Source organism: Cryobacterium sp. (assembly GCF_025463825.1).
GTDB lineage: Bacteria > Actinomycetota > Actinomycetes > Actinomycetales > Microbacteriaceae > Cryobacterium.
In genome coordinates this window covers 1-45,372 of the sequence record NZ_JAODBG010000130.1, presented here as the reverse complement: position 1 = coordinate 45,372, position 45,372 = coordinate 1, and the positions used below count along the sequence as shown (strand labels likewise).

46 protein-coding genes are annotated in these 45,372 nt (G+C 69.8%); 16 read left to right on the top strand and 30 right to left on the bottom strand.

The genetic code is table 11. From position 1 onward, the window contains the following. Window positions 1-768: NmrA family NAD(P)-binding protein (locus JWP54_RS16185; RefSeq protein ID WP_297374069.1), on the top strand; the 768-nt coding region annotated here is incomplete at its 5' end. Between the two features lie 10 nt (window positions 769-778). On the opposite strand, the gene JWP54_RS16180 is transcribed toward JWP54_RS16185, so the two are convergent. From JWP54_RS16180 to JWP54_RS16130, 11 genes are all read right to left on the bottom strand, one after another. Next, window positions 779-1,402: a hypothetical protein gene (locus tag JWP54_RS16180; protein ID WP_297374067.1), complete on the bottom strand. Its 624-nt coding sequence runs from the start codon at window positions 1,400-1,402 to the stop codon at window positions 779-781. A 135-nt stretch (window positions 1,403-1,537) separates the two neighbouring features. Continuing rightward, window positions 1,538-2,884, bottom strand: coding sequence for an ATP-binding protein (locus JWP54_RS16175; RefSeq protein WP_297374064.1), 1,347 nt, complete (start codon window positions 2,882-2,884; stop codon window positions 1,538-1,540). Then, window positions 2,877-3,554, bottom strand: a complete 678-nt coding sequence (locus tag JWP54_RS16170) for a response regulator transcription factor (RefSeq protein ID WP_297374061.1) — start codon at window positions 3,552-3,554, stop codon at window positions 2,877-2,879. The genes JWP54_RS16175 and JWP54_RS16170 overlap by 8 nt, the downstream gene beginning before the upstream one ends. A 179-nt stretch (window positions 3,555-3,733) precedes the next feature. Beyond that, a complete protein-coding gene (locus JWP54_RS16165; RefSeq protein WP_297374058.1) occupies window positions 3,734-4,960 on the bottom strand; it encodes an MFS transporter in 1,227 nt (408 codons plus the stop codon). After that, window positions 4,957-6,312 carry an NtaA/DmoA family FMN-dependent monooxygenase gene (locus JWP54_RS16160; protein ID WP_297374055.1) on the bottom strand — a complete coding sequence of 452 codons (1,356 nt, stop codon included), beginning with the start codon at window positions 6,310-6,312 and terminating at the stop codon, window positions 4,957-4,959. Before JWP54_RS16160 ends, JWP54_RS16165 begins: the two co-directional genes overlap by 4 nt. Next, a complete protein-coding gene (locus JWP54_RS16155) occupies window positions 6,309-6,992 on the bottom strand; it encodes a cysteine hydrolase (protein ID WP_297374053.1) in 684 nt (227 codons plus the stop codon). The genes JWP54_RS16160 and JWP54_RS16155 overlap by 4 nt, the downstream gene beginning before the upstream one ends. Continuing rightward, entirely contained in the window at window positions 6,989-8,068 is a 1,080-nt protein-coding gene (locus JWP54_RS16150) for an LLM class flavin-dependent oxidoreductase (protein WP_297374051.1), read from the bottom strand. Before JWP54_RS16150 ends, JWP54_RS16155 begins: the two co-directional genes overlap by 4 nt. A 155-nt stretch (window positions 8,069-8,223) precedes the next feature. Continuing rightward, a complete protein-coding gene (locus JWP54_RS16145; protein WP_297374048.1) occupies window positions 8,224-9,324 on the bottom strand; it encodes an ABC transporter substrate-binding protein in 1,101 nt (366 codons plus the stop codon). Between the two features lie 79 nt (window positions 9,325-9,403). After that, a complete protein-coding gene (locus JWP54_RS16140; protein ID WP_297374045.1) occupies window positions 9,404-10,192 on the bottom strand; it encodes an ABC transporter permease in 789 nt (262 codons plus the stop codon). Continuing rightward, a complete protein-coding gene (locus JWP54_RS16135; protein WP_297374042.1) occupies window positions 10,189-11,067 on the bottom strand; it encodes an ABC transporter ATP-binding protein in 879 nt (292 codons plus the stop codon). The genes JWP54_RS16140 and JWP54_RS16135 overlap by 4 nt, the downstream gene beginning before the upstream one ends. Before the next feature lie 3 nt (window positions 11,068-11,070). Further along, complete coding sequence (locus tag JWP54_RS16130; RefSeq protein WP_297374039.1) at window positions 11,071-11,373, bottom strand: flavin reductase; 303 nt, start codon at window positions 11,371-11,373, stop codon at window positions 11,071-11,073. 270 nt (window positions 11,374-11,643) lie between these two features. Between JWP54_RS16130 and JWP54_RS16125 the strand changes: the two genes are divergently transcribed. Continuing rightward, a complete protein-coding gene (locus JWP54_RS16125) occupies window positions 11,644-12,825 on the top strand; it encodes an IS30 family transposase (protein ID WP_297374036.1) in 1,182 nt (393 codons plus the stop codon). A 62-nt stretch (window positions 12,826-12,887) separates the two neighbouring features. Here JWP54_RS16125 and JWP54_RS16120 read toward each other — a convergent pair whose 3' ends face one another. Further along, on the bottom strand, window positions 12,888-14,390 hold the full coding sequence (locus JWP54_RS16120) for a PLP-dependent aminotransferase family protein (RefSeq protein ID WP_297374033.1): 1,503 nt from the start codon (window positions 14,388-14,390) through the stop codon (window positions 12,888-12,890). A gap of 109 nt (window positions 14,391-14,499) precedes the next feature. On the opposite strand from JWP54_RS16120, the gene JWP54_RS16115 reads away from it, so the two are divergent. Beyond that, window positions 14,500-15,222, top strand: a complete 723-nt coding sequence (locus JWP54_RS16115; protein WP_297374030.1) for a pyridoxamine 5'-phosphate oxidase family protein — start codon at window positions 14,500-14,502, stop codon at window positions 15,220-15,222. A 98-nt stretch (window positions 15,223-15,320) separates the two neighbouring features. Here the strand turns inward: JWP54_RS16115 and JWP54_RS16110 are convergent, their stop codons facing one another. From JWP54_RS16110 to JWP54_RS16085, 6 genes are all read right to left on the bottom strand, one after another. Beyond that, a complete protein-coding gene (locus JWP54_RS16110; RefSeq protein WP_297374027.1) occupies window positions 15,321-15,734 on the bottom strand; it encodes a hypothetical protein in 414 nt (137 codons plus the stop codon). 144 nt (window positions 15,735-15,878) lie between these two features. Then, window positions 15,879-16,667: an alpha/beta fold hydrolase gene (locus JWP54_RS16105; protein WP_297374024.1), complete on the bottom strand. Its 789-nt coding sequence runs from the start codon at window positions 16,665-16,667 to the stop codon at window positions 15,879-15,881. A gap of 36 nt (window positions 16,668-16,703) precedes the next feature. Then, a complete protein-coding gene (locus JWP54_RS16100) occupies window positions 16,704-18,398 on the bottom strand; it encodes an alpha-amylase family protein (protein WP_297374022.1) in 1,695 nt (564 codons plus the stop codon). Next, the gene (locus tag JWP54_RS16095) at window positions 18,395-19,369 is read right to left on the bottom strand and encodes a TIGR03885 family FMN-dependent LLM class oxidoreductase (RefSeq protein WP_297374020.1); all 975 of its coding nucleotides are present in this window, start codon (window positions 19,367-19,369) and stop codon (window positions 18,395-18,397) included. The genes JWP54_RS16100 and JWP54_RS16095 overlap by 4 nt, the downstream gene beginning before the upstream one ends. A 110-nt stretch (window positions 19,370-19,479) precedes the next feature. Next, window positions 19,480-20,190, bottom strand: a complete 711-nt coding sequence (locus tag JWP54_RS16090) for a hypothetical protein (protein ID WP_297374018.1) — start codon at window positions 20,188-20,190, stop codon at window positions 19,480-19,482. An 80-nt stretch (window positions 20,191-20,270) separates the two neighbouring features. Then, window positions 20,271-21,533 (bottom strand): nucleotide disphospho-sugar-binding domain-containing protein, encoded by a 1,263-nt coding sequence (locus JWP54_RS16085; protein ID WP_297374016.1) that lies wholly within the window; start codon window positions 21,531-21,533, stop codon window positions 20,271-20,273. 342 nt (window positions 21,534-21,875) lie between these two features. On the opposite strand from JWP54_RS16085, the gene JWP54_RS16080 reads away from it, so the two are divergent. Further along, window positions 21,876-22,466, top strand: coding sequence for an NADPH-dependent FMN reductase (locus JWP54_RS16080; RefSeq protein WP_297374014.1), 591 nt, complete (start codon window positions 21,876-21,878; stop codon window positions 22,464-22,466). Then, window positions 22,463-23,041 carry a flavin reductase family protein gene (locus JWP54_RS16075; RefSeq protein WP_297374011.1) on the top strand — a complete coding sequence of 193 codons (579 nt, stop codon included), beginning with the start codon at window positions 22,463-22,465 and terminating at the stop codon, window positions 23,039-23,041. Before JWP54_RS16080 ends, JWP54_RS16075 begins: the two co-directional genes overlap by 4 nt. Before the next feature lie 216 nt (window positions 23,042-23,257). Here the strand turns inward: JWP54_RS16075 and JWP54_RS16070 are convergent, their stop codons facing one another. Then, a complete protein-coding gene (locus tag JWP54_RS16070) occupies window positions 23,258-24,466 on the bottom strand; it encodes an MFS transporter (protein ID WP_297374008.1) in 1,209 nt (402 codons plus the stop codon). 78 nt (window positions 24,467-24,544) lie between these two features. Between JWP54_RS16070 and JWP54_RS16065 the strand changes: the two genes are divergently transcribed. Both JWP54_RS16065 and JWP54_RS16060 read left to right on the top strand, forming a co-directional pair. After that, complete coding sequence (locus tag JWP54_RS16065) at window positions 24,545-25,330, top strand: GntR family transcriptional regulator (RefSeq protein WP_297374006.1); 786 nt, start codon at window positions 24,545-24,547, stop codon at window positions 25,328-25,330. A gap of 348 nt (window positions 25,331-25,678) precedes the next feature. Beyond that, window positions 25,679-26,488: a nuclease-related domain-containing protein gene (locus JWP54_RS16060; RefSeq protein ID WP_297374004.1), complete on the top strand. Its 810-nt coding sequence runs from the start codon at window positions 25,679-25,681 to the stop codon at window positions 26,486-26,488. A 34-nt stretch (window positions 26,489-26,522) separates the two neighbouring features. Here JWP54_RS16060 and JWP54_RS16055 read toward each other — a convergent pair whose 3' ends face one another. Next, the gene (locus JWP54_RS16055; RefSeq protein WP_297374003.1) at window positions 26,523-27,011 is read right to left on the bottom strand and encodes a DUF2809 domain-containing protein; all 489 of its coding nucleotides are present in this window, start codon (window positions 27,009-27,011) and stop codon (window positions 26,523-26,525) included. A gap of 134 nt (window positions 27,012-27,145) precedes the next feature. Here JWP54_RS16055 and JWP54_RS16050 point away from each other — a divergent pair, with 134 nt between their 5' ends. Further along, window positions 27,146-27,721 carry a dihydrofolate reductase family protein gene (locus JWP54_RS16050; protein WP_297374001.1) on the top strand — a complete coding sequence of 192 codons (576 nt, stop codon included), beginning with the start codon at window positions 27,146-27,148 and terminating at the stop codon, window positions 27,719-27,721. Window positions 27,722-27,726: 5 nt separating this feature from the next. On the opposite strand, the gene JWP54_RS16045 is transcribed toward JWP54_RS16050, so the two are convergent. Together JWP54_RS16045 and JWP54_RS16040 are read right to left on the bottom strand one after the other, a co-directional pair. Further along, a complete protein-coding gene (locus tag JWP54_RS16045; RefSeq protein ID WP_297373998.1) occupies window positions 27,727-27,981 on the bottom strand; it encodes an EAL domain-containing protein in 255 nt (84 codons plus the stop codon). Next, the gene (locus JWP54_RS16040; RefSeq protein ID WP_297373995.1) at window positions 27,978-29,606 is read right to left on the bottom strand and encodes a bifunctional diguanylate cyclase/phosphodiesterase; all 1,629 of its coding nucleotides are present in this window, start codon (window positions 29,604-29,606) and stop codon (window positions 27,978-27,980) included. Before JWP54_RS16040 ends, JWP54_RS16045 begins: the two co-directional genes overlap by 4 nt. A 75-nt stretch (window positions 29,607-29,681) precedes the next feature. On the opposite strand from JWP54_RS16040, the gene JWP54_RS16035 reads away from it, so the two are divergent. The 4 genes from JWP54_RS16035 (at window position 29,682) to JWP54_RS16020 (ending at window position 33,118) form a co-directional block, all read left to right on the top strand. Then, window positions 29,682-29,816 carry a hypothetical protein gene (locus JWP54_RS16035; protein ID WP_297373993.1) on the top strand — a complete coding sequence of 45 codons (135 nt, stop codon included), beginning with the start codon at window positions 29,682-29,684 and terminating at the stop codon, window positions 29,814-29,816. A 435-nt stretch (window positions 29,817-30,251) separates the two neighbouring features. After that, a complete protein-coding gene (locus JWP54_RS16030; protein ID WP_297373990.1) occupies window positions 30,252-31,022 on the top strand; it encodes a hypothetical protein in 771 nt (256 codons plus the stop codon). After that, complete coding sequence (locus tag JWP54_RS16025) at window positions 31,022-31,771, top strand: hypothetical protein (protein ID WP_297373987.1); 750 nt, start codon at window positions 31,022-31,024, stop codon at window positions 31,769-31,771. Before JWP54_RS16030 ends, JWP54_RS16025 begins: the two co-directional genes overlap by 1 nt. Window positions 31,772-31,855: 84 nt before the next feature. After that, a complete protein-coding gene (locus JWP54_RS16020) occupies window positions 31,856-33,118 on the top strand; it encodes a wax ester/triacylglycerol synthase domain-containing protein (protein WP_297373985.1) in 1,263 nt (420 codons plus the stop codon). A gap of 21 nt (window positions 33,119-33,139) precedes the next feature. Here JWP54_RS16020 and JWP54_RS16015 read toward each other — a convergent pair whose 3' ends face one another. The 3 genes from JWP54_RS16015 to JWP54_RS16005 form a co-directional block, all read right to left on the bottom strand. Beyond that, window positions 33,140-33,712 (bottom strand): DUF2510 domain-containing protein, encoded by a 573-nt coding sequence (locus JWP54_RS16015; RefSeq protein ID WP_297373982.1) that lies wholly within the window; start codon window positions 33,710-33,712, stop codon window positions 33,140-33,142. A gap of 19 nt (window positions 33,713-33,731) precedes the next feature. Beyond that, the gene (locus JWP54_RS16010) at window positions 33,732-34,235 is read right to left on the bottom strand and encodes a hypothetical protein (protein ID WP_297373979.1); all 504 of its coding nucleotides are present in this window, start codon (window positions 34,233-34,235) and stop codon (window positions 33,732-33,734) included. Window positions 34,236-34,346: 111 nt separating this feature from the next. Beyond that, window positions 34,347-34,454: a DUF2510 domain-containing protein gene (locus JWP54_RS16005; protein ID WP_297373976.1), complete on the bottom strand. Its 108-nt coding sequence runs from the start codon at window positions 34,452-34,454 to the stop codon at window positions 34,347-34,349. A 152-nt stretch (window positions 34,455-34,606) separates the two neighbouring features. On the opposite strand from JWP54_RS16005, the gene JWP54_RS16000 reads away from it, so the two are divergent. After that, on the top strand, window positions 34,607-35,497 hold the full coding sequence (locus JWP54_RS16000) for a hypothetical protein (RefSeq protein ID WP_297373973.1): 891 nt from the start codon (window positions 34,607-34,609) through the stop codon (window positions 35,495-35,497). Window positions 35,498-35,608: 111 nt separating this feature from the next. Here JWP54_RS16000 and JWP54_RS15995 read toward each other — a convergent pair whose 3' ends face one another. Both JWP54_RS15995 and JWP54_RS15990 read right to left on the bottom strand, forming a co-directional pair. Further along, window positions 35,609-35,884 carry a CDGSH iron-sulfur domain-containing protein gene (locus JWP54_RS15995; RefSeq protein WP_297373970.1) on the bottom strand — a complete coding sequence of 92 codons (276 nt, stop codon included), beginning with the start codon at window positions 35,882-35,884 and terminating at the stop codon, window positions 35,609-35,611. Next, the gene (locus tag JWP54_RS15990) at window positions 35,881-36,900 is read right to left on the bottom strand and encodes an iron-containing redox enzyme family protein (RefSeq protein WP_297373968.1); all 1,020 of its coding nucleotides are present in this window, start codon (window positions 36,898-36,900) and stop codon (window positions 35,881-35,883) included. The genes JWP54_RS15995 and JWP54_RS15990 overlap by 4 nt, the downstream gene beginning before the upstream one ends. Before the next feature lie 240 nt (window positions 36,901-37,140). Here JWP54_RS15990 and JWP54_RS15985 point away from each other — a divergent pair, with 240 nt between their 5' ends. Continuing rightward, entirely contained in the window at window positions 37,141-37,428 is a 288-nt protein-coding gene (locus JWP54_RS15985; protein WP_297373965.1) for a DUF1905 domain-containing protein, read from the top strand. Between the two features lie 143 nt (window positions 37,429-37,571). On the opposite strand, the gene JWP54_RS15980 is transcribed toward JWP54_RS15985, so the two are convergent. The 3 genes from JWP54_RS15980 to JWP54_RS15970 all read right to left on the bottom strand — a co-directional run bounded on the left by JWP54_RS15980 (window position 37,572) and on the right by JWP54_RS15970 (window position 39,826). After that, on the bottom strand, window positions 37,572-38,000 hold the full coding sequence (locus JWP54_RS15980) for an Hsp20/alpha crystallin family protein (protein WP_297373962.1): 429 nt from the start codon (window positions 37,998-38,000) through the stop codon (window positions 37,572-37,574). Window positions 38,001-38,123: 123 nt separating this feature from the next. Further along, entirely contained in the window at window positions 38,124-38,822 is a 699-nt protein-coding gene (locus JWP54_RS15975) for an ABC transporter ATP-binding protein (protein WP_297373958.1), read from the bottom strand. A 155-nt stretch (window positions 38,823-38,977) separates the two neighbouring features. Then, complete coding sequence (locus tag JWP54_RS15970; protein ID WP_297373955.1) at window positions 38,978-39,826, bottom strand: SGNH/GDSL hydrolase family protein; 849 nt, start codon at window positions 39,824-39,826, stop codon at window positions 38,978-38,980. A gap of 141 nt (window positions 39,827-39,967) precedes the next feature. On the opposite strand from JWP54_RS15970, the gene JWP54_RS15965 reads away from it, so the two are divergent. Next, window positions 39,968-44,338: a BTAD domain-containing putative transcriptional regulator gene (locus JWP54_RS15965; RefSeq protein WP_297373952.1), complete on the top strand. Its 4,371-nt coding sequence runs from the start codon at window positions 39,968-39,970 to the stop codon at window positions 44,336-44,338. A 433-nt stretch (window positions 44,339-44,771) separates the two neighbouring features. Further along, window positions 44,772-45,372: TIGR03557 family F420-dependent LLM class oxidoreductase (locus JWP54_RS15960; protein WP_297373949.1), on the top strand; the 601-nt coding region annotated here is incomplete at its 3' end.

Below are 45,372 nucleotides of genomic sequence, written 5' to 3'. Positions count from 1 at the left end.
ATCGGCAAGCCCGGCGCCGCGGCCGCTGCCGCGACGGCGGAGGGCGCCGTCGTGCGCGCCTTCGACTTCGCCGACCGCAGCACCTGGTCGCGTGCGCTGGCCGGGGTCGACCGGGTCTTCCTGATCGTGCCGCCCACGGTGGCCGATGTGGGCCGCACCATCATCCCGTTCATCGACCAGGCCATGGAGGACGCCGGGGTGCGCCAGATCGTGTTCCTGTCGGCGCCTGGCGCGCGGTTCGACAACCGGTCGCCGCACCACCTGGTGGAGCTCTACCTGCGGCGCACCCGCACGCCGTTCACGATCCTGCGGCCGAACCTGATCATGCAGACCCTGTCCACCCGGTACCGCGACGATATCCGCCTGCGCAGTGAGATCGTGCTGCCCGCGGCCGGGGCGAGTGCCGCGTTCGTCGACGCGAACGACGTGGGCCGGGTGGCCGCGAGGGTGTTCGGCGAACCCGGGCACCTGGGCAAGGTCTATGCGCTGGCGGGGGAGCAGTCGCTCAGCTTCGCGCAGGTGGCCGAAGTGCTCACCGAGGAGCTCGGCCGGCCCATCCGCTACACCGCCGCGAGCGAGGCCGAGTACGCGGAGCTGGCGGCGAAGCAGGGAGCACCGGCGTCGGATGTCGCGGCGCAGGCGGCCTGGTACACGGCGGTGCGGCGCCGCCTGACGGCGTTGCCGAACCGCAGCATCCGCCGGCTCACCGGCCGGCCCGCGACCAGCCTGCGCAGCTTCGTGGAGCAGCAGCGGCAGGCCTGGCTCTGATCGAGCGGTGTTACGCGGCCGGCAGCTCGTCGACTCTGACCACCGCAAAGCTCCCGTCGAGCTCGACGTCGATGTCCTGGCCGTTCTCGAGGGTGACCTCGACCTCGTACGCGTGGTCGAAGTCGTCGCTGCGCTCGACCTCGGTGACGGTGCCGACGGTGCCGGCGGGCAGGGCGGCGAGGGCCGCCTCCGAGGCGGCGGACCGGTCGGTCTCGGTGAGCGCCGGCACATTCGAGTCGTCGGTGTTCGAGTCATCCGTGTTCGAGTCATCCGTGTTCGAGTCATCGCCGGCCTGCGGGGTGGCGCCGGCCATCGGGGCGGTCTGGTCGGTGCTGCGAGCGTCCGAGCGCACCACGCCGAAGGACTCGTCCAGTTCGACGTCGACATCGTCGCCGTTCTCGAGGGTCACTTCCACCTCGTATGCGTGGTCCAGGTCGTCGCTGGCCTCGGCGTCGGTGACGGTGCCGCTGCCGACCTCGTCGAGGGCCGCGCTGCTGGCCCGGTCAAGGGTGGTCCTGGTGAGCCGGTCGTTGTCGTTCCCGTCGAACGGGTCGGCGACGGCCACGCCGGCCGCGCCGAGCACGAGAACGGTTCCGACGGCGGCGGTGGTGATCCAGATGGTCTTCTTCTTCATGATGTGTCCCTACGGTGTGATGGCGACTGGGGGAGGCGCGGCGTGTGCCGTGCCCGATGTCCCCAGTGTGCTTGGGCGTCGCTGAAGCCAGACTGAAGCCCGCTGAACGCGGTTTCAGGAACGCCTATGGGCCGGTCAGGGGGCGTCGGCGACGGCGGGCAGCCGCACCTCGAACCGGGCTCCGCCGAGCGCGCTGTCCAGCACCCGCACGGTGCCGCCGTGTGCCTGCACGCTCTCCCGCACGATGGCCAGGCCGAGTCCGGTACCGCCGGATGCGCGGGCGCGGGAGGCATCCAGCCGCACGAAACGCTCGAAGACCCGGTCGCGCTCGGCGAGCGGCACCCCGTGCCCGTCGTCCTCCACGGCCAGCAACGCGTCGCCGCCGTCGACCCGGAGCGACAGGGCCACCCGTCCGGAGGCGTGCTGGGCGGCGTTGTCGACGAGGTTGCGCACCACCTGGCCGAGCAGGGTCTCGTCGCCGGTCACCCGGGCGGGCCCCACCCCGGTGGCGTCGATCGAGAGCGCCATGGTGTCGCGCAGCCGGCGCGCCTCGCCGAGCATCAGGTCGTCGAGGTCAACGGTCCGGCCGGTGGCCTGCAGCGACCGTTCGCTCACCTGGGCGAGCAACAGCATGCTCCGCACGAGCCGTTCCAGCCGGGCGCCCTCGTCGAGCACCGCCTCGGAGAGATCCTCGAGGCTCATCCGGTCGGGATGTGCCTGGGCCACCTCGGCGTACTGGCGGAGCGACGCGAGCGGGGAGCGCAGCTCGTGCGAGGCATCCGAGACGAACTGCCGTTGCGCCTGCTGGGAGGTGTCGAGCCGGTCGAGCATATTGTTCATGGTGGAGGCGAGCCGGCCGATCTCGTCGGCCCGGCCGGGGTCCTGGATGCGCCGGTCGAGGTTGGCGGCCGAGACGGTGTCGACCTCGCGGCGCATCCGCTCGACGGGGGCCAGCGCCTTGCCCACCACGATCCAGGTGAGCAGGGCGACGATGCCGATCAGAAGCGGCACGGCGCCGGCCAGCAGAGCGCCGACGGTGGCGACGGACTCGTCGACGGTATCCAGGGTGCGGCCGGCGGCGAGGGTGATGTCGTCGTGTTCCTCCGTCGCCACCAGGTAGGCGCCGTCCTCGTCGGGCACGCGTACCAGCTGGGAGTCGCTGTCCTTCTCCAGCGGCACGGGCGAGCCGTCGAGGGTGTCGCTGCCGGCCAGCAGGGCGCCGGATGCGTCGGTGACCTGCACGAAGATCTCGTCGTCGTCGGCGTCGAAACTGGCCAGCGCGCCGGTGCTGTCGAACTCGGTCTGGATCTGCTGCAGGTCGCGTTCGGCGGCCGTGCTCACCTCGCTGAGTAGCACCGAACGCAGCACCAGCACGAACAGGAGCGCGCCGACCACCAGGGTGACCGCGACGATCGCGGTGGACACCAGGGTGATCCGGGCGCGCAACGACCGGGCGCGCCGCCGGCTCGGCCGCTCAGCCACCGTTGGCCGCCAACCGGTAGCCGGCGCCGCGGAGAGTCTCGATCGCGGCCCGGTCGAAGGGCCGGTCCACCTTGTTGCGCAGGTGCCGCACGTACACCTCCACGATGTTGGGGTCGCCCTCGAAGTCGAAGTCCCACACGTTGTCGAGCACGTCGCGCTTGGACACGACGGTGCCCTGGTTGCGCATCAGGTACTCGAGTACCGCGAACTCCCGGGCGGTGACATCGACGGATGTCTCGCCCCGGCTGACCGTTCGGGTGGCCGGATCCAGGTGCAGGTCGCCGGCGCGCAGCACGGGGGGCCGGGCGCTGGCACCGCGGCGGATGAGCGCCCGCATCCGGGCGAGCAGCACCGCGGAGGAGAACGGCTTGGTCAGGTAGTCGTCGGCGCCGGTGTCGAGGGCCTCGATCTGGTCCCATTCGCCGTCCTTGGCGGTGAGCATCAGGATCGGGGTCCAGTTCTCTTCGGCACGCAGGGTCTCGCAGACCCGGTAGCCGCTCTGACCGGGCAGCATGATGTCGAGCAGGATGACCGCGTACTCGTTCTCGCGGGCCAGCCAGAGGCCGTCGGGACCGGTGCCGGCCACATCCACCGCGAAGCCCTCGGCCTCGAGACCGCGTTTCAGCCCCGTGGCCAGCCGCGCCTCGTCTTCCACCACCAGGACTCGCATCCGGCCCCCCTCGTCGTGTCTGTCGGCGGGCCATCCGGCCACCCGCCCCAGTCTGGCCGACCCCGCTGAAGGCAAGCTGAAGCCCCGCGGATGTCGCGCGCCGCGCAGCCTGGACCGCTCATTTGCACACTTCCCCCCTTCGTTGCGCGGAGGAAGGGGGGAAGTTTGCACATGAACGTTCAGTTGGGGCGGCGGCGGAGCAGCCGGGCGAGGGACAGGTTGGCCAGGAGGAGCAGGGCCACGATCACGAGGATCGCCGGCCAGAGGCCGTCGCTGTCGTACACGGCCAGCGCCACGAGCGGGCCGGCGACGGCGCCGATGTCGCCGGCGGTTCGGGTGATGCCCACCACCAGGCCGCTCTGCCGGGTGGGCACGGCCTCGCTCATGAGCACCGTCGGCACGATGCCGGCCACGCTGGTGGCGAGCCCGTAGAGCACGATCGCGAGGGCGAACAGCCAGGGGCCGTCGGCCACCGGGAAGATCAGCAGGGCGGCCGCGGAGGCGAGTACGCCCGGCACGAGCACCGCGAGCCGGTAGCCCCGGTCGATCAGGGCGCCCACCACCGGAAGGGCGGCAAGGGAGAGCAGGGTGGAGGCGGCCAGGGCGACCCCGAGGGTGAGCGGGGTGAGGCCCCCGGCGTAGGCCGCCACCGGGACGAGGCCCTGCTCGCCGCCGAACCGGGCGAAGAAGGTGGCGAACGAGCTCAGCGCGAGGGCGATGACGATCGCGCCGAGGCCGAGGCCGGCGGAGCCGCTCGGAGCCGGGGAAGAGATGGTGGGGCCGGCGGGGTCGGCCGACGACGGGGTAGCGGTCCGGCCGAGGGGCAGCCAGTAGGAGGCGGCGGGGCGCAGGGCATCCCAGGCGAGCACCAGCGCGAGAGGGACGCTGGCGACCAGGAACACCACCTCGAGCGGGAACCAGGTGAGCACTAGGCCGCCGAGGAACGAGCCGATCGCGCCGGCGGACATCTGCACGGCCGTGACGGTGGCCATCACCCGGCCGCGGCGCGCGGGTGGGGCGCCGGCGACGAGGATCGCAAAGCCGATGGTGATCGCGGCGCCGCCGAGCACCCCGGCGGCCACCCGGGCCGCGATCAGCGACTCGGCGTCAGGGGCGAGCCCGGTGAGGCCGGTCACCACCACGAGGAGCAGGCTCACCGCCCACAGGTAGGGGCGCGGCCTCCACCAGCGCAGGAGGATGCCCGCCGGGATATTGGCGAGCACCCGGCCGAAGCCGAACGCGGCGATGATCGGCCCGAGCACCAGCGCCGTGGCGCCGAACCGGTCCACGTAGAGCGGCAGGGCCGGCACGATGGTGCCCCAGGTCATCTGGGCGGCACCGATCAGGCAGCACAGCAGCAGGGTCTGTTCGCCGAGGGACGGGAGCCGCCCCGTCCGCCGGCTCACGACGCGAGGTTCTCGCGCAGCGTCGAGCCCGGGTAGGCCGGGCCCATCACGCCGCGGCGGCGCAGCTCCGGCACGAGCAGCTCGATGATCTCGGTGTACGACGCGGGCATGCTCAGGGGGTTGCCCACCATGTAACCGCCGCGCGAGCCGGTGGCTTCGAAGTTCTCCTCCAGCTGGTCGGCGAGCTGCGCCGCGGTGCCGCTGAGGGTGTGCTCGTAGCCCACCGCGTGCTCCCAGCCGCGCTCGAAGAACTCGGTGCGGGAGAGCGCGTGGTCGGCGCCGAGCTTCTGCACCAGCTGGCCGACGAACCCCGACGGTGAGGCGTTGCCCGCCACGATCTCGGCCTGCAGCTCGCCGAGCACGATGGTGTCACCGACGGTGGAGAAGTCGTGGCCGGAGTTGTACGACAGGTACGCGCCCACCGCCTCGTCGCCCCAGTATTGAAGCATCTCCTTCTTGCGGGCGGTGGCCTCGTCGACGCTCCGGCCGATCACCAGCTGGGTGGCCCAGAGGATGCCGACGTCCGCGGGGTTGCGGCCGTTGGCGGCCAGTTCCACATCGAGCAGCGAACGGTGCCGCTGCTGCCCGGCGAGGTTGCCGCCGATGCCGAAGATCAGGTCGGCGAACTTGGCGCTGGTCGCGATGCCCTGCGGCGAGTTGCCGGCCTGCACCAACACCGGGTGGCCTTGCGGGCTGGGCACGCTGGTGAGGGGTCCGCGCACGTCGAAGAAGTCGCCGTGGTGGTCGATCTGGTGCACTTTTTTCGGGTCGGCGAACCGGCCGGTCTGCCGGTCCATCACGATCGCGTCGACCTCCACCGAGTCCCAGAGCTGCTGGCAGACGGAGATGAACTCGTCCATGCGTTCGTAGCGCTTGCCGTGCTCGAGCAGTTCGTCGAAGCCGTAGTTGGCCGCATCCGCCCGCCGTGTCGAGGCGACGACGTTGAAGGCGATGCGACCGCCGGTGACGTGGTCGAGCGAGTTGAGTAGCCGGGCCACATAGAACGGATGCATGAAGGTGGAGGAGTAGGTCAGGCCGAAGCCGATGTGCTCGGTGACGGTGCTCATCGCGGCGATGAACGGGCTCATGTCCTGCCGGGGCCACTGCACGCCCCACTCGACGGCGGCGTCGGGGGAGCCGCGCCAGGTGTCGGGCAGGCCGGTGCCGTCGCCGAAGAAGAGCATGTCGATGCCGCCGCGCTCGGCGGTGATCGCCAGCTCCTGGAACATCTTCACGTCGGGGAAGGTGCGACCGGTCCAGGAGCCGGGCCGGGCCCAGCGCCCCTCGGAGTGGGTGAAGGAGAGGTCGAAGGCCAGGTGCATGTGGCGCGGGTCACGTTCGGGGCCGGTCACGCCGACACCGCCGAGCCGGTGGGGGCGGCTGTGACGGGTGCGGCGGCGGGCAGGAAGCCGACCAGTTCCTCGCTCGAGACGATGTGTGCCGTGGTGAGCGCGAGGATCTCGAGGGCGTTCTCGTGCACCCGCACCTCGTAGGCGGCGGTGGCGTCGCTGGGGATGAGCACCGGGTAGTCGAGTTGGAACGCGTCGGTGGCGGTCGCGGCAATGCAGCACTCGGTGGTGAGGCCGGCCACGATCACCCAGACCACGCCGAGCTCCTGCAGCCGGGCGTGCAGGTCGGTGCCTTGGAAACCGCTGTAGGCGCGCTTCTGCACCCGGACCTCGCCGGCGGCCGGGGACACGCCGTACCAGTCGGCGCCCGGGGTGCCGATCACACAGGGTTCGTCGTCGCCCATCGGCTCGTCGACGCCCTTGCCGCGCAGCCAATTGCTGGCGCCCCACAGTCTGTTCGGGTCGGAGGCCAGTTCGACCCACACCACGGGCACGCCGGCGGCGCGGGCGGTGTCGACCAGGCTCGCGGTGGTGCGGATGGCGGCAGCGAGAGCCTCCTCGGCAGCGGTGTCGAGGCCGTAGCCGCTGAGGTAGCCGACGTCGGCGAAGGAGCGCTGCACGTCGACGACGATCAGAGCCCCGGCGCGGTTGTCCAAGCCGTGGAAGGGGCCGGCGGGGCTCATGAACGCACCAGGCCGGCCTCGCGGGCGGCATCCTGGGCGCGGAGCGTGGGCAGCACGGCCTCGCCGAACGCGGGCAGGTCGACGTGGTAATCGGGGAAGACCAGCATCAGGCCGTCGAGTTCGGCGCCGTCGACGACGGCGTTGATGTGGTTCAGCACGGTGTCGGGGGAGCCGAACACGTACGGGGTCTGGAAGGCGTCTTCGCCGGAGGCGGACTGCGTCCACGAGGTGGCGCGGTCGCGCGGCATGCCCCAGGAGACCCGCATGTTGGCGAGCGCTTCGCGGTCCAGTCCCTCGCCGATCACGTCGACCCGCTTCTGGGCGTCGGCATCCGTGTCGCCCATGACGACGGTGAGCATGGCGTAGGTCTTGACGGCACGGCCGAGAGCGGCGGCCTGGTCGTGTACGTCGCGGGAGGATTCGAGCAGTTCGGCCATGGTGTCGCCGGAGAGGAAGGCGCCGTCGCAGAGCTCGGCCTGGAAGGTGCGGCCGCGCGGCGACCGGCCGGCGCTGATCAGGGTGGGCTGCACGCGCGGGTGCGGGCGGGAGACGCAGTCGGTGAGGGTGAAGGTGTCGCTCTGCATGGTCACGGAGTCCTCGGTCCACAGCCGCGTGACGGCGCGGGTCCAGTCCTCCACCATCCGGTAGCGGGCCTCCTTGGACATCCCGGCGTCCCACAGGCCCATCTGCTCGAACTCGTCGGCGTAGGAGCCGGAGACGATGTTCATGCCGGCGCGGCCGTTGCTGATCTGGTCGAGGGTGACGAACATCTTGGCGGCGATGGCGGGGTTGTGGATGTTGGCGTGCACGGTGGCCCAGATCTTCACCTTTTCGGTGGCCTCGGCCAGGCCCGCCATCATGGTCATCGACTCGAGGGTGTTGCCCCAGTGGTCGGTGGAGCCGCCGAAGCCGCGCCACTTGGCCATCGACATCACGAAGTCGAGGCCGGTCTGTTCGGCGAGCACCGCGGTGGTCTTGTTGTACTCGTAGCTGCCGTCGGGATGCGGCGCGGTCGTGGACACCAGCCAGCCGCCGTTGCCGATGGGGAGGAAGACGCCGTACTCGCGTGCTGACATGGGGGAACTCTTTCTCTGCTGTGGAGGCTGCGACGGAGACGGCGAGGGCCGAGACGGACGTGGTGCGGGTGCGGGGCTGAGCCGGTGAGGTGCGGACATCGGGCCTTCGCGCTGCGAATGAAGGCCGGATGTCCGCAACTCGGTGCGGCGACCGGTTAGGGCGCCGGCCAGATCAGCGTGGTGCCGTCGTAGATCGCCTCGACGAAGCTGTTGTCGAAGTAGGCGGTGGGGTCGGCCGGGGCTTCGGCGATCTGCGCGCTGTCGACGAGGAACTCCGACTCGGCGGTGACGTTGGCGAAGTCGATCAGGCCGATCGGGGCATCCGCCGGCTGGTTGTCGGTGACGATGTCGTATTCGGTGGTCCAGACCGTGAGGTTGTGCTCGGCGTCGTAGCCCTCGCCGGAGAGCTCGGACGCGAAGGCGACACATTCCTCGCCGTTCTCGCCGCAGTAGTCGAAGGCGTGCTGACTGGCGCGCAGGAAGTCCTCGACGGCGGTGGCGTTGTCGGCGGCGAACTCGTTGTTCACGGCCAGGCTCCCCAGCGACCCGGCGACGCCGAAGTCGTACGGGCGCCAGACGGTGACGTCTTCACCGGCGGCTTCGAGCAGGTTGGGTTCGTTGGAGATGAAGCCGGTGAGCGAGTCGACCTGGCCGCGCGGCAGGATGGTGGGGTCGTAACCCACGACGACCTGCTGGATCGAGGCGAGGTCGGCGCCCGCGTTGGTGAGCATCGCGCCCACGGCCGGCGGCAGGTTGCCCTTCTGGCCGAGGATGGTGCCGTCCAGCTCGCTGAGGTCGGTCACGTCGGTGCCGGTCATCAGGATCTCCAGGCCCACGTTGGAGTAGGTGGCGATTCCGGTGACGTCGATACCGTTGTCCTGCGCGGTGATGAGGTTTTGCTCGTCGACGCTGGTGATGGTGACGGTGCCTGCGGCGAGCAGCTGGGCGTTCTGGCTGGTGTCGCCGGTGCCGGGCTGGATGTCGACGTCGAGGCAGAGGGCGTCGAAGTAGCCCAGCTCGTCGGCGGCGATGATGTTGAGGATCGACACCGACGCCTGGTACTGGTACCCGGTGAGGAAGTTGATCGTGTCGGCGGCCTCGTTGAGCGCGCAACGCTCATCGGAGATGGCACTGCCGGCTGCGGCGGTATCGATGGAGGGGGTGGCGCTGCCTACGGGGGAACTGCAGGCGGCGAGGCCGAGGGTGAGGCCGAGGACGGCGAAAGCGGCCACGGCGTGGATGGGGCGGGTGGGCATAGCGGTCTCCTGGTGCGGTGGGGGATGCGGGGACGGGTGGGGCGGGGTCGTGCGGGTGACGCGGCGGAGAAATCGGGGGTCAGCTCGTGGCGCCCTGCCGGGACTCGTGCCAGTGCAGCACGCGGTCCTCGATGGCGGTGATGATGAGCAGCAGCACTGAGCCCATGATCGCCAGGCAGAAGATGGCGGCGTAGACCACCGCGAGGCGGTTGTTCGACGACGCCACGCTGATCACGGTGCCCAGGCCGTCCGCGGCGCCGGGGGCGGAGAGTTCCGCGACGACGGCGCCGATGATCGAGAGCGGGAAGACCACGCGCAGGGCGGTGAAGAGGTAGGGCAGGGCGCTGGGCATCCGCACGTGCCAGAGCATCTCGAGGCGGGAGGCGTGCAGGGTGGTGAAGACCTGCAGCACCGCCGGTGACACGGAGCGGAGGCCGGTGGCCACGTTGATGAGGATCGGGAAGAAGCAGATCAGAGCGGTGACGATGAGTTTGGGCTCCGGACCGAAGCCGAACGCGACCACCAGAGCCGGGGCGATGGCCACGAGCGGGGTGACGCTGAGCACCACGGCGATGGGCATGATCGCCCGGCGGGCGAGAGGCAGTTCGGACACCAGCACCGCCAGGATGAACGAGGCGACGAAGCCGATGGCCAGGCCCACCAGCGCCACCGCGAGGGTGGCCCAGGCGTTGGCGAGGTAGAAGCCGGGGTTGGCGGCGAGGGCCTCGCCGACCGCGGCCAGCGGCGGCAGCAGGTAGGGGCTGTCCTTGGCGGTGACGCTCCAGAGGATGCCGAGACCGACTAGCAGCACCGCGAGCGGCAGCCAGTAGGCCGGGCGGAGGAAGCCCAGCCGTTTGAGGACGCTCACGATGCTGCTCCCGCCGGGATCGGGGTGGACCCGGTCATCGGGTTCTCCTGCCAGGCGGTCTGCAGGTGATCGCGAATCACATCTTCGAAGTGGTGGAACTCGGCCGTCTTGAGCATCGCCTGGCTACGCGGGCGCGGCAGGGTGATGTCGACGGATGCGGTGATGCGGCCGGGCCGGGCCGACATCACGAGCACCGTGTCGGAGAGCCGCACCGCCTCGGAGACCGAGTGGGTGACGAACACCACCGTGGTCTTGTTCTCGTCCCAGATGTCGAGCAGCTGTTCCTGGATCGACTCGCGGGTGAACTCGTCGAGGGCGGAGAACGGTTCGTCCATCAGCAGCACGTCGGGCTGCACGCCGAACGCCCGCACGATGGCGGTGCGCTGCTGCATGCCGCCGCTGAGCTGGGCGGGCAGTTTGTGCACCGCATCCGTCAGCCCGGCCTTGCTCAGCAGGTCGAGCATGTCGGGTGCGGGGCGTTCGAGGTGGCCGTGGATGCGGCGGCGCAGCTTGTCGGCGCGGCGATTGACCTTGGCAGGCATACTCACGTTGCCGAGCACGTCCTTCCACGGCAGCAGGGCGGGTGCCTGCGGCACCAGGCCGATCATCTTGGCCGCGCAGGCGCGCTCGGGCGGCACGCCGAAGACCTCGGCGGTGCCCGCATCGGCCTCTTCCAGGCCCGCGATCAGGCGCAGCAGGGTGGACTTGCCGCAGCCGGACGGGCCGATGATGCTCACGAACTGGCCGCGTTTGATGTCGACGTCCACGTTCGCCAGCGCGACGTGCCGGCTCGGGGCGGAGCCATAGATCTTCACGGCGCCGCGGATGGAGATGGAGTCGGCGGTGCTCGTGGGGGCGGGGGAGGTGAGGGTCATGGGTCAGACCAGCTTCCTGAACTCGCGGTTCTGGTAGACGAGCGGGGACAGCTCGGTGCGGATGACGTCGTCCACGTGCACGATGTTCATGAGGTGGTCGCCCACGATCCAGCGTTCGTGCACCTGGCCGAGGATGGCCGTCTGCGCGCCGGTGACGACGGGCACCCGGTCGTAGTCGCCGTGCACGGTGACGGCGGAGAACTTGTCGATGCCCGTGGTGGCGAAGTGCCGGGCGAGCCCGCCCTGGTCGGCGGGGTCGGAAGCCGCCGCATCCGCTACGGCGGGACAAGGGTCGGTCTGGTGCACGCTGGCCTCCTAGGCGCAATTCAGTGGTTGAGAGGAGGAGAGCGAGCGGGTGAAGTGTTCAGCCGACTGGATCAGTCAGGTGGCAAATGGCCCGCGGAGGTCCGTTGGATTTCACAGTAGGTGGCCCAGATTTCGGGAAAGTCAGCCTGCTGTTTCGCGCAGGTAAACTCCCCGGCGGCGCTCGCCGAGGCACTCGTTTGCAAACTTCCCGCCTTCGTTGCGGGGCAGAGTCATACGGTCGTAGCAACGCTCTGATTCAAGGAGCGTTTCATGGTCAAAGTGTTTCCCCCGAATACCCGGACTGAATTCGTTGATCTGGTGTGCGCCGGGATGCCGGTTCAACGTGCCGCGAAATCTGTGGGCGCGTCGAATAGGAGCGGGGCCTACTGGTGGGCTCAGTCTGGTCAGATGACTGTGAACCTGGGCCAAGTGGGTGGGCTGGCTGACCCGGCGCCGTCGCCGGACGGGCCAGGCCGGGCGCTCAATGAGGCGGAACGGGGCATGATTCAGATGGGCCGTCGGAGCGGGCTGAGCTACGCCGAGATCGGTGAGGCGATCGGCCGTCACAAGTCCGTGGTTTGGCGGGAGGTGAACCGCAACCGCAGTCGGGACGGTGTCTACTATGCGTCGGTCGCGCACGCGCGAGCGCATCAGGCGCGTCGTCGGCCGAAGCCGTTGAAGCTGGTCGAGAACGAGGCGCTCTGCACGGCAATCGAGGTTTGGATGGATGATGGGTGGAGCCCGAAGTTGATCTCGTCAATGCTGGCGGTCACCTTCTCGGGTGACCAGACTATGCAGGTGAGCCACGAGACTATTTATCAAGCCCTCTACGTTCAAGCCCGCGGAAATCTGCGGAAAGACCTCGCCGAGAAGCTCTCCACGAAGCGAAAGAAACGCGTTCCTCACACCGCTGACCGGAAGTCGAGCAGCCCTTACAAGGATGCGTTCAAGATCAGTGACCGGCCGGCCGAGATCACAGACCGAGCGATCCCCGGTCACTGGGAAGGCGATCTCATCATCGGCTGTGATGGGACTGCGATCGGCACCCTCGTGGAACGCATGACCCGGTTCACGATCTTGCTGCACCTGCCCGAGAACCACACCGCAGACACCGTCGCTGCCGCGATGATCAGCGAGATGGGCAAGCTGCCCGACCACCTCCGCCGGAGCGTCACCTGGGACCGCGGCACGGAGCTGGCCGAGTACGCCAAGATCCAAACCGAGCTGCATACGACGCTCTACTTCTGCGACCCACACTCGCCCTGGCAGCGCGGCACCAACGAGAACACGAACAGGTTGCTCCGGTTCTGGTTCGAGAAAGGCTCCGACCTCTCCATTCACACCCCCGACGATCTCCGCCGGGTTGCCGCGAAGCTCAACCGCCGGCCACGCCCCACCCTCAACCTCCAAACACCAGCCAACCGGCTTAACCAGCTGCTCCTCGCAGCATAAAAACTCCCGCGTTGCTCCCACCGCTTGACTTTGCCCGGCGACGAAGGCGGGAAGTTTGCACATCAGTTCGTGACGGAGGCCGTGAGGAGGTCCGCGAGCACGTCGAGCGCCCGGGCGAGCTCGAGGTCGGTGGGGGCGCCGTAGCCGAGGACCAGGCCGTGCTGCCCCCGGTCGACGACCGCGTAGTCGGCCAGCGACACGACCCGCACGCCCCGGGCGGCGGCGTGCGCGACGAGAACGGATGCATCCGCCCGGCCCTTCGCGCCGCTGGCCGTGCGGGGGAGCCCGTCGGTGTGCACCACCACGTGCAGCCCACCGTCGAGCCCGGCCAGCCGCACCCCGGGCAGTGCGCCGAGCTTCGCAAGGACGAGGGCTCGGCGGTGCGCGTACTCCCGGCGCACCCGGGTGACATTGCGCGCGAGGCCGCCGCTCTCGAGGTAGCGGGCGAGGGCCGCCTGTTGCACACCGGACACGGGCGGGCCGAGATCCTCGCGCACCTCGCGCAGCGCACTGCCGAGGTCGCCGGTGGCCACGATGTAGCCGCAGCGGATCCACGGGGTGACGGTCTTGGAGAAGCTGCCGACCAGCGCGACCCGGCCGGACGTGTCGAGGGTGGCCAGGGCCGGCAGCGGAGAGGTACCGAAGCGGAACTCGCTGTCGTAGTCGTCCTCGATGACGACAGCACCGGCGGCCCGCGCCCAGTCGAGCAGGTCGAGGCGGCCCTGCACCGAGAGGCTCCCGCCGAGCGGGTACTGGTGGCTTGGCGTGACGAGCACGGCGTGCGGGGTGGGGGTGAGTGCGGCCAGCCCGGCGAGGTCGATGCCGTCGTCGCCGGTTCGGACCGGCTGGAGCCGGGCGCCCACCCGGCGAAGGACCCGCCGGGCGGTGGGATAACCGGGATCCTCGACGGCGATGCGCGGGGTGCCCGGCGCAGCCTCGCCCTCGCCGCCCGCGCCGGCCAGAGCCGCGAGCGCGATGCTGGCGAGCGCGTCGCTGGTGCCGGCGGTGACGATCACGTTCTCGGGCCGGCAGTCGAGTCCGCGCGCTCGCCGCACGTGCTCGGCGATCGCGGCGCGGAGCTCCGGCGTGCCCGTCGCGGATGGCGAGTCGCTGCGGCCGGCCGCGGCCACGGCGGACCGCCAGGCCGCGGTCCAGGCCGGGTCGACGAGGGTGCGGGTCGACGGATGCCCCGGCGCCAGGTCGAGCACCAGGGGAGTCGACGGTGTCCCGGTTGGCAGAGCAGGTGCGGTCACGCCGGCGTCCGTCTGGGCGCCGGTGTCGGGCGGGCCGGCGACCGCGCTCGTGCCGTGCCGCTCGACCATGACCCGGGTCGCCGAGCCCGGCGTGGTGTGCAGGTAGCCCTCACCGGCGAGCTGGTCATACGCGGCGACGACGGTGCCGCGCGACACCCGCACCGAGCCGGCCAGGGCGCGGGTCGACGGCACCGGTTCGCCCCGCCGCAGCGTTCCGTCGAGGATCGCCAGGCGGAGGGCGGAGGCGAGCTGGGCCGCGAGGGGGAGCGCCGACGTGCGGTCGACCAGGATGGGCAGCTCGTGGGTGTTCATTCGTCTCCTCGTCCCCAATTCCGATAGTGATCGACCGCGGCAACTGGTCTACTCGAAGTCGCCGGAAGTGGCCCTGTTGCCGATCCAGTCTGGGCTCGATCCTAGTAGCATGCCCTCCAAGATCGACACCCAGACCCAGCCCGCCCCGTCGACCAGCCACGGTGCGGGCGTGACCGACCTGCCCGTGACCGACCGCACCCGCATCACCCGCATGCCCGAGCGCCAGCGCACCGACCGGGCCGAGCTGTACGCCATCCTGGACGAGGCGCTCGTCGCCCACGTCGCGATCGTGCGCGACGGGTTGCCGCTCGTGCTGCCGATGGGCTTCGGCCGAGGCGGCGACGCCCTCTACCTGCACGGCTCGACCGGCAGCGGAATCTTTCGGGCGATGGCATCCGGCACCCCGATCTCGGTCACCGTGACGCACCTCGACGGCCTGGTCTATGCCCGCTCGCTGTTCGACAGTTCGATGAACTACCGCAGCGCCGTGGTGTTCGGCACGCCGACGGTCGTCGCGGCCGCCGATAAGGCGGAGGCCATGCGCGTCGTCTCCGACCACCTGATGCCGGGCCGGTGGGACGAGGTGCGCCCGATGACCAAGCGGGAGCTGGCCGCCACCCTGGTGCTGCGCCTGCCACTGGACGAAGCCAGCGTGAAGGTGCGCGTCCACGGCGCCTCCGAGGCAGCCGATGACGGCGAGGACCGTTCGGTGTGGGCGGGAGTGGTGCCCCTGCGGGTGGCCGCGCTGCCGCCCGAGACCTCGGCGCTCAGCCCGGCCGGCACGCACGTCTCCGCCGCGGCGCTCGCCTACGCCGCCCGTATCGCCCCCTGAGCCGGCGTCGCGCATTCGTTTGCAAACTTCGCACAGTGCGAAGGCCCCGGGAAGGTGGTTTCTTTGCAAACGAGTGCAGGAGCGAAGACGGGGCCGGCTCAGCGGGTGAGGAGCTCCAGCGGGGCGTCCGGCCGGAAGATGTAGACATCCACGTGCATATCGGCCGCCGCGGCGCTCGGCCAGGAGGCCGGGGTGAAGAAGCGGGCCAGCGGTTCGCTGATGCAGATCACCAGGCGCGGCCGGGTGGGCAGCACGCCCCGCAGCCAGACCAGCTTGAGTAGGTCGGCGATGGCCTTGTTGCGGTGTGACGACTTGGCGGCGCCGGTGTTCGCCACCAGTTGCACGAGCACGCTCGCGGCCGGATCGATACCCTCCACCTCCACGCGCAGGCCGCCGGGCACGGTGAGGGTGCGAGAGGCGAGGTCGACGCCGAGGCGCTCGCCGAGGGCGTGCAGCATGGCGTGTTCGGTCGACTCCGGTTGGATGCGCCCGGTGGCCTCGATGTTCGTCATACCGGTGGGCTCCTCTCGTTGGGCGTGCCGGTGCTCGATTGCTCAGTGTACGGCCCGCGGCCACCACCCCAACTGTTGCCCGAACGGACTTCTGCACCCGGTGTGCCGGGACCATTTGTCCGCACCGGGCACAGTTGGGCGGGGTCAGTCGGAGCCGGGCAAGCCCAGGAACTCGATCGCGGTATCCCGGAACGCCCGGGAGGTGGGCGCGTTGAAGTGGTTGCGGCCGGGGATCTCGAAGAACGACGCGTTCGGGGTGGCCTCGGCCAGCGCCTTCGACGCCGCGAGGATCCGGTCTTCGCTGCCGGTGGCGAACAGCACCCGCTGGGTGGGCGCGTTCGCCGCGTGCGGCTGCGGTCCACCGCGCATGCCCTGCACGAGCGCGATCAGCGCCTCGAGGTCGTTGTCCCGGATGGCGCCGGCCATCTTCAGGTAGGCGCCGGTGAGGGGATCGGCCACCGGGACGCCGTCGCGTACGAACGCGAGCGCCTCGTCGACCCGGAACCGGGTGAGCGGGTCGCCGTCGGGGATGCCGCCGAACACGGCCCGGTTGATCCGGGTGGGCATGAACCGGGCGGCGTGCCAGCCCACCCGGGCGCCCAGCGAGTAGCCGACGAAGTCGACCTCGTCGAGCAGGAAGGTGTCGAGCACGGTGAGCACATCGTTGACCAGCAGGTCCATCGTGTAGGCGTCGGGGGAGTGCGGCTTGGTGCTCTGCCCGTGGCCGCGCTGGTCCATCGCGATGACGTGGTAGCCCTCGCGCACCAGGTCGCGGATCCAGCCGGTGGCGTGGAAGTTCGCCAGACCGCTGGAGGCGAAGCCGTGCACCGCGAGGACGGTGGGCGCGTCGGGATCACCGAACTCGTAGGTGGCGATCTGGGTGTTGTCAGGTGAGATGACGGTGCGGGCGGGCGGGGCGGCGGGATTAGACATCGCTACTATTCGACCACATCGCCCGGCGGCCGGGCCTCAGCCCACCCGGGTGTCGGCATCGCTGGTGATCCGCAACCACCGGTAACCGTACGGGTCGAGCCGGAGCGCCACCACGCCGTCCTCGATCGGGGTGACCTCGTTGTGCAACATGTCCACGAGCCGGGAGCCCGGTGGGACGTCGGGCAGGGTCAGCGTGAGGCCGATGGGCGCATCCGCGAAGTTGTGCACCGCCAGCATCGAGCCGATGCTCGCCCGCACCAGGTGCGCGAACACCCGGTCGTCGCCCGTCTCCACGATGGCCAACTCGCCCCAGCCGATCTCGGGGGAGTTACGGTACGCCTGAATCAGGGTGCGCATGAAGTGCGCCAGCGAATCCGGGTCGCGGCGTTGCGCGGCGACGTTCACCCGCTCCGGACCGTACTCGCCGGTGACCACCGGCGTGACCAGCTGCTCGGCCGGCGCCTGCGAGAAGCCGGCGTTGGCGCCCGCGGACCACTGCATGGGCGTGCGCACCGCGTACCGGTCCGGCACCGCCAGGTTCTCGCCCATGCCGATCTCCTCGCCGTAGAACAGCACCGGAGCGCCCGGCAGCGAGAACATCAGGCTGTAGGCCATCCGGATGCGCCGCGCGTCACCGCCCAGCATCGTCGGCAGCCGGCGCCGGATGCCCCGGTCGTACAGCCGCATGCCGGGGTCGGGCGCGAACGCCTCGAACACCTCCTGGCGCTCGGTGTCGGAGAGCTTGTCGAGGGTGAGCTCGTCGTGGTTGCGCACGAAGTTGCCCCACTGGCAGTCGGCGGGCAGCTCCGGCCGGTCCGCCAGGGCCGCGGCCAGCGGCCGGGAATCGTGGCGCACCATCGACAGGTAGACGCTCTGCATCACCACGAAGTCGAACTGCATCTGCAGCTCCCGGCGCTCGCCGGCGCCGAAGTAGACCAGCTGTTGCTGGTGGGTGAGATTGACCTCGCCGAGCATCATGGCCTCGCTGCTGCGCCGGGACAGGAACCCGGAGATGTCGGCGAGGTAGTCGTGCGGGTCGGGCAGCGGCTGGTCGGCCGGGTCAGGCTGGGAGTTCTTGCCGCCGGCCTCGGACTTCGCTTCGATGAGGAACGGCACCGCGTCCACCCGGAACCCGGACACGCCCAGCTCGGTCCAGAAGCCGACCATGCGGGCGATCTCGTCGCGCACGGGCGGGTGCGCGATGTTGAGGTCGGGCTGGTGCTTGTAGAAGTTGTGCAGGTAGTACTGCCGGGTTTTCCTGTCGAACTCCCAGATGCTCTTCGCGTCGCCGGGAAACGCCGAGGGCTGGTTCTTGGTGGGCGGGTCGTCGCGCCAGACGTAGTAGTCCCGGTACGGGGAGTCGGTGCTGGACCGGGACGCCTGAAACCACGGATGCTGGTCGGAGGTGTGATTGATCACCAGGTCCATCACCACCCGGATGCCGCGGTCGCGGGCGGTGCGGATCACCTCGACGAACTCACCGAAATTGCCCAGCCGCGAATCGATCGCGTAGAAGTCGGTGATGTCGTAACCGTCGTCCCTGCCGGGGCTGGGGTTCAGCGGCATCAGCCACAGGCAGGTGATGCCGAGCTCGGCGAGGTAGTCCATGCGCTGGGCGAGGCCGCGCAGGTCGCCGCAGCCGTCGCCGTCGCTGTCGAGGTAGCGCTCGACGTCGAGGCAGTAGATCACCGCGTTCTTCCACCAGCGGTCGCTGGTGTCGGAGATCCTCATGCGGCGGCCTCTCCGTTGAGCCGGCCCAGCTGGGGCAGCACCCGTTCGCCGAACGCATCCAGGAACCGTTGCTGTTTCTTGCCGACGTGGTGCAGGTAGATGTCCTCGAAACCCAGGGCCGCCAGTTCGGCCAGCCGGTCGGCGTGCCAGCCCAGATCGCTGTTGATCAGCACGGATGAGCGCAGGTCCTCCGCGGTGACATGCTTGGTGATCTCGTCGAAGGACTCGGGGGTGTCGATGTCCCAGAGCACGGGCGGGTTGAACGCGCCGGTACGCCACTGGTCGTGAGCGATGGCCAGGGCCTCCTCGTCGGTGGCCGCCCAGCTCAGGTGCACCTGAAGGGCCTTCCGGCCGGTGCCGCCGGCGTCTTCGTAGGCGGCCAGCACCCGGCGCAGCTGTTCCGGCGGTTGGGCCACCGTGATCAAGCCGTCGGCCCAGGCGGCGGCCCAGCCGGCGGTCTCCGCCGACACCGCAGCGGCCACCAGCAGGGGCGGGGCCTCCGGCCGGCTCCAGACCCGGGCCCGGTCGATACGGATGTGGTGGTCGAGGCTCACCTCTTCGCCGGCCAGCAGGGCGCGCATCACCGTCACGCTCTCTTCGAGCCGGGCGTTGCGGAGGTCCTTCCGCGGCCAGCGCTCGCCGGTGATGTGCTCGTTCGCGTTCTCGCCCGAGCCCAGCGCCGCCCAGAACCGGCCCGGGTACATCTGCCCGAGCGTGCCGATCGCCTGCGCGATCACGGCCGGGTGGTACCGCTGGCCGGGGGCGTTGACCACCCCGAACGGCAGGTTCGTGGCCTCCAGCGCAGCGCCCAGCCAGGACCAGGCGAATCCGGACTGGCCCTGCCGCACGCTCCACGGCGAGATGTGGTCGGAGCACATCGCCGCGGTGAAGCCCACCTCCTCGGCGTGCTTGACCGCGGCCAGCAGCGCGCGCGGGTCGATCTGCTCATGCGATGCGTGGAAACCGATCACGGCCGTGCCCTTCTCTGGGAGCTGCCCGGAGGCCCGACAGCTCGCGACTGGTGGCACCATGCAAGCAGACCTCGGCGGCCGGTTCAACCCCCGGCGGCCGCCAGCGTGGGCTAGAGCTTGTCGACGAACATCTGGGTCGCCTGCGGCACATACGACTCGCTGGTGGCCGGGTCCCAGCCGACGAGTGCGATGACGTTGCCGCCGACGCGGGCGGTCATGCCTACCAGGCTGAACGGCGAACCGCCCACGTCACCGGAGACCCGGAACGCGACGGCCTCGTCGGTGCCGGTCAGGCCGGCGTCGATCTGTTCCACCTGCGTCTGTACCGCCTCGCCCTGCATGGTGAAGAGGTCCGCGCCGTTGGCGCAGCGCTCGAGGGCGTCCACCGAGTCGGCCACGAGGTCGCTGGCGACGGCGGCGTCGCCGGAACTACTGATCACCGCGGTCATCGAGCGGTCGTTGCTGGTGCCGAACTCCGCAGACGCAGCGGCGAGCGCCGGATCGGTGTCCCAGCCGGCGCCGGACGGGGTGAGGCAGGTGACATCCGAGGTGGTCAGGCCCGGGTAGATCGAGTCGAGCAACTCGGTGGTGTCGGCGTACTGGTCGGGCACGAACTGCAGCCCGGTGAACACGCCGGCCAGGTCGGCGTCGGTGAGTTGGGGGAAGAACTCGGCGGTTTCGGTGGCTGCGGTCGGTGCGGTGGCCTGCGGGGTGAGTGTGGCCTGGGTGGGCGCCGCGTCGGCCCCGCTGCCGCCGGCGCATCCGGTCAGTCCCAGGAGCAGGATTGCAGCAATTCCGGCCCCGATTGTCTTGACCGACATGATGTGTCCCCCGTGTGTTCGTGCCCGTCCATGGGGCGGCGGGTGAATGCAGGAGACGTTACCAGACGCGAAATAACCGCTCAGGCGCCGACGTCGGCGAGGACCTGCTCGATCGCGTCGACGGCCGCGCCGGGCCCGCCCAGCGCGGCCAATTCCTCGGCCACCTCCCGGGCCCGCACCCGGTAGCCGGGGTGCCCCGTCACGAGGTCGTAGCCGGCCCGGACCCGGTGCGCCGAGGGCCGCCCGGTGTGCAGGCTGAGCCCGGCGCCGCTGTAGTCCACCCGCGCGGCGACCTCGGGTTTGTCGCGGTCGCCGCCGGCGACGATGATCGGCACTCCGGCCGCCAGCGTTTCGACGGTGCCGCCCCAGCCGCCGTTGCTGATCACCAGGCTGGCTCTGGCCAGCGCCGCGTCGAACGGCACGAAGTCGGCCACCAGTGCGTTCGCCGGAGTGGAAAACGGCAGCGGCACCCCGCCGGTGGTGGCCAGCACGGTCACGTCGACGTCGGCCAGCGCCTCCAGCGCCGGCTTCACGAGTTGCCGGGCATCGATGTTCAGGGTGCCCTGGGTCACCAGCACCACCGGCCGCTCGCCCAGCCGCGCCCACCAGTCGGGCAGCGAATGTCTTCCGCCCACGGTCGGCAGCCGGCCCACGAACCGCACGGTGTCGGGCAGGTCGGTGCGCCCGAAGTCGAGGGAGGCGCATCCGCTGGCCAGGTTGAGCCGCGGCGAATACAGCACCATGTTCAGCGGCGTGGACCGGGGCGGCAGGTCCAGGCCGGCGCGTTGCTCGGCATGGACCCGGTCGAGGCGGCGGGAGAAGGCGGTGAAGACCCGCGTCAGAGCCGCGTCGCGCACCCGGCCGACCGGACCGGGCTCCGGGCTCAGGCCCATCCCGGGCAGCGGCAGGGAGGGGGTCGGGTAGCTCAGCGGCACAAAGGACACACTCACCCAGGGCACCTCGAGCAGTTCGGCGGCCGGCCCGGTGCCGAACGACAGCACGTCACCGAGGAGCAGGTCGACCGGATGCTCGCGATCCAGCGCCACCAGGTCGCGGGCCTGGCCGCCCAGGGTGCGCACGAAGACGTGCTCGATGTCGGCTCGCACGGCCAGCCGGCCCGGCCTGTCGGTGCCGGGAAAGGTGGCGGTCAGGTTGTGCTCGTCGAAGTCGGGGGCGGCCTGCCAGGGGTGCACGGCGGCCCCGAGGGCCTCGAACCGGGTGCGGTAGTGCGCCCCGGTGTACACGGTGACGTCGTGCCCGCGGGCCAGCAGTTCGGCGACGAGGCCGGTCGCCGGGGCCACATGGCCGGCGAACGGCATGACCGGGAGGGCGATGTGCGTCATGTGGTGATGGTTGCGCCGGTTCCGGGCGGGCGCAAGGCCGCGTGATGCCGCGCGCCGCCGGCGCATCCGCTGCCGAACCCCACCCGCCGTGATGGCGAAACACAGTTGTAATGACCGGGACACGCGGGCGCAATCGGGGATGCGCACACTAGTAGAGCGACGTAAGCCGTTGCTCACCATCTGAGACACCAATCCTCAGTGGCTCACTCATCGAGTTCGATGACGAAGCTATGCATGTTCGTGCCGTCAGGCGTGCGATTCCACGCACGCAGGAGGGCACCCAGATTGGTAGCCCCGGCATCGAATTCGTGACCTGATCCAGTGGTTCGATGGAGGAACACGATGCTGAAAATTACAATCCTGGTGGGCAACCCCAAGCCCCAGAGCCGCACCCTCAAGCTTGCGGAAACGCTGGTCGCCGAGCTGCTCGTCGCCGGCACCTACGACCTGCGGGTCATCGACCTGGCCGAGCACTCGAGCCAGATCTTCTCGTGGCCGTCCCCGGAGATGGCCGAACTCAACCAGGCCGTCGCCGACAGCGACCTGCTCGTTGTCGCCAGCCCCACCTACAAGGCCACCTACACCGGCCTGCTCAAGGGCTTCCTCGACCGGTACGCCGCCAACGGCCTGCGCGGCGTCACCGCGATCCCGGTGATGACCGGCGCCGACCTCAGCCACTCGATGGGCATGGACGTGAACCTGCGCCCGCTGCTGGTCGAACTCGGTGCGAGCGTGCCCACCAAGGGCCTCTACTTCGTCACCGGCCAGATGGAGAAGATGGAGGAGATCGTGGCCGCCTGGGCCGCCGAGAACCTCGCCGTGCTCCGCCTGCTGCAGCCGCTGGTGATGGGCATGCTGGGCAAGAATCCCCAGACGGATGTGCAGACCGCGTCGGATGCATCCGCCCCCGTCGTCAACGGAGCGAGCGCATGAGCCCCCGTGACCTGACCGCTGGGGACGCCGACCTCGCCTCGACCCTCGAACCCGGCGACCAGCACGGCCTCGAGACCATCAGCAGCGACCCGAGCGACATCCGGTCGGCGTTCGGCAAGTTCCCGTCCGGCGTCGCCGCGCTCTGCGCCGACATCGCGGGGGAGCCCACCGGCCTGGTGGCCTCGTCGTTCTCCGTCGGCGTCTCGTACGAGCCGCCGCTGGTGCTGTTCTCGGTGCAGAACAGCTCCACCACCTGGCCGGTGTTGCGCCAGGCCGGCCGGATCGGCGTCTCCATCCTCGGCAGCGCCCACGCCCGCGAGTGCTACCAGCTGGCGTCCCGCACGGGCGACCGGTTCGCCGGCCTCGACACCCGAACCACCGACCTGGGCGCCCTGTTCATCGAGGGTTCCTCGCTCTGGCTGGACTGCGAGATCTACTCGGAGACCCCGGCCGGCGACCACACGATCGTGCTGCTCGAGGTGAAGTCGCTCAAGGTGAACGACGACCACGACCCGCTGATCTACCACTCGGCCGCGTTCCGCAGCCTGCTGCCCGCCGAACCGAAGGCCGCCTGACCGGATGCGGCAACGCGAGTTGCCGCCTTGTACCCCTTCCCCAGTGCGGAAGGGGCACTTATCGGCAAGTCGTGACCGTGCGATTCGCTGACTTGCCGCATCCGGCCCCTTCCCGGGTGCGGAAGGGGCACTTTTCGGCACCTCGCGGGATCTCTGTGCCGGGGTGGGGGGCACCGCACGGTGAGCAGCGCTGACCAGCACCCCGCCTGAGCGGGACTACAGGTGGTCGTGCTCAGCGTGCGCACGGGGCACGATAGGCACAGCGAGCGCGGGGAACAGTGCGGCGGCCGCGAAGGTGAGCGGGTACCCGACCACGCCGATCAGCGCGCCCATCAGCGGCCCCACCAGGGACGCTGCGATGAACTGGCCGGTGTTCTGCACACCGAGCGCCTTGCCCGACCAGCCGGGGCCGGCCATTTCCGCCACCGACGTGAACGCCAGCCCGTTCGGCGCCACGGTGCAGGTGGTGGCGAGCACGAACACCACGGCGGCGACCCCCCAATGCGCGGCATCCACGGCGGCAAGCACGAGCAGCACGCTCGCCACGCTCACCGCCACCCAGCGCAGCGGCCGTACCCGGCTGCCGACCCGATCGCTGACCACGCCGATCACGATGCGGCCGATCGCGCCCGCGAACTGCGCGGCGCCCACCAGCACCCCGGCGGCAAGCGGCTCCCAGCGCTGCTCGCTGACCAGCCAGACCAGGCCGAACGTGGAGATGGTGAACTGCGGCACCACCAGCAGCACGGAGGCGGCGTGGATGCGCCAGAGGAAACCGCTACGTCGGTACGGGTTGACCTGCGGCAGCACCGTCGCGCCGCCGCTCGGGGCGACCCGGGGCGGGTTGGCGAGCCCGATCGCGCAGGCCACGGCCAGCACCGCGGTGAGCGCGAACGGCACGAACAGGGCGGCGCCGACCCCGGCATCCGCCGCGATCACCGGGATGGTGACGGCCGCGACGGTAACGCCCAGCGGCTGCGACATCTGCCGGATGCCCATGGCCAGGCCGCGTTTGTGCTTGGGGAACCAGCCCACCACGATGCGCCCGCTGGCGGAGTTGGTGCTGGCCGAGGCCATGCCGCCGAGGAGCAGGAACAGGCCGAGAATCAGGTAGCCGTCGGCGAGGATCGCGCCGCCGGCCGCGAGCGCGGTGAGCAGCAGGCCGCCGGCGATGACCCATTTCTCGCCGATCCGGTCGGCCAGGGCGCCCCAGAGGATGAGGGTGAGCACCATGCCGAAGGTGGGGATTGCGGCCAGCAGCCCGGCCTGGGCGAGGGAGAGGCCGCGTTCGGTGTGTAGGAGCGGGATGAGGAACGCCGGGGCGCTGACGAAGACGGTGCCGGCGGTCTGCGCGGCCACGCCGAGGGCGAGCACCACCCAGGCGCGGGTGCTGACGGTGGGCGTCGTGGTGGTGGTCGTGGCCATGGTTTTCTCCTCGCAGTGCCTGCTAATCTACTGGTACACCAACCCGGTATACCAAATCGCGCGCGATGAAAGGCTCCGATGCTTCCTCCCGTACCGGCCTCCCAGACCGAGCAGCTCTACGACCGGCTGCGGGCGGCCATCCTGTCGCTGGAACTCGCGCCGGGGGAGCGGCTCACCGAGCGCGGCCTCGAGGCCGGCTTCGCCGCCTCCCGGACGCCGGTGCGCGCCGCCCTGGGCCGCCTCGACGCGGAGGGTCTCGTGCAACGGGACGGCCGTGGCTGGATCGTCTCGCCGATCGACCTCGCCGAGATCGGGGCGCTCGCCGAGTTGCGCGAAGCCGTGGAGGGCGCCGCTGTGCGCCTGGCCGTGCAGCGCGCCTCCGCCGGGGACATCGCCGTCGTCGCCGCGCTTCTGGACGCCGCCCGGCCGGCCGACAACACGGCTGCCAACGCGGTTGCCGTTGCGACAACCGCCGCGAACGACACCGCGACTGCCATCGGAACTATCGCTGCGGCAGCGAGCGCGGCCGCCACCGCGGATGACGACGCGGAGCAGGGCCTGCGGGCCGGTGGCGACTTCCACGTCGAACTGACCCGGCTTTCCGGCAACCCCGCCATGGTCGATACCGTGCGCGGCGCGATGACCCGCCTGGCCCGCACCCGCTGGCTCGAGGTGCGCACCGCCGCCGCCCGCGACCAGGCCTGGCGAGAGCACCGCGCGGTGCTCGACGCCCTCACCGCCGGAGACGCCGACACCGCCGCGCGCCTCCTCACCGACCACATCCGCGGCACCAACGACCGCCTGCTCACGGCGCTCGCCGCCGACAGTCGGCGCCTGCGCGGCCACGGTCTGGCCATCGTCTAGCCCGCTCACCCCCGACCCGCCCCAACTGTTGCCGCATCGGACAATTGGTCCCGGTGTGCCGGGTGCAATTGTCCGCACGGGCAACAGTTGTGCGTTCTCGCGCGGGTTTGGCGCGCGCCGGCACCGGCCACGAGCATCGGCTGTGCCGCGTGCCTCCTTGTGGGGGTGCCGCCGGGGGCGCGCGGCTCGCTAACCTCAGACCACCGCACGCGGTGGGCCCTCGCCCGCACTGCTCCCCGGATGGTTGCACGCCCAGTTGGCGCACATCCTCGAGGTGGACCCGGCATGACCGCCCGTCAGCGCGGTCTTCCGGGCGCAGTCGCGTCTGGGCGCGTCCAAAGGAGCTCCGTGACCCTGCACCCACCCGCCATGCGCACGCGCATCGCAGCCCAGCTGGTCATCGAACATCTCCTTTCCCGCCAGACCGCCGTGCCGCCGCGCACCCGCGTGGCGCGCTTTTTCGGCAAGTCTCCGCTGTGCCCGGAGAGCATGGGCTGGTACCTCGGCGCGCAGGGCGAGATCACCGTGGGCAAGCTGCTCGCGAGCCTGCCGACCGACTGGACCACCTTCCACGCGGTGCCCATCGGCAGGAACGCCACCGACATCGCCCACATCCTGGTCGGCCCCGGCGGCATCTTCACCATCGACACCCAACATCACTGCGGCAAGCACATCTGGGTGGGCAGGCGCACCGTCACGGTCTCCGGCCACAAGAAGGCCTACCTGCCCGCCGCGGAACACGAGGCCGAACGGGTCACCACCGTGCTGCGCGAGCGGATGCCGCTGGTCGCGCCCGTGCAACCGGTGATCGCGCTGGTCGATGCCAAGCAGATCACCTTCCGGGACAAGCCCGTGCAGGTGAAGGTGCTCGACGCCCGCGGCCTGCTCGGCTGGCTGGAGCGGCTGCAGCCGGTGCTCAGCGACGACGAGATCGCCGAGGCCGTGGTGATCCTGGACACCCCGGCCACCTGGCGCGAGCAGCCCCACCCGGCGGCCGCCGATGTGATGACCCGCTTCACCGCCCTGGACGGTCAGGTGCGGCACGCGCGCATCCGCCGGGTGCTGTGGTCGACCGCCGCGGTGATCGGTGTGGGCGGCGGTGCGGTCGGCGCGGCCGTGCTGGTCGAGAAGGCGCTGCTCGGCGCCCTCGCCGGCTGACGAACCCGGCACTCAGCCCGGCAGCCCGGGCGGCTCAGTCCGGGCGAGTCCAGGTGACCACCAGGGCGGCGCCGAGCGCGCCGACGAAGTATGCCACCAGGTCGATCGCGGTGAACGTGGTGCCCAGCAGCAGCCGGCTGGGCGGGAAGGCCCCGGCCAGCGCGGCCGGCACCCCGGTGAGCTGGAACAGTTCGATGCCGGCGCACGCCACGAAGCTGGCCACCCCGATGCGCCACGCCGCCGTGCGCACGAACACGAACGACAGCACCACGAAGAGCATGACCGCATACAGGGCGTCGGCCACGAAGTCGCCCGCGGCGCTGTCGATGGTGAAGTGGGCCACCAGCCCGGTGATCAGAATGAACGCGGCGACGGCGGCCAGCATCCGTCGCCGCCGGCTCGCCGGGGACCGCAGGGACAGCTCGCCGGTGACCTCGAGGAGATCTTGCCGGGGTTGCGCAGCGGACCGGATGAGGTCGTCCCGTCGATTGTGCGACGGAAATACCCGGTTGTTGCGCGTCATTGCAAAAACATACCGTGTGACAGCCCAACGTGGCGCCGTCGATGCGTACGAATGCGGTTGGGCGGATGCCACGGGCCGGGATCGGCTCGCAGCCACCCCTCGCCGTCAGCGGCGGCCACTGCTAGCGTGCTGGCATGAACACTCCTTCCGACCCGGCCGGCCCGTTCGCCGCCCTGATCGGCTGCGTCTTCGTCGGCACCAGCCTCGACGGGTTCATTGCCCGCGAGAACGGCGACTTCGACTGGCTCACCGCCGCGGGCGACGCGCTGGGGGAGACCGGCTACGACGAATTCTTCGCCAGCGTCGACGCCATGGTCCTGGGCCGCGGCACCTTCGACACCGTCAGCACATTCCCCGAATGGCCGTACGCGGGCAAGCGGGTGTTCGTGCTCAGCCGCACCCTGCTGCGCAGCCACAGCAGCCTCAGCCAACCGGACACCAGCATTCACGCCACCCTCGGCGACGTGCTCGAGGCCCTCATCGTGGAGGGTCGCCGCCGAGTGTACGTCGACGGGGGCCGCACCATCCAGAGTTTCCTGCACGCCGGGCTGATCCGGGAGATCACGATCACCCGGGCGCCCGTGCTGCTGGGCTCGGGCATCCCGCTGTTCGGGCCGCTCTCCGGGGATGTGCACCTGCGGCACGTGGGCACCCGCGAGCTCGGCGCCGGCTTCACCCAGTCCAGTTACGAGGTGCTCAGCGACACCTAGGCGGTTCAGTCGATCTCGGCGCGCTCGGCCAGCGTCAGCCACTCCAGAAGTGCCTCCGTCGACAGTGCCGGGCTGTACAGGTGGCCCTGCGCGGCGTCGGCGCCCATCTGGGCGAGGAAATCCTGCTGGTCGGGCCGCTCCACCCCCTCCGCGATGGTGGTGATCCCCAGCTTCCCGCTGATCTGCACGATCGCCTCCACCACGGTGCGGTACACCGGGTCGGCCAGCGCCCCGGCCACGAAGCTCGCGTCGAGCTTCACGACCGTGTCGGCAGCATCCGCAGGGTCGACAGCGACGCGTAGCCGGTGCCGAAGTCGTCGATGGCGATGCGGACGCCGTGGTGGGTGAGGGTCTTCAACCGTCCCACCGCCGCCACGGACTCCAGCACCACCGACTCGGTGAGCTCGAGCACCAGCCGGCTGGGCGGCAGAGCGCTGTCGGCCAGGCACCAGAGCACCGACTCCACGAAGTGATCGCTGTCGAGCTCGAGGGCGGAGACGTTCACCTGCACGGTCATCGGCACGCCGGGCCGGGTGTCCGGCCAGGTCATCGCATCCGTGCACGCGCGGCGCAGCACGAAAGCGCCCATGCCCAGGACCGCGCCGGAGCTCTCGGCGGCGGCCATGAACTCCTCCGGCTGCAGCAGCCCGCGGTCCGGATGTTGCCACCGCACGAGCGCTTCCGCCCCGGTGCAGCGCAGATCGGCCAGCGATACCACCGGCTGGTAGTGCACCACGAGCTCGCCGCTGCCGGCGGCGCGAGACAGCTGCCGTTCGAAGGACTCGAGCGCCGGTTCGCCCTGCAGCAGCCCGGCCGTGAAGGCACGCACACGACCCTTGCCGTTGGCCTTGGCCGCGTACATCGCCACGTCGGCCTGGTGCACGAGTACCTCGAGCCCGATGTCCTCGGTGGCCGATGCCACGCCAACGCTGGCTCCCACGCGCACCGGCCGGCCGTTCACGAGGATGGGCGTGGCGAGGGACTCCACCATCCGGTGTGCGATGGCCGCAGCGGCGTCGGCCGTGGTGCCGGTGAGCACCCCCGCGAACTCGTCGCCGCCCAGCCGCGCGCACACGTCCCGTGGACGGGTGCATCGGCGTAACCGGTCGGCCACCTCGACGAGCACGGCGTCGCCGGCCTGGTGTCCGAGGTTGTCGTTGACGTCCTTGAAATCGTCCAGGTCGAGGAACAGCACGTGCAACCCGGCGGATTCGTGGTGCTGGGCCAGCTCCTCGGCGAGCTTGGTGTTGAACGAGGCCCGGTTGTGCAGGCCGGTCAGCGGGTCGCTCTTGGCCTGAGCGATGAGCTGGCGGTGCGCGTCGCTATTGCGTAGCGCAAGGTTGACCTGGTTCACCAGGTTGCGCACCGACAGGATGGTGCCCTCGGGAATGCGCTTGGGCGCCCCCACCAGCAGCCAGGCATCGTTCTCCTCCTCGGTGAGGGCGACGCACTCCCACTCGAGGGTGCTGCCGACGGCGGCGTTCAGCGGGTCAGCGTCGGTGATGCGAGCCTGGTCGACCGGCCCGGCGCAGGCGACGACGGAGCCGGAAATGGTGACGGGCAGATCGGCGAATTGGCCGGTGCTCGCCCCGATGCGCAGCACCTCGCCGTCGCGGGCGGCCTTGAGCACCCGCACGCCCGGCGTGGTGGAGCCCAGTTCGTTGGCGGTGGTCCAGGCCAGGCCGCGGGTGCGGTCGGGGTCAGTGAGGCCGAGCAGCTTCGCGCCGGTCTCGGTGAGTGCCTTGTCCCGTTCGATGGCCAGTCGTGCGCCTGCAGCGCAATCCGCAGCTGCCCGGACACCACCACGGTGAGCAGCATGATCGACACCACCCCGGCCTGTCGAAGCAGGTCCGGAACCGTCGTGTGCTCCGGCATCAGCGGCCACAGCACGGTGATCGCCACCAACGCGGCCGAGTAGAGCGCACCGCGCGCCACCGACTGCCAGGGAGAGCCATAGAGGGTGCGCACCCAGGCGGAAGCGAAGATCAGCGGCGTCACGGCGGCCGGTGACGGGCCGGCCAGCGCGAATGCCGTGATCGCGACGGCGTCGAGCACCTCGAGCCCGAACGGCACCCGCTGGCGCAGAGACCCGTAGATCCAGGAGCCCCAGAGGAAGAGTGTGGCGCCCACCGCGAGCACCATGGCGGCCGGATTGACCGTGACCAGCGGAACCACCCCGGGCAGGCTGAACAGCAGGGAGAACAGGGCGAGCCCGGTGAACAGCCACCGGGCGCCCTGCAGGATGCCCGTCGGCCGGCTGATCAGGGTCGGCAGGGCCTGACGCAGCCCGATCCGAGCAGGTTTCCCAGGTGCCGACCATTCCCCGACTGCGACCAGCTGACTGCGTTCCTCACCGTGGGTTCACGGCGGTCACCTCCCCGGGGATGACCACGCCGACACGTACCTAGAACTTAGCAGTGAGCACTCCTCAAGACGGGTGCGTGCAGAACGGGGTCGGCGACGTTGCCAGTCAGATCAGGCGGCTCGTTCCGGGTATCTGTCGGACTCAGACGGGTGTAATTTTCGGTTTGTGGACGGCTTCACGCACCAGTCGGACGCCGACCGCGAGTTCGATGAACTGCGCAAGAGGGCGTACGGTCCCCATCCCGACATCGCGGAGGACCCGGCGGGTCTCGCGCGGCTGCGCGAACTCGAGGCGGCGCATCGCCGAGACGGCAAGCGTGAGGCGGATGCCCCCATGGGGCAGGGCGTCGCCGGCCCGGCCGTCGCTCCGATGGCGGCTCCCGCCGCCCAACCTCCGACTCCCGCGGCCCCGCCTGCGCCTGGCGCTAACGCGCCGGCGAAGGACGTCTCCTCTCGGTCGGAACGGCAAGGCGAAACGGCGACCTGGTGGAGACTCCTGGCGTGGGTGGCCGGGGCGCTGGTTGTCGCGGGCGGGATCGTCGTGACGGTCCTCCTGGTCTCCGCGCCGCGTCCGGATGCCACACTGCGCGCGATCCCGACCGGGTCGGACGAACGGCTCCGCACCCTGGTGGTCGAGGAGACGATTCTGGAAATCGACCCCTTCACCCTCCGCGCCTTCGGGACCTATCGCGGGCTCGAGATCTGGTCCGCGGAGAACGCGTACGACTCGCCCTGTCTGGTGGCGATGCTCCGGGCAAACGACACCCTCTCGGAGTCGCGCTGCGCTCCGCCTCCCGCGGACCTGATCATGGACGTCTCGTCAACCGGCGACGGGTTCGACGGCTTCGACGGCCTCGACGGCGACGGCATCATCCGATTCATCTTTCATGGTGACACGGTGGATGCCTTCGTCCACCTCGTGCCGGCGGCGGGCTGATGGCCGCATCCTCGACCCCGTTCGATGCTGAGCGCGAACTGGAGGATCTCCGCCGGAGGGCATACGGTCCGCATCCGGACATCCAAGCCGACCCCGCCGCGCTGGCACGGCTGAAGGAGCTGGAAGCGGCGCGCTCCGCGAGCCCACCGTACGGCGCCTATCCAGAGATCGGCCCGCCCGCTGCGGTCGCGGCTGACGAGCCGGCGGTTGACGGCGACTGGAGCAGCCCCGATCCGCCGGACTGGGCAGCCGGCGAGCACTCGCCGCCGCCGCTGTGGCAGCGTCTCACCTCGAAACAGGCCCGCCGTGCGTCGTTCGTGGCCGGCGCTCTGGTGGCCCTTGTTGCCCTCGTGTATACCGTGGCGGGGCTCGTCGGACCGCGTGCCGATGCGACCTTGCATCCGATCGCGGACGAGCCGGACAGAGTGGTGCTCTCCTTGCTGAGATTCGTCGGCGCGGATATCGACCGCTCCACCGTCCGCGGCTACCAGACATATCGGGGATTCCAACCGTGGTTCTCCCGGGAGAACGGGGGTTCTCAGTGCTTCATGCTCGTCGACCGCTCGACAAGCACGGTCGACGGCGCCAATTGTGTGCCGCCCGGGGTAGACCTCTTTGCCGACGTCGGCGAGTGGCCCCTGCTGGGCGAGGACTACACGGAAGGGCTCCCGGACGGGAGCATCATCCGGTTCCACTACCGCGGAGACTCGGTGGACGTCTTCCTCTATCCCTCGTCAACGATCGGCTGAGGCTCGGAGATCGAAGATTCGCCTGATGCAGGCCTCGGGCTCCGCCGGCCTGATCCGGGGCGGCCCCGGGTCTACGCTGTCGGCATGAGCCTCTCGTCCCAGCGGCTCGCCGCGGCCGACGAGGCGAACCTGGTGCTCGACCATGCCGGCCAGGTCAACGTCTTCCTGGTGGCCGGACTCCTCGACCCCGGCGGCTTCGTCGGCGCCGATGGCGATCCCGACCTCGGTGCCCTTCGAGCCGCGGTGCGCGAGCGACTCGCCGGGCTCCCGCAGCTGCGCCAGGTGCTGACGGGTCGGGGCTTTCGGCATCGCTGGGCGGCGGCGCAGCCCGACCTGGAGCAGCACGTGCGCCTGGGCCCGGCCGTCCACGGGCTCCCGGGCCTCGAAATCCTCTGCGGCGACCTGATGGGCACGCCGCTGCTGCGCGGCCTCCCGCTGTGGGAGCTGCTGGTGATGCCGGATGCGGGGAGCCGCCGCGTGTGGATCGTGCTGCGCATCCACCACGCCGTCGCCGACGGCATCCAGGCGGTGGCGATCGCCGGGCAGCTGTTCGATCCGCCCGCACCCGCGGCCGCCCCTGCGGCCTCCGAGCCCCGCCCGCGAGACCCGCAGCGCCGCCACCCGCTCGCCACCCTCCGCACCTTTCTCTTCGGCCTCCACCGCACCCGCCTCACCCTCACAGCGAGCGGAGTCGGCGCCACCGTTCTGCTCGGCCCGCGTAGCGCCAACCGCGGGGTGGCCTTCGTCGACATCGACCTCGCGGCGCTCGAAGCGAACACGCGCCCGCGGGGCGCCACCCTGAACGACGCGCTGCTGGCGAGCGTGGCCGCGGGCTACCGAGCCGCCCTGCCTGCGGCCGGCGAGCCGCTCCCCGCCCGGCTGCCCGTCTCCATTCCGGTCGCCCTGCAGCGCCGGGGCACGTCGGGCAACCAGGTCGGCGTGATGCTCGTGCAGCTGCCCCTCCAGGTTCCGGACGCCGACGATCGCCTGCGACTGATCGCGGAACAATCCCGGGCGGAGAAGGGCCGGGCCCGGCAGCAGGGCACGCTCGAGCTGATGCGCGGCCCGGTGGGCGCCAGCATCATGAACCGCCTTGCCCAGCGGCAACACCTCGTCGCCGGCTTCGTCACCAACGTGCCCGGCCCGCCTGCACGACTGCACCTCGCCGGCGCCCCCGTCGCCGCCATCTGGCCGGTGGCCGTGATCGCCGCCAACGTGCGGCTCGGCGTCGCGGCCATCTCCTACGCCGGCCGGTTGTCGTGCAGCGTCCACTTCGATGCCCGGTACGTGCCCGGCGCCGTGTTCGCGGGCGCCATGGCCGACGAACTGGCGCGGCTCAGCGCGTGAGTTCGGGCCGGCCGGCGAGTTCTATCCCATCGAGATGCTCAGCTGCAGGACCATCCACACCCCCAGGGCGACCAGGCCGACGATCACCAGCAGCCCGGTCAGCACGTTGGCCAGCCCGACCCACATCGGCGCGGCGCCGAACCGGCCGCGGTTGCGCAAGAGGAGGGTGCGCGCGATCAGGTACACGGGCGCGCCCAGGAACGACCACGCCCAGGTCGCCACGCCGTCGTGCCACTGGCGCAGTTGCCTCACGTCGAAGATCGCCAGGCCCACGATCAGCGCGTTCGGCACGACGAGCAGCACGATCCAGTGCCACACGGGAACGTCAGTGGTGATGACGGCGTTCAGTGCAAGGGCTCCGGTCACCAGGGTCAGCCACGGCGACGCGGCCAGCAACCACACCCACACGGTTCCCCAGCGCTGGCTGCCTCCGGCGACGACGGCGGCAGGCTCCGCCGACGGATGCGCCGGCACGGCCGGGCCGACATGTTCGGTCCACTCGGTGCCATCCCACCACCGCAGCGGAGTGCCCGCGCTGGCGCCCGGCTCCGGGTACCACCCGGCCGGCGCCACACCGGCAGTCTGCTCGGTCACAAAGGTCCCCCTAAACCAGTCAATTGACGCCGCTCATCGAGTCGCTGAGCTGCTGGATCACCCAGATGATGAATGCGCCCAGCGCGAATAGCCCGACGGTGATTGCCAGCCAGCTCAGCACGATGTTGGCCAGCGCCACCCACAGCGGAGTCGACCCGCGAACCGTGTTTCCCCGCACCGCGACGGCGCGGGCGATGAGGTAGGCCGGCGCGCCCAGCAGCGACCAGGCCCAGTGCGGAACCCGCGGATGCTGCCAGTCGCGCAGGCGCCGCGCATCGAGGACGGCCAGCCCGACGGTCAATGCGTGCGGGACCAGGAGGATCGCCACCCAGTAGTAGCTGGTCTCAGAGTCGACTGCGGCTGACCAGAAGGCCGCGATCGCAGACGCCATCGTGAGCCACGGGAAGAAGGCCAGGAACCACACGGACACGGTGCCCCAGCGCAGGCCGCGGTTCGGTGTCGCGGCCGGGTTCACCGCATAGGCGTACACGTTCGACGCCTGCTCCTCGGGCAGGGACGGCACGAACGCATCCGGCGTCGCCGGAGGGTAGGCATCCGGCTGTGGGGAGGAAATGGCCGGGCCGTACGCCGGCTCGGCGCCTGTCCCGACGGGCGGCTCGTCGGCCCGCGGGGCTTACTGGTCCGTCCAGTCGTCGCCGTTCCACCAGCGCAGTTGCGTGCCGCTGTCCGGATGCTCGTACCAGCCGGCTTCCGGCGTCACCTCAGGTCGCTGTTCGCTCATCAATTCCCCCAGATCGAGCTGCGTGCCACGTCGTGCGGGGCCGCATCCACCGGCGGCACCCGAGCCTCAGTGCATTGGCCCGGCGCGGTGCAGACACCGCACCTCGGCCCGCGAACATGCGCAAGACTGATTCCTCGGCAAGGGGGACATGCATGGCCAGGGACAAGAACAAGAACACCAGGAAAGACGGCAAGAAGGCATTTGCCGGCGGCCGCCCGACCGACAAGCAGGGCAGGCGCACCACCGGATCGATCGCCCGCACGCGGCGGGTCGTCGCCATCGTCGGCAACCTCATCGGGGCCGCCGCCCTCCTCGTCGGTATCGGAGCCATCGTCTGGCTGCTCACCCTCACCGCGGCCGGCAACTCCATCAGCTCCGCTGTCGAAGACGACGTCGCCGGCACGAGCACCATCGCGTTCCCCACCCTGATGGCCTTCCTGTCGATGACCGGATTCTTCTTCGGCCAGTTCGCGGTGCGTGGCCGGTGGGGCCTGGGCGGCGGCGCGCCCCTCTCCGGCGGAAACTTCACGGTCGAGCTGCGTCCCATCGGCGTCGCCCTGCACGCCGTCTTCCTGGCCGGGGCCGCGCTCGCCTGGCTCCTGGTCATGGTCCTGCCGGTCGTGGCGGATGCCCGGGGCGCGATCGACATCCCCGATGGCTCATCCGCGGCTGAGCAATTATGGTTCACCGTGACCGTGTACGGCGCACTCACCGGTGTGCTGGCGGCGATGGTCGCGGTCTCCCTGCTCAAGAAGCTCACCTACAACAGGTCTTTGCGCGCCAACGAGGCGAGCATCGCGAACGGCTCACCGTCGCAGCGGTGGTGGCGGAGGTTCTCTCACATCTGGCGCGCGGAACTCGGCATCGCGGGGGCCGGCGGAGCGGCGCTCGGCCTCAGCCCGCTCGGCGTGCATCTCGACAGCGCCGCCTATGGTGTCGGCGCCCTCGCCCTCGGGGGTGCTCTGAGCGCAGTCGCTGTGCTGGCCGCCCTCAATTCTTGGCGCTCCGGACTGCCCGTCGAACGCGTCGAGTCTTACACCTGAGCAGCCCTAAAGGCGGAGAATCTCGGAACACGCGGTCAATCCGGGCTGCGGATGCGGCGTGTTCCGAGAAGTTCCGCCTTTACGTATCCGCATTCCCAGACCGTTCCCGGGTCAGGCGGGCAGCGGCGGTTGCGGGGCCGGCGGCTCAGGTTCGGTCCTGAAGCCGATGGCCTTGTGGCTGCCGTCGCAGAACGGTTTCAGACTGGAAACTCCGCACCGGCACAGGGCAACGGTTTTGCGTCGCGGCGGGATCACGACGCCGGTCGGCGTGCGGATCTCGAACGGTCCGCGCACCAGCAGGGGCCCGTTCGGGTAGGCGGTGATGCTCACGGGCTCGTCGGCACCGGCGGCGGGGATGTCGGCAGCGTCGTCGTCGGGCGCGATCATGCCGGCAGGTCCAGGTATTCGGGAACGCGCAGCGCGGAGTGGCCGGCGGTCCACGCGTCGATCTGCTGCGCGCCGGCCAGGCCGTCCACGTACAGTCCGGCGGCAGCGCCGAAGAACACGTCCTCGAGCAGCTCGGGCTCGTCGGTGACGAGGGAGCCGGCCAGGTCGCGGGCGGCGATCTGCTCGTGCACCGCATCCGCTTCGACGTGCTCGTCGAAGTAGAAGGTGACGTTCGCGTCGTAGCCCAGGCGGCGAAAGCCGTTGCCGTACAGCCGGTTGGGCTGCGACGAGGTCATCTCGAATGCGGCAAGGTGCCCCGCGGTGGCGCCGCGCAGTCGGCGATGGGTGCCGAACATGGTCATCATGTTGCTCGACGCCAGGGTGATCGCCGGAACGGCGTCGATGTAGTGCCCGTAACCGGCATCCAGTCCCACGCCGCGCATTGTGCGGGCGAAGAGTTCGGAGTGCATCCGCTCGAACCGGCCGCCGCCGTACTCGTCGGCCTGAATCTCCACGAGCGCAGCCTTCGCCCGGCTGCGGATGCGGGGGATCGCCCAGGTGTGCGGGTCGGCTTCCTTGAGCTGGTAGATCGAGCGCAGGATGAGGAACTCCCGGGCCTGCTCGTCGGTGGCCTTCTTCGCCAGGAACCGGGAGACGCTCGGCCCCGAGTCGGCCCCGGTCAGCTCGAACAGGGCGGCGGCGACGCTTTCCACATCCGGTGCGGGCAGCGGGGGCAGCGACACCCGCTCTCTGAGCGCGGCTTCGAAGAGGCGCTCGATGGCCGCACACAGGGCGAGCACCTCCGGGTGCCATTCCCAGTCGTCGTCGATGCCCTGCAGGCCGCTGTAGCGCAGCTCGTAGGCCATGAAGAGGGCGAGCTGCAGGTCGTCGTCCTGCAGGACGTCGTCGGTGGCGCGCAACGCGGCGTCCAGATCCACCCCGAACTCGGTGTGCTGATTCGAGATGAGCTTACGAAGATTTGTGCTGACGGGACCTCGGGCCTGGGGCATTTTCACGTGGAGCACCTCTCTGATCGACCGGCTTCCTGCGCCGTGGTTGCATCGCCGAATGGGAATCCTAACAGGGGGCAGGTGAGAGAAACCCGGGGCTGGGGCCCCTTTCTCTAGGGGTTCCTTCTCGCCTCACCTGCACAGAGTATGGCCCTCATCCCCGCGCCGCGGTAAGCGGCCTTGCCGCGCGGGGGAGGCATCCGTCAGAGTGGGATCACGCGCCCACGTCCCGAGGAGATCCCCGTTATGAGCACAGACATCGGTCCCATCGAATTCGTATTCACCGGCCCGATCGGGGTCGATGTCAAAGGTGATGTCTGGTCGTGCGTGGAAGTGCCTGGATCGGTGGAGTTCTTCGGCACCGGCAAGGCCGTGAAGGTGGTGTCCAGAGTGGATGCCGAACCGCTCACGGTCGCGCTGATGCCGACCGGCTCGGGCGGCCACATGATCTCCATCAGCGCCAAGCTGAGGAAGAAGCTCGGCAAGGAGATCGGGGACGCTGTCACCGTGCGGCTTACCGAACGGCTGACGTAGTAGCCGGTCACGGTCTCGTCCGGAGCAAGGTGAGGTAGGCGGTCCGGCACGAAAAATGGTGTGAACGACACTGGTCGTTCACACCATTTCTCATCGTGCGTCGTCCGGCGGGCGCCCCGCCAGACTGTTTCGGTGTTTCGGGCTTACGCGGTGATGGACGTCGCCTCCGCCGGGGCGCCCGTTTCGATCTGGATCTTGCGCGGCTTGGCCTTCTCGCTGACCGGAATCACCACGGACAACACCCCGTTGGCGTAGTTGGCCGAGATTCGGCTCGAGTCGACGCCGTCGCCCAGGCTGAACTGGCGGAGGTAAGCGCCGTGCTGGCGCTCCTGCGCCAGCCATTTGGCGTTGTCCTGCGCCGTGGCCGTGCGAGTGGCACGAATCGTGAGCAGCTGGCCATCCACGTCGACATCGACCGAGCCGGGGTCCACCCCGGGAAGGTCGGCGGAGAGGACGTACTGGTCCCGTTCGCGATACAGGTCGACGGGCATGAATCGGGCGCCCGGACGGAACTGCAGGAGGTCGCCGGTGAGGCGGTCCAGCTCGCTGAAAGGATCGAAAGACATTGCCATAATGAGGATTCCCCTTCCTAAATAGTGAGCCTGACTGGCTCTTTCAGGAAAAATGTTAGCACTCGTACATTGAGAGTGCCAAGTCGGACCTTGCGCGAACGCGCCCCTCCCGATGAACCCGTCTTAGACGAAAACGGCCACGTTGTGCCGGCCGATCGGCAGCATCATCGGGCGACCCGAGGTGGGGTCCTCGAGCACCCGGCTGGTGAGGCCGAAGACCGCCTGCACCGTCTCCTCGGTGAGCACCTCGTGCGGGCCGCCCACCGCGTGCACCCCACCGTCGGCCAGCGCGATCAGGTGGTCGGCGTACCGGGCGGCGAGGTTGAGGTCGTGCAGCACCATCACGATGGAGGTGCCCCGGCTGTGGTTGAGGTCGGTGAGCAGGTCGAGCACCTCCACCTGGTGGCTCACGTCGAGGAAGGTGGTCGGTTCGTCGAGCAGCAGCAGGTCGGTCTGCTGGGCCAGCGCCATCGCGATCCACACCCGCTGCCGCTGCCCGCCGGAGAGCTCGTCCACCGACCGGTCTGCGAGCACCGCGGTGTCGGTGGCGTCCAGGGCCGCAGCCACGGCCTCGTCGTCCTCCGTGTTCCAGCGGGAGAACATCCGTTGGTGCGGGTTGCGGCCGCGGCCCACCAGGTCGGCCACGGTGATGCCCTCGGGCGCGATCGGCGACTGGGGGAGCAGCCCCATCGTGCGGGCCAGCTCCCTGGCGGGCATCCGGTGTACCTGCTTGCCGTCGAGCAGCACCTGGCCGGCCCTGGGGGGAAGCTCAGTTCCACCGTTGAGCGAGCTGTACCCGAGTGAGCTTGCCTCCCGCTCCAAGTCGGTTGCGGTCGCAAAGGCGGAGAATGTCGCGACACGCCGTCTCCGGCGGCAGCGGATGCGGCGTTCCCCGAGATAGTCCGCCTATCCGTGCGCTCGTCGGTGCGTCCACTGAGCTCGGCTTCCGGTGGCTCGGGCAGCGCGGCGGGGTACTGTCACCGCTGCAGCAGCAGGTCGCGGATCAGCTCGTTGCCCTTCTGCGATGGATGGGTGTAGTCCTCGGCCAGCAAATCACCTGACGGTGTCAGTCCGTCCGTCCCGTTGAAGGCGGTGAGGAGGTCGACGCAGTCGCCTCCGACTTTTTCCGCCTCGTGGCACACTACGGTCCGCCACGCGAGAAGACCGGCGGCAACCGTCCGGGATGCAGATCCCGCGGTCTCTGCTCCGAGAGCCTCGAAGTCCGGCCAACCGGTCCAGGCGTTGTAGGCGGTGAGGGCCCGGATCGACGCATCCGGTGCAAGCCCCCGCACGCCTCCGAGCAGGTCTGCCAGGTTGGCGGCCGCTGTGGCAGTCTGGGTGCCGATGCAATCGGCGGTAGTCGCACTGAGCGCTTCGGCTGCACCCTTGACCGTGTCGAGGTCGATGGCCTCGTCGTAGCAGGAGCCGTCGCCGTAGGGTGGTTGGTCGTTGTAGCCGACCGAGACGATGATCACGTCAGCGTTGGAGAGTGCTTCGTCCAGCGATCCACTCTCTACCTCGTCGAGGACATCGGAAACGCGCGCGCCGTCGTGCCGCGAACGGTTCACCGCCGTGTAAATCTCGTCACTGCTGTCGCTCAGTGCTTCTGCGTAGCTCTCAACGAATCCCACGCAGCCGGGGCAGTCGTCTGGGGAGTTGAACGGAATCGAGTCCCCGATGACCACCACGGTGCGGGTTGGTGCGGAGTCGTCAGGCGTCTGTGTTGCGTGTGGTGCGGTCGCGGATGACGGGTTCACGGTGCAGCCGGACGCGGTGATTGCCAGCACGATTCCCAGCGAGGCGATGCTGATCTGCCGTCTCTTCATGATGTCGCTCCTTCTCGTTGCCGGCTTCGACGTCCGGGTCAGGCCACTATCACTCCACTCGGTGTCGGCGCAGTTCCGGAGTGGTATCAGGCCGGTATCAACGGCGTTGTGCGGTATCGGGGGGACGACGATACTGACCAGGTGACGATCTCCGTGCTGGGTCCCCTCGTCGTTGACGACGGTGCGACCCCGGTGGCGCCACGCGACCGAATCGTGCTGTCGGTGCTGGCGATGCGGGCCGGATCTTCAGTACCCGCCGACACTCTGGCGGACGCTCTCTGGGGCGCCGATCCCCCGAGTTCGAGCGCAAAAGTCGTGCAGGGATGCGTCGTGCGTTTGCGCCGCCGCTTCGGCCCCAACGCGATCGAGACGGGTTATTCGGGATATCGCCTCGTGACGGCCCCCGACGACATCGACGCTCGACGGTTCGAGCGTTTGGTTTCGCGCGCGCGGGAACTGATCTCGCTCGCGGATCCCCATCGGGCAGCGTTTGTCGCGGCCGAGGCACTCGACCTATGGCGCGGCGACGCGTTCGCGGACCTCGCTGGTTGGGAGCCGGGGAGGACGGAGGCACAGCGACTCGACACGCTGCGCCTCGATACGGAGGATCTGCGCCTTGAAGCTCTGCTCCAAGCCGGTCGATACCGGGAAGCGCTCGACGACGCACAGGCGAATGTGTCGGCATCTCCTCTTCGCGAGCGCCGCTGGGCCTTGCTTGCACAGGCACAGTATCAAGCCGGGCGGCAAGCCGATGCCCTTCATACTCTTCGCAAGGCGCGCTCACTGCTCATCACGGAGCTCGGGCTCGATCCTGGTCCTGACATCGTCGCGCTCGAGGGAGCGATTCTCCGTCACGAACCCTCACTCTCCACGACCGTGGCCACGCAGCCGAACGGGCGCTCCCCTTACCGAGGTCTCCTCTCTTACGACCGCGACGACGCCGAGTCCTTCTTCGGGCGCGATCTCGAGATCGACGAGGCAGCGCTCACACTGACCCGGGCAGGAGTGCTGATAGTCGCCGGCCCGTCGGGCTCGGGCAAGTCGTCGTTGGTGCGGGCCGGGATCGCGCCGAGCCTGCGTCGCGAGGGACGGGCCGTGTGCGTGATCACGCCCGGTCCTCACCCGATGCGAGCACTGGATGCGGTGTCGCGTGAGCTTTCGATTACAGGCTGTGTGCTCGTCGTCGACCAGGCGGAGGAGGCGGTCACGCTGTGCGCCGACGGCAGCGAGCGCGACCAGTTCTTCGCCGCGTTGACCAGGCACGCGCAGAGTGGCCCGCTCATTCTCGCCCTGCGTGCCGATCGGCTGGGAGATGTGTCCGCCTACCCCGACCTGGCCAGGTTGGTGGAACGTGGGCTCTACCTCCTCAAGCGCATGAACGAGGTCCAGCTCCGGGCAGCCATCGAGCAGCCGGCACGACAGGCCGGACTTCGCCTTGAGCCAGGCCTGGTCGACGTGCTCGTGCGAGAAGTCGAAGGTGAACCGGGCTACCTTCCCCTCCTCTCGCATGCGTTGCAACAGACGTGGGAGCGGCGGGAGGATCGTACGCTCACCGTCGCCGGCTACCGCGCGTCCGGCGGAATCCGGGGGGCGGTCGCACAGTCCGCAGAGATCGTCTATCAGGACTCGCCCGTCCGTGAGCGCGACATCCTCCGGCAGATCATGATGCGACTGGTCGGGCCGGGGGAGGACGGGGAGCCGGTTCGTTCGCGAATGGCCCGGGGCGCGATCGTCGGCGATGCAACGCGCGAGCGGCTGATCGAGAAGCTTGTGGGCGCCCGGCTCGTTACCAGCAACGAGGATGCCGTCGAGATCGCTCACGAAGCCCTGGCCCGAGAGTGGCCGAGGCTTCGCGGGTGGCTCGAGGACGATGTGGACGGTCAGCGGCTCCGCCGACACCTCGAACAGGCGGCTGATGCGTGGGACGAGATGGGACGGCCCGACACCGAGTTGTACCGAGGCGCGAGACTGGCCGCCGCGAGGGATTGGCGCAGGAGCGAGAATCCGGCCCTCAGCCCGACCGAGGAACAGTTCCTTGAGCGTGGTCAGGATGCCGAGGCTACCGCTCTGGAGGCGGCGCACGTCGAGTCAACCCGTCAGCGACGGGCCAACATCCGGCTTCGCGCACTGCTCGGGGGTGTCGCCGTGCTCGCGATCGGAGCGGTGATCGGTGCCGGCGCCGCCGTGATCCAGTCCGGCCGGGCCGACGCCGAGGCTCGAACCGCCCGGGCGCAGGAGCTCGCCGCATCGGCGGTCGGTGCGGTCGATGAGAATTCGAGCCTGGCTCTTCTCCTAGCCGTAGCCGCTGCGAACGACGGGGACCGCTCGGTGCGCACCCTCTCCGCGCTGCAAACCGCCCTGAGTGCAGTGCGGGAGGGCGGCCGCATGGCTCCGGTGGAGGGAATCGGCTGGCTCACCGGTTCGTTGGCCCCAGACGGCACCCAGCTCGCCCTCGCCGGAGGCGAACCGGGAGGCGGAGTCTCCCGCGAGGTCACCCTGTTCGACACCGCGAGCGGTACCGAGGTGTGGACATCGCGGTTGCCCGACGCCGAGGCATCCTCCTGGATCGTGCGTCCGATAATCAGTCCGGACGGCACGGAAGTCCTGTGGGGCGTGATCCACGACGCCGACAACGAACGCCGCGTCGGCGGCAACCCGGCCGACGAGCCGAGCACAAAAGGAATCGCGATCCACGACAGGCGAACCGGGAACCTGATCGAGATGATCGACGTCGGCCGCTGCGGCGGCTACCCAGCGGCGGTGACCGACGCGTACATCCTGCTGCGGGTTCCCGTCTCCGCGATGACGGACGGGGAGTGCGTCTGGGAGGGGTATAACGACTTCACCCGCGTCGTTCTCTTCGACCGTGCCACCGGGGAGTCGACGACCTTGAGCACGGAGAGCGTATTCCGTGCACCGCCGGTCATGTCAGCCGATGGTTCGATCGCAGCCTTCCCCGACGGGTCGGACCTTCGCATCGTCGACACGAACAGCCTGCACACCGTGCTAGCGGTGCCGGATTCGGAACCGCGAGCGATCTCCGGCGACGGAGCGACCCTCCTCGCCGGTCGAGAGCCGTTGTCCGTGCTGGATGTTCCGTCAGGAGAGGTGCGCGCGACGATCGTCATGCCCGCGGGTGGAGCCACGGTCACCGCTGCTCTCTCCTCCGACGGCGCTTCGGCGTGGACATCGGGGCGGGACGGTGTGCTTCGCGAGTGGAACACGGCGACCGGCCAGGAGATCTTCAGTTACCCCGGGGTGGGAACCGGTGACGTCAGTCTCGGCGGAGCAGGGCTGGCGGCCGTCACACGGGGCGATGGCGCCGAAGCGATGGTGATCGACCCGAACCGTGGGCAGACCGTGACCCACGAGTCGAACCCGGCGTCGGCATCCGCGGAGGCGACTGGCCGACGCGTGTCGGTATCCGATGCGGATGAGGTCGCGCTCACCGCGGCAGACGGCAGATCCCTCTGGTCGACCGATGTCCACGGGGGAGCGGTCGACGCGATCGTCGATCCGACCGGTGAAGAAGTGATCGTGTCGACCGCTGACAGTCGTTTGGTCGCGCTCGACGCCGCCGACGGCAGCACGCTGCGTGACGCGTTCCTCAACGTCACCGCGACGAACCTCACCTTCGTCGGCTTCGACACCGGCGGCGACCTGCTCGCGGTCAGCGACTTCCGGGCGAACGGCGGGGGTGACCTCGTGCGCCTGGATGCCGCGACGTTGACACCGACATCCGTCTCGCATCGCATCCACGAGGGAACCGTCACCGCGGTGGCCATGTCCCCGGACCGATCGATGTTCGCCACCAGCGGCAGCGAGGAGGTGATCCGGATCTGGGATGCTGCGAGCGGCGTGCTCCTCCAGGAAGCCCCACAGCCGAGCGCAGCCGACTCGCTGCGCTGGCGAGACGACGGGCGAGTGACGGCAGTCGCTGGCCCAGCGGAGACTGCGTACACGGTCGACCCGGACGAGCTCGTGACTCTGGCCCGCGCTTCGCTGACCCGCGGGTTCACGCTGACGGACTGCGAGCGATTCTGGGCCGACCGCGAGTGCCCGTACCTCGCCGATCTCGACCCGGCACGGCGCGATGACACCTCGGACCTCGACGGGGCCTACCAGGTGCGGTGGAATACGGAGGACCTCATCGCGGAGATGACAGCCTTGGCAAGCTCACGAATCGGCGCGCCCCTTGACGAATCCTCAGAGGCGACCATCGAAGACCAGATCCCCACCTACACGGGGACGATGACATTGCGGATGGCCCACGGGACATGGGACTGGCGGATGCGGGGCCAAGGGGAGCCGCTGTGCGCCGGCACCTACACGCGGGCGGGCGGGCACGTGCGCTTCGGTGTTGAGCGCGGCTCAATCTGCGTCGGTGTCGTGGCTTTCGAAGCGGATGTGCGGGCAGACGCCGAAACGCTGACCATCGCGCCGGGCACGTTTCGGGGCTACTGGGCGGACGAGGTCCCCCTGACGGCGAAGCCGTGGGCGAGGACGAACTAAGCCGCTCCGGCCCAGTACTGGTAGTCACTCCACCCGGCATCGGTGAGGTGATCGACGTTGACCTTCTGAATCAACGGGAACAACTGCGCGCGGCCAGGCTGGCGTGGTCGGCGGTGGCAACGGAGGAGGAGGCGAGCGAGGTCATGCGGAGGACACTCAGGCAGCGGCTCCTTCGCCGGCGCGGAGATGACGGTTCGTGTCCGGCCGGGACTCCGTCGGTGCAGGCTCTCGGCTCAGTGAAGCGTCGAGGCAGCTGGGCGCGCAAAAAAGGACAAGGTGAGATGAAAAGGATGGGATTGGGGATCGGGTCCTTATCACCGAACTAAATCCTTGTAAACGTTCGTTGCCAGGCGGGAACTGGATGTCGTTTGCCGCCTCCATCGGCGGTTGTCAATGCCTTGCCGAGCTCGGCGGCCCGACGTAGTTTTGGGGAATGAAAATCGGATACAAGCTGATCGCCGAGGCATTCGGACCGAAAGAACTCGTACGCCAGGCCGTGCGCGCCGAACAGGCGGGCTTCGACTTCGTGGAGATGAGCGACCATTTCCACCCCTGGGTGGAGGCTCAGGGCCACTCACCGTTCGTCTGGAACGTGCTCAGCTCGATCGCCGCGAAGACCACCACCCTTGAGCTCGCCACGGGTGTCACCTGTCCGAGCGTGCGCTATCACCCGGCCATCATCGCCCAGGCCGCCGCCACCCTCGCGCTCCTCTCCGACAATCGTTTCACCCTCGGTGTCGGCTCGGGTGAACGCCTCAACGAGCACATTGTGGGCCGCGGCTTCCCCGGCATCCACGAGCGGCACGCCACCTTCGACGAGGCACTGGACATTATCCGGCTGCTCTGGCAGGGCGGCTACCAGAACTACGACGGCTCTTACCTCAAGCTGGAGGACGCCCGCATCTTCGACCTGCCCGACGTGCGGCCCACCATGGCCGTCGCGGTGAGCGGGCCCCAGTCCGTCGCCCTCGCCGCCGAGCACGGTGACGGGCTCTTCTCCACTGAGCCCGAGGCCGACCTGGTCACCGGCTACC

Bases quoted from the DNA above. Each gene is read 5' to 3' on its own strand.
- JWP54_RS16180 (WP_297374067.1), bottom strand. From the start codon at position 1,402: ATGAAGAAGAAGACCATCTGGATCACCACCGCCGCCGTCGGAACCGTT.
- JWP54_RS16170 (WP_297374061.1), bottom strand. From the start codon at position 3,554: ATGCGAGTCCTGGTGGTGGAAGACGAGGCGCGGCTGGCCACGGGGCTG.
- JWP54_RS16155 (WP_297374053.1), bottom strand. From the start codon at position 6,992: ATGAGCCCCGCCGGCCCCTTCCACGGCTTGGACAACCGCGCCGGGGCT.
- JWP54_RS16150 (WP_297374051.1), bottom strand. From the start codon at position 8,068: ATGTCAGCACGCGAGTACGGCGTCTTCCTCCCCATCGGCAACGGCGGC.
- JWP54_RS16145 (WP_297374048.1), bottom strand. From the start codon at position 9,324: ATGCCCACCCGCCCCATCCACGCCGTGGCCGCTTTCGCCGTCCTCGGC.
- JWP54_RS16135 (WP_297374042.1), bottom strand. From the start codon at position 11,067: ATGACCCTCACCTCCCCCGCCCCCACGAGCACCGCCGACTCCATCTCC.
- JWP54_RS16125 (WP_297374036.1), top strand. From the start codon at position 11,644: ATGGTCAAAGTGTTTCCCCCGAATACCCGGACTGAATTCGTTGATCTG.
- JWP54_RS16120 (WP_297374033.1), bottom strand. From the start codon at position 14,390: ATGAACACCCACGAGCTGCCCATCCTGGTCGACCGCACGTCGGCGCTC.
- JWP54_RS16115 (WP_297374030.1), top strand. From the start codon at position 14,500: ATGCCCTCCAAGATCGACACCCAGACCCAGCCCGCCCCGTCGACCAGC.
- JWP54_RS16110 (WP_297374027.1), bottom strand. From the start codon at position 15,734: ATGACGAACATCGAGGCCACCGGGCGCATCCAACCGGAGTCGACCGAA.
- JWP54_RS16105 (WP_297374024.1), bottom strand. From the start codon at position 16,667: ATGTCTAATCCCGCCGCCCCGCCCGCCCGCACCGTCATCTCACCTGAC.
- JWP54_RS16100 (WP_297374022.1), bottom strand. From the start codon at position 18,398: ATGAGGATCTCCGACACCAGCGACCGCTGGTGGAAGAACGCGGTGATC.
- JWP54_RS16090 (WP_297374018.1), bottom strand. From the start codon at position 20,190: ATGTCGGTCAAGACAATCGGGGCCGGAATTGCTGCAATCCTGCTCCTG.
- JWP54_RS16085 (WP_297374016.1), bottom strand. From the start codon at position 21,533: ATGACGCACATCGCCCTCCCGGTCATGCCGTTCGCCGGCCATGTGGCC.
- JWP54_RS16080 (WP_297374014.1), top strand. From the start codon at position 21,876: ATGCTGAAAATTACAATCCTGGTGGGCAACCCCAAGCCCCAGAGCCGC.
- JWP54_RS16075 (WP_297374011.1), top strand. From the start codon at position 22,463: ATGAGCCCCCGTGACCTGACCGCTGGGGACGCCGACCTCGCCTCGACC.
- JWP54_RS16070 (WP_297374008.1), bottom strand. From the start codon at position 24,466: ATGGCCACGACCACCACCACGACGCCCACCGTCAGCACCCGCGCCTGG.
- JWP54_RS16065 (WP_297374006.1), top strand. From the start codon at position 24,545: ATGCTTCCTCCCGTACCGGCCTCCCAGACCGAGCAGCTCTACGACCGG.
- JWP54_RS16055 (WP_297374003.1), bottom strand. From the start codon at position 27,011: ATGACGCGCAACAACCGGGTATTTCCGTCGCACAATCGACGGGACGAC.
- JWP54_RS16050 (WP_297374001.1), top strand. From the start codon at position 27,146: ATGAACACTCCTTCCGACCCGGCCGGCCCGTTCGCCGCCCTGATCGGC.
- JWP54_RS16025 (WP_297373987.1), top strand. From the start codon at position 31,022: ATGGCCGCATCCTCGACCCCGTTCGATGCTGAGCGCGAACTGGAGGAT.
- JWP54_RS16020 (WP_297373985.1), top strand. From the start codon at position 31,856: ATGAGCCTCTCGTCCCAGCGGCTCGCCGCGGCCGACGAGGCGAACCTG.
- JWP54_RS16005 (WP_297373976.1), bottom strand. From the start codon at position 34,454: ATGAGCGAACAGCGACCTGAGGTGACGCCGGAAGCCGGCTGGTACGAG.
- JWP54_RS16000 (WP_297373973.1), top strand. From the start codon at position 34,607: ATGGCCAGGGACAAGAACAAGAACACCAGGAAAGACGGCAAGAAGGCA.
- JWP54_RS15995 (WP_297373970.1), bottom strand. From the start codon at position 35,884: ATGATCGCGCCCGACGACGACGCTGCCGACATCCCCGCCGCCGGTGCC.
- JWP54_RS15985 (WP_297373965.1), top strand. From the start codon at position 37,141: ATGAGCACAGACATCGGTCCCATCGAATTCGTATTCACCGGCCCGATC.
- JWP54_RS15980 (WP_297373962.1), bottom strand. From the start codon at position 38,000: ATGGCAATGTCTTTCGATCCTTTCAGCGAGCTGGACCGCCTCACCGGC.
- JWP54_RS15970 (WP_297373955.1), bottom strand. From the start codon at position 39,826: ATGAAGAGACGGCAGATCAGCATCGCCTCGCTGGGAATCGTGCTGGCA.